The sequence below is a fragment of the Ureibacillus terrenus genome (assembly GCF_006569205.1).
In the GTDB taxonomy this organism is placed as follows: Bacteria; Bacillota; Bacilli; order Bacillales_A; family Planococcaceae; genus Ureibacillus; species Ureibacillus terrenus.
In genome coordinates this window covers 57,672-115,342 of record NZ_VIGD01000009.1, presented here as the reverse complement: position 1 = coordinate 115,342, position 57,671 = coordinate 57,672, and the positions used below count along the sequence as shown (strand labels likewise).

The following is a 57,671-nucleotide window of genomic DNA, read 5'->3' as shown; positions in this document are numbered from 1 at the left end:
GTTTGTCAAAGAAACGAGGGAACGATTGTTTGCCGAAAATATTCATCAAAAGGAGCAGAAAACGTATCAATACATTTTGCAGATCAACAGGGAATTGGAGAAAGTGCACTATGAACATTCCGAGCTTCTGAATCAGACTCTCCATTTGAAAAACACGACTTTGATTACAGCCCAGGAGTCGCTTTATTATACGGGCATGCATTCCTTTAACTTCGACCAAGATATCGTGTCTCTCATTGTGTCCACCCCTTTGCCGTTGGATGCGATGAAAGGCGTTCTCCATCCTTTCCTGAAAGTGGAAGAAAATGAATTTTGGTCGCCGCTTGCTGTTTTGGAAGAACAGAATATCGTGGAAGACCGAAAAGAGAAGGTGGAATATCACTTTTATGAAGTGGATGACGAAAACAGCTTCAATTCATATAAACAATGGATTTCAGAAAAATATAAAGAGCTGATGGAACATTTTCTGAAGGCTTATGAAGAAAATAGCGGCAATACGTTATCCGAGTTCATATCCTATCTCGAAAGAAATCAATTGGAGAATCTATTCCAAATGCGGTATTTCTACGATTTTTGGATTGTTCTCCACCAACGTTCGCCTATTCAAGCGGGAACGGATGATGAAGAAAGCAGAACGGTTTTTGATGAGGCCTTTCGATTATTGGGAAAACGCAAATTAATCGTTACGGAAGATAAAGCGATCATTCAAAAAGTAGATCGCTATTCCATCAGTGAAATGAACATAAAGTTGGAGGATGAAGATGAACTATTCTGAACAAACGGTGTTGCAAGCCTTTCGACTATATACGAAGCTGGCAAGGGACGGGGTTTTGGGCAAAGAGGCCGTTCAAATCTATAATGCCGATGAAGATGTGCGCGCCCTTCTTGAATTGTTCAGCCAGGAAGTGCATTGCGCCATAATCAAAACGAGTGAAGAACTGTTTCTCGTTCCTGAACCGAAGCTGTCTCCATTCCATGTAAGCAATGAGTGGATTAAACGGAAATATTTGCGTTCCGGTGCGACGAATGCGGATATGTATCTTCTTTATTTTTGCATACTTGTTCTTTTCGGCAGTTTTTATGATTCCTATCAAAGTCCGCATCCCACAAGGCAATTTATCGGCATGGATGATTGGATCCGGCTGATTCAAGAGCGGATTGATCATTTGAAATCCCATGATGAGAAACAATTAAAAGCATCGGAAAAAGAGTTTTCTTACAATTGGAGCGCTATCATCGAAAAATGGGATGATATGGATGATATTAAGGAAACCGCTAAGCGGCAATCAGGAAATACGATTAGCCGAATGAGCTTCCTGCATATGGTTGCAAAGTTTTTGAACGACCAACAGTTGATCCGGGAAATCGGGAATAATGAAATCACCTTGACGGAAAAAGCGATGACCATCATCCAGCGATTTTTCATGGCAGTGGAATATAACAAAGGGATTTTTGAGTTTCTTTACGGTTTTGATAAGGAGGGACAACATGCCGGCCATCAATAAAATCAGATTGACCAATATTGTCTATGAAGAAGGCAACAAGCGTTATAATGATGAACTCTTTTTATTCAACGGATATAATGGGGCGATTCTTCTTGAAAACGGCGGAGGGAAGACCGTTTTTATCCAAACGGTATTGCAAGGGATGATTCCCCATACCGATTTGGCGGATCGAAAAATTAAAAACACTTTGGTGTTGGAAAATGCCCCGGCCCATATTGCGATCGAATGGATACTCAACGAACGTCCACGGCGATATGTTGTGACGGCGGTGACCCTTTTTATGACGGATAAAGGATTGGATTCTTACCGCTATGTTTATGAATATGATGAAGGGGATCAGAACGGAATCGAAGGCATTCCTTTTGTTCGGGAAGGACAAGGCGGCACCAGACCTGCCGACAAGGGAGAAATGCTTGATTATTACAATGGCATGAAGGAACGATATCCTTTATCGGCAAGAACGTTTTCGACAATCAAAGAATATCGGAAGTTTATTGAAGAACAATACCATATTATTGCCGATGAATGGGAAAGTATTGTGACAATCAACAGCTCGGAAGGGGGCGTCGAGGCCTTTTTCGAAGCCTGCAAAAACACCACCCAGTTATTTGACCGCTTATTGATACCGACCGTTGAACAATCGATTGCGGGTCATCATCCAACCCTTTTTGCCGATATCTTTGAAAAACAGCTGGATAATTTGAAACTTTATAAAAAACTGAAAGAAACCATTGAAGAGAACAAGCGGATCCAACATCAACTGGAAAAATACGTGCAAACGTTTGAAAAACTGCATTCCTCCCAGCTTGCCTATGACAAGTCGAAGCAGAAGGCAAAGGGAATCTGGGAAGAGATTCAAATTCAAAAAATCGATGTTGCAAAGGAAATGGAAAAGAATAAAGAGCAATTCAATCTTTGGATTCAAAAGAAAAAAGAACATGAAGTGAAAGTGGCGTCTTATCAGATTGCCGTTGAGGAAGAAAAATACGAACAACTGCAGAAAGATTATGATCTGGCAAATGTTGAATATGGCACAAAAAAGGAAGAACTGGAGCAACATAGCCTTGCCTATTATTCATTGAAATTTGCGAAATGCAAGCAACTTTTGAATCATTATCAAAAGGAAATTGCGTTTGTTGAAAGCGAAATGAAGAAGCTGGAAGAAATAGAAGAGCTCTCGGATTTGCAAAACCAATTGGAAGAAACGAAGCAGGCGCTGCTCGGACATTTTATTGAACAGATGGATGACATGAAAAAGAATATGGAACAAATCCAATTCGAACTCAATCCGATTGTAAGGCAAATCGATACTTTGCAGGAAGAAAAGCGGTCCATCGAAAAACATGATTTGGATAAGCAAAGGGAAATCGCCGGTGTTCAGAAAACCATCCAAATGAGGGAAGCGGATATCGAAAGGTTGAAACAATTGTTGCTTTCCAATCCACAGCACGAACAAGTGGAAGAGAAAATGGTCGAATGGCAAAACCGCCATCAATTTTTGGATGAAGAACTGATACGGCTGCACGGAGAGAAGAAGGAAAAAGAGAAGCAATCGATTGAGCTGGATGAAACCATCGAAAAATTAAAAAATGAGAAGAACGGTTTGCATGTTGCCAAAGAACAATTGAAACACGAGAAAAGCCAAATTGAAAATGAACAAAGAAAATTGATTCGAATTTTGGGAAGATTAAGACCGCAATGGGCCATTCTGGAATCGGTCTATGAAAATGAACACTCCATTTATAACCGGCTTTATGAAACCATCGAAAAATTGAAAAAGGAAAAAGAGGTTTTATTATACAAAGAGCGGGTGGCATGGCGTTTAGTCGATGATTATGGGGAACAGAAAACATTTTTCAGCGATCCGTTGATTGAAGCGCGGATAAAATCATGGAAAAATCAATTGGACTATTGTGTAACGGGTATTGAATATTTGCAGATGCTGAATGAAGCGGATTATGAAGAAAAAGTCTTCTATCCGTTATGGGCTGTCACTTTGATTACAACCAATAAATCGAAGGAAGAATTGCAAAAGAAAGTGGAAGACCTTGCAGATGAACTTCGATACCCGATTCAAATACTGACGACCGAAGAAGCGGCGAAGATAAAGAAAGATGCCGTCCAACCGGAGCCATCCTGGATTATTCCTGCTCATTGGGAAAAAGGGATGATGGAAGAGACCTTTGGGCAATGGAAAGAAAAAGTCCGTGTGGATGCGGAAAAAGCGACGAAGGAAAGAGAACTGAAAGAAACGGAACAAAAAGAATGGGAATATGCCCTACAAGCCTTCCAACAATTTTTGAAAGACTATCCATATGAACGGCTGACCGATTTTCAAAAAAGATGGTCGGAAACGATGTTAAAAATCGAACAAATCGAAAGAGAAATTGAAAATGCGGAGCAGCAGCGAAAGAATCTGAAGCATCAAATCACAACCATCGGGGAACAAATGGAACTTTGCCAAGAAGAAATGCAAGGGCTTGAACGGAAAATCCAGGAAGGGAATCAATATTTCCATTATTGCCGTGAAGTAAAAGAGGCCAAGGAAGTTGAAAAAGAGTTGAAAGACGTATTGGCCAATATAAAAGCCAAAAAAGCATATTTAGCCGCACAATTATTGGATTATAACGAACAAAAGGCTGCACTGGAGGAACGCAAACAAAATTTAAAATGGAAATTAGATTCTCTTAAAAATGATGAAGAGTATAAAGAAGTGCAATCATTGACCCCAATTTTTACCGGGGAAAGCCGGAAAAATCTCCGCGACAAAATCCAGACGCTGAATTTGAAAATCCATCAAGCGTCAAAAAGTATAGGAGAATTGAATGAAAAGCTGGCCAATGCCAAACACAATTTGACTAAACTGCAGGAAGAGATGGATCAGATCCGCAATGAATGTGAAAATGTGCATGAACATTGGGAATTTCCATCAGATGGAGAACATTTATTGCAAAAAAAGATTATCAAAATAAAAGAGTTGAAACAGGCATTAAACAAGTTGGAAAAACAGGTTACAGAAAAGCTTTCTGCAAAGGAAGAGCAAAAAGGAAAAAGAAATCATCTGAAACAGCTTTTCCGTGAAAATTTTCCGAACCATGATATTTACACATTCTCCGTTCCATTAAACCAAGCGGAAGAAGAGCTTGCTGAAGAAAAGAAGGCGCTTCAAAAAGAGAAGAATTATTTGGATGAACAGATGGAACAAGTGTCACGGGAGCAAAACAAGATTGATGAAGCGGAACGCGAGCTGATCAAATTCATTGAAAAACATCATTTTAACGCACCGCAAGTCGTGACAATCCCTTTAAGTGAAAATGAAAAAATGGATTTTATCTATAATCGGAAGAAAATGGTGAAAGCCATTATCCAAGAATTGGAGCAACATAGTGGACAAGTGGAGAAGGAAAAGGAAGAGGTGGATGCCCAAAAACAAGCTTATAAGCAGTTTTGTTCAACGATTTCTGATAATAAATTGCAAAAAATGGCGATTGAAGGTGTGGATTATAAGACGGGTTATGAAGAGTTATTGGATTTTAAAAAGAATATGATGATCCGAATCGAGCGGTCGACGAATTATGCCAATGAACATATACGGCAAAAAGATGAGGAATTGCAGGCATATATCAACCAAATCCATAACCATTTAAAAACAGTGGTAGAAGAGTTGAAACAAATTCCAAAACATACAAAAGTAAAAGAAGAGGATCAATGGAAAACGATTTATACTTTTACGATCCCTCAATGGGACGAAGAAGAAGGTAAGCAGCGGATCCGCGATTACATTGAGTGGATCATGCTTCAACTGGAGTCGGATCGTTATGTAAAAGAAAATGGCCTTCAGGATGAAACGAAAGTTCGGAATGACATTGAAATGTGGATGCAAACCAAACAGCTTCTGCAAGTGGTGATGAAAAATGAAGGCATGAAAGTAAGTTGCCGCAAAGTGACAAACGAAAATAAAGTGTCGACAAGGTCCTATTCTTGGGAGCAGAGCAATGTATGGTCAGGCGGAGAAAAATGGAGCAAAAATATGACGTTGTTTTTGGGCTTGTTAAAATACGTCGCTGAAAAGAAACAGCATCAAAAAACAAACATGAAGCACAGCCGGGTGGTGATTTTGGATAATCCATTCGGCAAAGCATCGAGCGATCATGTGCTCAGTCCGGTTTTCTTTGTTGCGGAACAATTGGGATTTCAAATCATCGCATTGACCGCCCATGCGGAAGGGAAGTTTTTGCGGGATTATTTCCCTGTAATTTATAGCTGCAAACTCCGTGAAGCCAAACAAGCCAATAAACAAATCGTCACAACGGAAAAATGGCTCCACCACGCATACTTCCGCGACCATGAACCGGAAGCGTTGGAAAGACTGACAGAAAAGGAACAAATGTCTTTGTTCTAGAAAACGTGGGTTTATTCAAAAGAGCGAATGAGAATGATGATTGGCTTTCTCATTCGCTCTTTTCTAATGCTTTGGCAATTATTTTGCCAAGTTTGACTATTATCCTTGGCATTTTGGCTATTATCGAATCAACTTTGACTATTATCGCCTCTCAGTATTCCCTATTTTTCCACAATGGCTATTATCTTCTTAAGATTGACTATTATCTTTGAAGAAATGACTAATATCTTCCTCTATTTGACTATTATCGCCTCTCAATATTCCCTTTTTTCCTCCTCTGGCTATTATGTTTACAAATTTGAAGCAGAATGACTATTATTGTGCCATCTTTGGCTAATATCCTGCTTGATTTATGCATGAATCAGCCACATCTTTTCTCTTCTCAAAGCTGTTGGATTCATGGTTGATAAAAAATAAAAATTTGCAATAACACACAATTTTACTATACTATGTATAGAAATTTCTAAACAGAAAAGGAAATGATTCATGAACGAACTAACGCCATTTCTCTATTTCGAATTTGCAAAATCGAATGGAATGATTGAGCCTATTGCTTTTCTTCATCCGGAAAAAATCATTTCGACCCGCCAAATCCATGAAGTATTGGATTGCATTCAGGAAGTGCAAGAATGGGTAAAGAAAGGGTATTATGCGGCGGGGTTTTTATCTTATGAGAGCGCCCCGGCTTTCGACGCTTCTCTAAAAACAAAGCCGGACCATCAGATGCCTTTATTGTGGTTCGGCCTTTATAAAGAACCTACATATCAAGTGATGGCAAGCCAAGGTTCCTATTCATTGACGGAGTGGGAGCCTGATACGAATGAATCGGAATATCGGGAAGCCATTCAATCCATTAAAAGCGCCATTGCAAAGGGGATCACTTACCAGACGAATTATACGATCCGATTACATGCCCGCTTTCAAGGGGACGCTTTTGCCTTATTTGATAAAATGAAAAAAGCCCAAAAGGCAAATTTCTGCGCTTATATACATACAGGGGAAAACAGCATCCTGTCCGCCTCTCCCGAATTGTTTTTCCATATGAAAGGAAATCACATCACAACCCGGCCGATGAAAGGTACGGTGAAAAGGGGAAAAACCTTTGAAGAGGATCTGGAACGGGCAAATTGGCTGTATCATTCCGAAAAAAACCGTGCGGAAAATGTAATGATTGTGGATTTGCTGCGGAATGATGTAGGAGCCTTTGCGGAAACGGGAACGGTGAAAGTGGACAAATTATTTGAAATCGAACAATATCCGACGGTGCATCAAATGACTTCGACTGTGACGGCGAAGTTGAAAAAAGATGCGGAACTGGTGGATGTATTTAAAGCCATCTTTCCTTGCGGCTCCATTACAGGGGCTCCAAAAGCCAGCACAATGGATATCATCTCACAGCTGGAAAAATCACCCCGGGAAGTGTATTGCGGGGCTATTGGATACATCACGCCCGATCAAGAAGCCATTTTTAACGTGCCCATTCGGACAGTAGTGATCGTCCATCAGACAGGGAAGGCCACTTATGGTGTCGGAGGGGGCATTACCTGGGATTCCACCGCGGAAGAGGAATTTCACGAAGTTCTGGCCAAATGCGATTTCCTGAACCGGGATGAAAAAGAATTCCAATTGCTGGAGAGCTTGTTATTGGATGATGGAGCGTATTTTCTGCTGGAGGAGCATCTGAACCGTTTGAAAAAATCGGCAGCTTATTTTGGGTATGCCGTCAACTCGGGTGAAGTGGAAACGAAGCTGAAGGGATTTGCGGCAATGAATCCTTCCGGCCAATGGAAAGTGCGCCTTCTTTTGGATCCGGATGGAACCTTCTCAATCGAAGGGCAGCCGATTGGGAAAATGCAGTCTCCGAAAAAAGCGATTCTTGCCAAAAGCCCGATCCATTCGGAACATTTATTTTTATACCATAAAACGACGAACCGGCATATTTATGAGCAGTTCAAGCCGGTATCAGAAGAAATTTTTGATGTTTTACTTTGGAACGAAAAAAGGGAATTGACAGAGTTCATCAACGGGAATGTCGTGGTGGAAATCGATGGGAAACTGTGGACGCCGCCCGTCCAAAGCGGGCTCCTTGCAGGCACATTCCGCGGGCATTTGCTGAAAACGGGGCGGATTCAGGAAAAGGTATTGACGCTGGATGATTTAAAAACGTGTTCAAAAATTTGGTTCATCAACAGCGTAAGAAAATGGATTGAGATTGAACTGGTCCAGGGGGAGTGACTAATTCGGGCTTTTACATTTAAAGCTTTTCATTTATCCTATCGATATTATGGCTCCACCCGTCTGGGACATGGACCGGAGGGTGGAATCGGGAATTTGTTTGGGATAGGGGGCTAGAAAGTTTCGGCTTTCTGGCTCCCTTTAATTCTATATGGACATTTTCAATTATTATCCTTGCTCGTATGGAGACATTAAAATGTAGTCATTCTTGATGCCTTTTATATGCGGTGAAAGCGAACAAGGCCGCCGTAAAAGAAACGCCTCTATATCCTATATCCCCACCTTTTTTCAGCCTTCACTTTTAATGGAAGGATTCATTTTCGAATTCTATGTCTTCGGTAGAGTTAAATCTTCCGTTGGCCGATTTCCTTCTCTCCAAAAAGACAGAGTTTTTCAATTGCACATTCGTTCCCTTCTTTTGCTATGTCTGCTCTCCCTGATGACACGTTTTTCCGTTGGCGTTGGCGATTATATTATTGCTATTGGCGATAAAGAGCATGTGAATGGCGATAATCTTCCCGGTTTTGGCGATTATCCCAACCTTGAGGGGGCCCATTTTTCCATTAGCGGTTATTTTTTCTATTGGCGACGAAGCCCATCCATATGGCGATGATTCCAATCCCCAATCATCAAACCTTGCATTTGCGGAAGAAATGTTTCCATTCTTTTGTTAATATAGTGTTTAGTAAATGATAAATTGCAGGTGGAAACGATGAAAATCAGGCCAAAACGTTTGCAAAAAGGGGATGCGGTCGGCATCATCGCCCTCGGCAATCCCGTTCCATTGGAGAAATTGCGTCCGCAATTGACGCTTTTTGAAGAAATGGGATTACAATATAAGTTGGGACAAACCATCGGCCGAAATGGCGGATATTTGGCCGGTTCGGATGAAGAACGGCTGGGGGATTTGCATCAAATGATGGAAAATCCGGAAGTGAAGGCGATTTTCTGTGCAAGCGTCGGTTATGGCGCGGCGCGAATCGCCGACCGAATCGACTATCCGCTGCTTTCGGAACATCCCAAAATTTTCTGGGGATGTTCGGATGCCACTTATTTGCATATCGCCTTCCACCGGTATGCCGATGTGGCGACTTTTCATGGACCCGCCCTTTCGGAGGAACTGGACGGACGGTCGAAAAAAATGTTTTACCAGCTGTTTGCGCCATACGAAATCTACTATGATGAAACCCTGTCGCCCCTTGAAAGCATCTCTCCGGGTGCCGCCAGAGGGGAAATCATTGGGGGAAATTTGCGGCGCATCACGGATACGCTGGGGACTAAATTTGAAATTGATGTACATGGAAAAATTTTGTTGTTGGAAGAAGTGGATTTGGCCATTGAGGAAATGGACAATATGCTGAGCCGGTTAAGATTGGCAGGAAAATTAAAGGAAGCATCAGGTTTCGCCATCGGAAGGATGGGAAATGGCGAAGAAGAAGTGAACGCTCTTTTGCGCGAATATTTATTGCCATATAAAAAACCTGCGCTTGCAGGTTTCAACATCGGACATTCATTGCCAAACCTCGGCATCCCCCTTGGGGTGGAAGCAATCTTGGACGCCGATGAAAAAGTGCTGCGGTTGCTGCCGGGTGTGGAATAACATATAGAGGTGATCAAATGGACTGGAACTGGGTGAAAATTCTATCGTTGATATGCATTGCCCTCGGATTTTTCATTGGAATTTATGGTTTAAAGAAAAGATCCCTATTGACGGTTCTTTCCGGGGTTACCTTTTTGCTGATTCCCATTTTCCTGTCACTCGGATGGTATTTTTTCATCCTGTTCTTTCCTCCTCTGGTGTTCATCTTTTCCAACAACGATTCGAAGAAAAGATGAGCGTCCCTAATCAGCCGAATAGATGATAAGCTCATAGATTGCCGTAGCAGCCAGGGAAAGGATTATATTTTCTGTCATGGGAACATCCGGATTTAGATAAATTTCTTGGACAATAAATAATAGCAGAATAATATTTACGAATACGGCCAACATTTTTCTCTTATTTGTTGAAAAAAAGCGGGATGACTTTCCCCAAAATCCCAATACCTCCAAAGATGAAAAAAGTTCCATGTTTTGGCTATATCCTCTTTCTACATGAATTATATTTCTAAATTCAGGAATATGAAATTCGATATAAAACAATGAGGCTGCCCGGAAAACGGATGCTTTCCGGGCAGCCTGTGTTGTAACGGCTGTCCATTGAAATACATCTTAGGTATCGTTATATAACTATATTCGACCTTTGCAATAGTTGGGAATTGGCTAAGGGTGAATGAGTGACTGGATAATGGTAAATGGTTTTTCCAAATATTGAAAGAATATAAATGACAGCCGTTACACCCCGGGGAGGACTCTCACCTCCCCGGGGGAGAGATTCCCGTGTATCAGAAATAGTTCGAATCATCAAATTCAATATGAATTTCGTAGTTTTTGGCGTTGATTAAATTGGACAGACGGTGCGCATCTTTTTCAAGCTGTTTTGCCCGTTCCCGGTATTCGCATGGATCATACATGGCCACTTCGTACAGAATCGCGCCTTCGCCATTCGTTGTATAGATTTTTTCTTTTTCCGCATTCCCCAAATCCTTGCACAAATTGGCTTCCGCCCGCAGCTGTTTCGCCAGTTCAATCGCCTCAACCAGCGGCATCGATTCTCCTTTGAACTCGATGGTATGATCGATGTTCGCGCGGTAAATCAGTTTATCTAAAGTACGGATATCTTTTCTTACTTGCGCGAGCTCAGCTTCAATTTCGGCAAGCGGACGGCCGGACTGTTTTGGCGTTTCTCCTTTTTCCACCACTACATGGGCATTGCCGTGGATTTCATATATCAGTTCCTGCACCTTTTTCGTCAAAATGCTTTTTAATTTAATGCCCTCTGCCAACGGGATTGTTTTCATTGCTTCACCCTCAATCGTAATACTTGGATTTTCAGCGGTTAACAGTTCTGTCCTGAATTCTCCACCGGCCACTTGGGTAAACATTTTGCCGCAGGATGTAAGAAGTTCCCTGCATTGCGATTCTTCCAGGGAAGGCCTTAAATAAAAGATTTGCAATGCTTCCGTCGTCCCTTCCGTCACGCTTGTCCGGACGGAATCGACGAACGGGCTGCCGAATGGGCCCATGTCATCTTTCGTATACAAGATATTTTTTAACTTATTATACCGTCCGTTCAACCCTTCATACCCGATTTCTTCAGTGCCCAGGTTTATTTCGATGTTTCCCGAAATGCATTGCGCATCGTAAATGCCGATCGGGATTTCATATTGCAGTGAAAAAAAGTTATTTAAATCGACCGCTAAATGGACGGGGGACAGGAAATTTTGTTTGGCGACCCTTCTCATCAGGCTTTCTGCGGAAAGGCGGTAACGGTTCGGATCCGCTCCAAGCGCCTTCCAGACGGTTCTCCACTCCTTGATTCCCGGCCTCTCTGTTACGGGAACATCCTGCAATTCAAAATATAAATTTTCCTGAAAAAATTGGAATCTTCCCCTTATCATTTGGGGCGATGGAGATACAACAATTTTGGTATAATGAATAATGCCGATTTTTAGATCCGGAACTCGTGAAAATACATTTTTATTGATTGAAAGGTTCAACCGCATTCACCTGCCAATGATTTGTATACCTATTGTACCATAAATAGAAGAGAAAGTAGATTTATGTTATTTTTTGATGAATTTTTGAGATGAAGGGAGGTGCCGGCCGGCCGCTCGAAAACATTTGGGCGGCATCCACTATGAAAATTGAACAGCTAAAAAATGAATTGAAAGAATATGCAAAATCGATCGGGGTGGACAAAATCGGATTTACATCCGCATCCCCCTTCGATGAGATGAAAAACCGGCTGAAAAGGCAGCAGGAGCTGAATTTCCAATCCGGTTTTGAGGAGAAAGACATCGAAAAACGGACGAATCCGAAAGGGCTGCTGCCGGAAGGGGAAAGCATCATTGCCATCGCCCTGGCTTATCCGTCCAAAATGAAAGATCCCCCGTCCGGCAAAAAGGGGGAGCGGAGAGGGATATTTGCCAGGGCCTCGTGGGGATTGGACTATCATGCCGCAGTGAGAGAGCGGTTGGATCTTATAGAGAAATGGCTCAGGGAACGTGTTCCGGATGTCGTGGTCAAATCGATGGTGGATACGGGGGAACTGGTGGATCGGGCGGTTGCGGAACGGGCCGGCATCGGCTGGAGCGGCAAAAATTGTTCGATAATTACTCCGGAATTCGGTTCTTACGTTTATCTGGGGGAAATGATCACGAATATTCCTTTTCCTCCCGATCAGCCGATTGAAAATGCATGCGGGGACTGCCGTCTGTGCCTCGATGCTTGTCCGACCGGCGCATTGGTGGATGCGGGGCAGCTCAATGCAAAGCGCTGTATTGCTTATTTGACGCAGACGAAAGAGTTTTTGCCGGATGAATTCCGGACGAAAATCGGAAACCGGCTTTATGGATGCGATACATGCCAAATCGTTTGTCCAAAAAACAAAGGGAAAACCAATTGGATCCATGGTGAGTTTATGCCGGATCCGGAACTTGCAAAGCCTTTGCTTGAGCCGCTTTTGAAACTTTCGAATAAAGAGTTTAAAAGGAAATTTGGCTCCATGGCGGGCACCTGGCGCGGTAAAAAGCCGATTCAGCGAAATGCCATCCTGGCCCTCGCGCATTTCAAAGAACAATCGGCCGTTCCGATATTGATAGAATTATTGAAAGAAGATGAGCGTCCTGTCATCCGTGGCACTTGTGCCTGGGCTCTTGGCAAAATCGGGGGAGGAAAGGCGAAAGAAGCATTGCATGAAGCCCTTCATCATGAAAAAGATGAAGAGGTGATCCGGGAAATTCAAAAGGGGCTTGCGCTGCTGGAGGAGAGCTAGCCCCTTGCATGTGTGAAGAAGTAATAAAGAAGGAAGTGTCTTGAGTTGCCATTACATATCGTACTGTATCAACCGGAAATTCCGCCGAATACGGGAAATATTGCGCGCACTTGCGCCGCGACAAATACGACGCTGCACCTAATTCGTCCCTTGGGCTTTTCTACCGATGATAAAATGTTGAAACGCGCTGGCCTGGATTATTGGGAGCATGTCAACATCGTATACCATGATTCGCTGGATGATTTTGTGGAATACGCCAAGGACGGGGAGCTCTATCTGATCGAAACATACAATGACCAGTATTACACAGACTTTGATTTCAGCGACCGGAATAAAGATATTTATTTTGTTTTTGGGAAAGAAACGAAAGGTTTGCCGAAAGATTTCGCATTGAAGCATCGGGACCGGGTGTTGAGAATTCCCCAAACGGATAAGGTGAGATCCCTTAATTTGTCCAACGCGGCGGCCATCGTGATTTATGAAGCGCTGCGCCAACAAAATTTCCCTGGATTGAAATAAAGATTAAGATTTTAAAGCGGATCGGGGAGACTTCTGCCCAATCCGCTTTTTCTTCTTTCAATGGGGAAAAGGGGAGGAGTCCAATACTCCCGCATTTTCCGCTTCTTATTGTTCATCCAAAGTAAAGACAATCCGGATGCCTGAAGGGTCGACCGTGGAGAAGGCTTGACGTCCTCCGAACTTCGGCGCTCCTTCGAATATCTCGGTCACGTGCCCCATTTCTTTCAAATTGTTTTTGATTTTTTCCGCCTGTTCACTGTCGTTGAGCACCAATGTAAACGATTTGAGGCCGACGCTGTTTTCAGGGGCGGGGGAGCCGCCCAGGCTTTCCCAAGTATTTAGTCCGATATGGTGATGATATTTCCCGGTGGAAATGAACAATGCGCGGCTTCCGTATGTGGCAACGGCTTCAAATCCCAGAGCTTTTGTATAAAACGCCTCGGATTTTCGGAGGTCTGAGACGGACAAATGAATATGGCCCATCACCGTTCCTTCCGGCAATCCGTTCCATGTTCCATCCGCAATCTCAAGGAGGGAACGGAAATTGACCGGCTCCGTTGTCATGTACACCGTGTTTCCATTCCAGATCCATAGCTCTTCGGGGCGGTCCGCATACACTTCGATTCCGTTTCCATCCGGATCGTATAAATAGATGGCTTCGCTCACATGGTGGTCTCCCGCTCCGATTGGAACATCGAGCTGTGAAATATGTTGGACGAAATTGCCTAAATCCTTTCGCGAAGGGAGCAAAATCGCAAAATGGTAGAGTCCTGTACGCCCCCTTTGCAAAGGCTGGGCATTCTCCACCTGTTCAATGGATAAAATACTTGTTTTGCCGTCTGCCGTAAAAGCGGCGGTATTGCCGGTTTGTTCCAATATGTCAAAGCCGATGATATTTTTGTAGAACCGGATCGAACGGGCCAGGTCGGATACTTTTATTTGAACATGGGAAACAAACATGTTCGGCTTTTGATGAAAATGGGTTGCCATGAAAATCACCTTATAGTTAATTATTTTCACAAACTTACTTTATGTAACTAAGTTTATTTATTTAAGTTGGGATTGTCAAGAAATAAAAAAGGCAATCCTTTTGTCAGGATTGCCTTTTTTATATTGTTTCAAATGTCCAGAGATTATTATTCAGTATAATCCCCTTCGCGGCCTGCAGTTAGAATGGCAGTGATGAATGACAAGCAAACGATTAGAATTAAGACAGTACCCATGGAAGTATACCTCCTAAGTAAAAAATATCTCTCATTTAGTATAGCTTAATTAAATTTACATTACTATATCATTTTTTTTACGGTTTTGTTCACAATAACTAGTATCAATCATAGGGAGGTATTTGGGTGGAATATAGAAATGAAAGGCCGGAAAACGGGCATATGACCAATAATATGGAAGATTGCATCTGGTTGGGAAAACAGATGGAACGTTTGAGGGACGGGGAACAGCTGGAGGAAGATAGCCGGATTCCCGACCCGATTCAATCGGATGAAATGGATGTCCAGGAAAAAGGGAAAAAGGAGAATTCCCATAATAGGTTGAAAAACAAACACAATCTTTTGCAATAGGTTTTGTTCCCTCAAAGAAAAGATGAGCCGGGCGGAGAGATTAGCTTCCGCGGCGGCTCATCTTCATATTTATGCTTGCTGCACTTTATAATCTTTCAACTCTTCGCGAAGTTTCGCTTTCAGGAATTTCCCGACGGACGTTTTCGGAATTTCTTTTAAGAAAACGACATCATCAGGAATCCACCATTTTGCGAATTGGCCTCTTAAATAATCCAGCAATTCTTCTTTTGTCGCATGTTTGCCTTCTTTTAATACGACGCAGGCGAGCGGACGTTCCTGCCATTTTTCATGAGGGATGGCGATGACCGCCGCTTCCAGCACCGCATCGTGGGTCATGAGGGCATTTTCCAAATCCACGGAAGAAATCCATTCGCCCCCGCTTTTAATCAAATCTTTTGTGCGATCGGTGATTTTAATATATCCTTCAGGTGTCACGACGGCAATGTCGCCGGTATAGAGCCATCCGTCGCGGAACGCGTCCTTTGTGCGTTCGTCTTTGTAATATTCATGGGCAATCCAAGGCCCCCGCACCCGGAGTTCACCCATCGTTTTTCCGTCCCAAGGAACTTCTCCTTGTTCATTTACAACTTCTGTATCCAACAGCGGCACAGTGAGCCCCTGGGTTGCGCGGATATTCAATTTTTCCTCCCTTGTCCAATCATCCATTGCCGATGTGTAGTTGGACAAGGATACGACCGGTGATGTTTCCGTCATGCCATAACCGACGATGAACGGAACATTGTACTTGTCTTCGAAGGTCTGGATTAGCCCTTTAGGGGACGCGGAGCCTCCGGAAACGATCGCCCTAAGCGATGATACATTCCGCGGATTTTTCTCCAGTTCCTGAAGAACGCCAAGCCAAATGGTCGGAACACCGGCTGTTAATGTGACTTTTTCCTGTTCAATCAAATCGAGCAAGAGTCCCGGTGTAAAATGCGGTCCAGGCAAGACTTGCGTTGAACCGTAATTCACCGCGGCAAACGGCATTCCCCACGCATTGACATGGAACATCGGAACGACCGGCATAATCACGTCCCTTTCACTGATGCCCATGCTGTCCGCCAATCCGAGGGAAATGCTGTGAAGAACCAGCCCTCGATGAGTGTAAACAACCCCTTTTGGCATCCCGGTCGTCGCGCTTGTATAGCAGATGCCTGCAGGCGAATTTTCGTCCAAATTTTCTGGAAATTCGAATTCGTCCGCTTCCTCCAATAATTGTTCATAGGAATGGATGTTAGGGAAAGACGATTCGGGAACGGTTTTGTCGTCCTGCATCACGATGATATGCTTGACGGTTTTTAACTGAGGGATGACTTGTTCGATTAATGGAAATAGATTTCCGTCGACCAAAAGGATTTCATCTTCCGCGTGATTAATGACATAACTGATATGTTCAGGCGAAAGGCGGATGTTAATCATGTGCAAAATGGCGCCTGCGCAAGGCACCGCAAAATATGCTTCCAAATGGCGGTGATGGTTCCAGGCGAAAGAGCCTACTTTTGTTCCGGGTTTCATGCCGAGTTTTGTGAGAGCGCTTGCAAGTTTTCTTGTGCGTTTTGCATATTCTTTGTAAGGAATGCGGTGGATCGTGTCCGGAGCCGTACGGGAAATGATCAATTTTTCCGGAAATAACCGCTCGGCCCTTTTTAAAAAGCTTGTCAATAATAAAGGCGTGTCCATCATATCAACATACTCCCCTTTGCTTGAAATCATTCTCAATAAATATATTTGAAATAAATAGAAAATATTAATAAAATTTATTCTTTTTGTAGAATATTTTAACTTAAACCAGAAAAAGTTGCTAGATTATTTTGGGATAATGAGAGTTTTTAATCCTTATAAAATTGGTTGAAAAAATATGATTTTTTAGTAGGAATTTTGGTTTATAATAGAGTTAACGAATGGATAGGGAGTGATTTCATGGCAATACCGACAAAAACATTGGCAAATGGTGTGGAGATGCCTTATTTGGGTCTTGGCGTTTATAAAATGGAGGACAGGGAAGAAGCGTTAAACGCCATCTCGACAGCGCTGAAGTTGGGGTATCGGGCAATCGATACAGCCGCCCTCTACAACAATGAACGGGAAGTGGGGGAAGCCATCCGCGCAAGCGGCATCCCGAGAGAAGAGATTTTTGTCACAACAAAAGTATGGAATTCCGACCAGGGCTATGATGAAACCCTTCGCGCCTTCGAAACTTCTTTGCAAAAATTGGGTCTCGATTATGTGGATCTGTATTTGACCCACTGGCCGGTGGAAGACAAATTTGTCGATACGTACCGCGCCATTGAACGGCTTTATGAAGAAAAATTGATCCGCGTGCCGGGTGTATCGAACCATCACCAGCAACATTTGGAAAAAATTTTTGCAAAAGCCAATGTGAAGCCGATGGTGAACCAAGTGGAGTGCCATCCGTATTTGCAGCAGGATGAACTGAGGGCTTTTTGCGCGGAGCACAATATTGCCGTGACGGCATGGGCTCCAATCGGGAAAGGCCGCATTTTGGACGATGGGACGCTCGTGAAACTTGCGGAGAAACATGGAAAAACTCCAGCCCAAATCGTATTGCGCTGGCATTATCAAAATGACACCATCACCATACCAAAATCGGTAAGACCAAGCCGCATTGCGGAAAATATGCAAATTTTCGATTTTGAATTGTCCGATGAAGACATGTCCGCAATCAAAGCTTTGAATAAAAACGAACGGTTTGGCCAAAATCCGGACAACTTCCATTTCGATTTTTAATGTTGTGATATGCCGGCAGTGCAAACCCGCATGCGGTTTGCGCTGCTTTTTTATGGGCGAAGACGTTTTCCTGAACTGCGGTCCACATCGTTTGGCAAAATAAAATGCCGCCCTATAAAAGGGAGGCGTTTTCAAAGATGGGATATTATGATTGATCTTTTACAACAATCCGCTTATTTAAAAACGGATGCTCAAATTCCAACCGAATGGCATGCAGTTTATAATCGCCCGTTTCGGTTTTACCCGCGCGATACAAAGCATCCCCCACAATCGGATGGCCGATATGCGCCATGTGGACGCGGATTTGGTGGGTGCGCCCCGTTTCCAAATGCAAATGGACGACCGTTGTATGTTTTTTTCTTTCGACCACTTTAAAGTGGGTGATGGCAGGCTGCCCCGCTTTCGAAACGATCCGGCGGGTCGGATGGTGGCGGTCCCTTCCGATCGGCGCATTGATCGTTCCTTGATTCTCTTTGATAATCCCTTCCACTTCCGCCTCATAAGTGCGGATGATGGATTTTTCCTCTATCATCCGGTCAAACACCGATTTCGCGATAGGATGTTTGGCGACAATCAACAATCCTTCCGTGCCCTGGTCGAGCCGATGGACATGTTCCGCGTAGGCCAGGCCCTTCTCCCTGATATAAGCCATCACATGGTTCATGCAAGTATTCCGGTCCTTTTCGTCGTTTGGATGGGTGCTCATGCCTTTCGGTTTTGAAACGATTAAAATATGGTCATCTTCGTACCGGATTTTGATTTCGCAGCGTTTTGCCGGCGAGTAGCTGGACTTGGGAACATCCATTGAAAAATGGAGGACAGTCCCTTTGGACAAAGGTTCATTCCATTTCAGGGGGGCTCTGTCCTGATTTTTCACCGCCTTGGCCATCCGCAGCTCATGAACAAGTTTTCTTCCTAAACGCCATTTTTCCCTGAGCAGGGATTCAACCGTCATTCCGTCCTGTTGAATTTCAAATTGAAACCGCATCATCTTTTCCTCCAAAGAAAAATCGTGTCCTGAAAAGAACACGATCTTCCGTATCATTATTTTTCAACGTCTGCCAAGAACTCACGGATTTTTTCATCCGGTATGGCGCCTACTTCCCGTTTTACTTCTTTTCCGTCTTTGAAATAAATCAATGTAGGCGTATATTCCACATCATACTCGTCCCAGCCTTTTTCATACTCCAAAATGTTCAACTGGTCGATATGGATGCCCATTTCATCCGCGATCGGCATGAGGCGTGGTGTCATATTTTTGCAATGCGGGCATTCCGGGCTGAACAAATAGGCAACAACCGGTTCCCCTGATTTGATTTTTTTCCGGAGATCGTCCGGCAAAATGATATTTTGATAATTTTTATCATCCAACAGGTCAATGGTGGATTGTTTTAAATTCGTTGTACCGTAAGGATTGTTTTCCAATTTGCTTTTGTTTGATAAATTTGTCAATATGATGACCGCGGCAAACAGAATCACCACAATGGCCGCAATAATTCCAAGCTTCTTCAATTATTGATCCTCCTTCATCAGTTTCAGCATATAAAAACTTGTAATGGCAATCAGCAGGAATGCAGTGAGCGCCAAAAATGGAATGGTAATGAAGCCGAGCCAATTAATATATTCCCCCGTGCATGGAACCCGTCCGCAGGCAGGAGCGTGTTGGGACAAAAAGTCCAATTTTTGAAGCCCGTAATGATAGAGGGAAATCATTCCGCCGATGCATGAAAATACCGCTGTCGTCACGGCGATGCGGGCATTTTTTTGAATGTATGCCACAAGGGTGATCAACACGATCGGATACATCAGAATCCGCTGGTACCAGCAAAGCTCGCAAGGTTCATATCCACGGACTTCCGAGAAATATAAAGATCCAAGTGTTGCCGTCAATGATACAAGCCATATAAATAGCAAACTATTCTCCAATTTCTTGTTCATTGCAACTTCTCCTGTATTATTTTTTCCATGTAGTTTTGATTATAAAATGTTTTGACTTCGAAGTAAATGAATTCGTTTCATAGAATTGAATAGTTCGAGAAAAAGGGATTTCATCCAAAAGTCTGAGAGGTCCATAAATGCGCGGAAAAAATGGGAGTGTTATCATTACATTACAAAGTATTTGCCGAGGTGTAAAAAGCCGTGAATGATCATTCCAATATTACCTTATTAAAAGAGATTGCAGAATTGCTCAATGAAGAAACGGAATTAATCCCGATGTTGAAAGGCGCGCTCAGAAAGTTGTTGAAAGGGACAAATTTTTCCACGGGGTGGATTTTCTTCATTGATGACAATGGAAAAATCGACCTCGTCGTTCACGAAAATTTGCCGGACGGATTGTGCCACAACAACTGCGAATATTTGAAAAAAGGCGGCTGCTGGTGCGTTTCGCGGTTTCGCCGCAATCAATTAAAGAAAGCATCGAACATCATTGAATGCCAGCGGATTGAAAATGCCATTTCCGCGCGGGTGGGGGATACGGCGGGCATTACCCATCACGCCACGGTGCCGTTGCAGTCGGGGAATGAACGGTTCGGCATTTTAAATGTGGCCACCCCTTATACCGTTGAATTTACCGAAGAAGAATTGGAACTTCTTGAATCTGTGGCTTTTCAAATCGGGTCCGCCATTAAACGCATTTACTTGACGCAGCAGGAAAAAGAAATGGCGTTGGTCCGGGAGCGGAACCGTCTAGCCCGTGATTTGCATGACTCGGTAAATCAATTATTGTTTTCTGTCACATTGACGGCCCGCGCAGGTGTGGAGATGACGGACCAAGAGGAAATCAAGGAAACCTTCAGGGAAATCCAAAATTTGACCCAGTCCGCTTTGACCGAAATGCGCGCGCTTATTTGGCAATTGAGGCCGCAAGGGTTGGAAAGCGGATTGATTGATGCCATCAAAGCCTACGCGGAAATGTTGAAGCTGAAACTGACCATTAATGTTTCGGGCGTCATCCAATTTCCTTCAAGGGTGGAAGAAGCCCTGTTCCGTATCACCCAGGAAGCTTTGAATAATATCCGAAAACATGCGGGAGTACAGGAAGCGACCATCTATCTGACGGTGACCCAGACCGATATTCTGCTTGTCATTAAAGATGAAGGAAGAGGATTTAAAATCGACCAAAATACAAAAATACCTTCCATAGGCCTGCAATCCATACGGGACCGGGCGGCGGCCCTCGGAGGAACGGCCGAATGGGTGTCGGAAATCGGAAAAGGAACCGAATTGTTTGTTCGGTTGCCTTATTAAGGGGGGAAATCCAATGATTCGTGTATTAATTGCGGATGATCACCATGTAGTTCGCAGAGGTTTGCAGTTCTTTTTAAAAACACAAAAGGATATTGAAGTGGTGGGAGAGGCGAAAAATGGAGCGGAAGCGCTCCGGCTGGTCGAACAGTTGCAGCCGGATATCGTGCTCATGGATTTGGTGATGCCGGAAATGGATGGCATCGAAGCGACGAAGAAAATTAAAGCCCGCTGGCCCGAAGTGCAAGTTCTCATGCTGACAAGTTTTTCCGATAAAGATCATGTTCTTCCGGCCATTGAAGCTGGTGCCGCAGGTTATCAATTGAAAGACATCGAACCGGATGATTTGGTCATTTCCATCCGGCAAGTAATGCGCGGAGAGAGCATCATGCATCCGGCCGCGACGACAAAATTGGAAGAAACGTTGAGGGAAGAGGAAAATCTGCCTCATGTGAAAAACCCTTTGACGCCGAGGGAAATGGACGTTCTGGCGGAATTGACGAAAGGGAAAAGCAATCGGGAAATTGCCGCATCGCTGTTCGTCACCGAAAAAACAGTAAAAACCCATATTTCCAATATTTTTGCAAAACTGGAAGTCCAGGACCGGACACAGGCGGCCCTGTATGCCGTCAAACATGGATTGACGGAAGGAAGCGGAAAATAGTATTCGCATGCTGGACTTCCGGGGAACTGGCTTGTCCAAAAAAAGAGCGGATTAGAATTTTACTAATCCGCTCTTTTATTATTTTTCAATTCTTCCGGTTTTTCCGTTTCATGGGGCTCTATATGTACAAGCACCGTACAATTGATATCAAATCGTTGAATCGTCTGTTCAATTTTTTCTGTAATGCGATGGCTTTCCCGGACGTTCAAATCAGGATTGACCGTCACCGTTACTTCAATGAATGTGGCATTTCCATGGGTCCGCCCTTTGATATCCACCAAATCGATCACTCCGTCCACATTTTTGATCAACGTGGCCAATGTTTCGATTTCTTCCGTATCAAAGGCATCTGTCAATGTTTGCGCCGACTCCCAAAAGATATCGAAAGCGGTTTTGATAATCAGCATCCCGATGACTAGGGCGGTGATGGTATCAATGATCGGAAAACCGAAAATCGCCGCAAAAATTCCGACGGCGGTGCCGACGCTGACCAGTGCATCGGAACGGTTGTCGTAGGCGGCCGCTTTCAATGCCGAACTTTTGATCTTTTTCGATAGGGCTAAATTGTACCGGTACACAACATACATGATAGCCGCACCGCCTAGCGCCACATAGGCCGTCAAAGTGGAGGGTGTTTCACGAACAGGGTTTATGATGTTCATAACAGAATTGATGATGACCTCTATTCCAACAACCACCATAATAAAGGATGCAACCAGGGATGCAACCGTTTCGGCACGCAAATGGCCGTACCGATGGTTTTCATCCGGGGGACGCTGTGAAATTTTCAGTCCGATCAATACGGCGATAGATGCAATAATATCTGTTGTATTGTTCAATCCGTCCGCCTTTAAGGCTTCGGAACCTCCGATATATCCGACAATGAGTTTCATTGCGCTGAGAAAAAGGTATGTCCCGATGGAGACCCAGGCGCCTTTTTCCCCTGCCCGCAAATTTGTATAAAGCTCCACTTTTTTTCCTCCCCGCAAAAGTCCCGAACATGACAAAACGACTTTCTTTTAAAAGAAAGTCGTTTACATAAATCATTATTCGGCGATTTGATATACATCCATTTCTTGTTCTTTCGGCAATTTGATGACCTCAATGTATAAAATATGGTGGCCATCCAATTCTTTGATTTTGAATTCGTAGCCATCATATACAAAGCTGTCACCTTCAGTCGCATCGTAGCGCTGAGTCCAGAACCATCCGCCGATCGTATCGATATCTTCATCGTCAATATGAGTACCTAACATTTCATTGACATCGTCAATTAGCATTTTTGCATCTATAATGTAATGGCCATCACTGATCACTTGTACTTCAGGAATTTCATCTTCGTCGAATTCGTCCTGGATATCGCCGACGATTTCTTCGATGATGTCTTCGATGGTTACCAATCCGGAAGTACCTCCGTATTCATCCATTAGGATTGCCATGTGTATACGGTCATGCTGCATTTTTAATAACAGGTCGCTGATAGGAACCGTTTCAATTACCCGAATGATTGGCTGCATATAATCAGAAACCGGTCTATCTGCGTTTTTGGGATCTTTAATATAAGCCGTTAACAGGTGCTTCAAGTTGACCAAGCCAAGCACGTGGTCTTTGTCGCCATCGATGACCGGATAACGGGTATATTGCTCCACTTCCATTACTTCAAACACTTCTTTTAATGTAACGTTCTTTTCGATTGCTGTAATTTCTGTTCGCGGCACCATAATTTCTTTGGCTGTGCGGTCCGAGAATTCAAATATACTGTTCATATATTCAAATTCCGAATATTTGATTTCACCGCTTTTGAAACTGTCCGCCATAATCATACGGAGTTCTTCTTCCGTATGGGCCGAATCTGTTTCATTGAAAGATTTCACGCCAAAGATTCTTGCCAAACCGCGTGCAGACATATTGAGCAGGTGGATGAATGGATACATCACTTTATAAAATGTGTACAGCGCACCTGAAAAGTTAAGTGTCACCCATTCGGCCTTTGTAATCGCTAACGTTTTTGGCGCCAGTTCGCCGGCAACCACATGGAGATACGTTACGATACTGAAGGCGATTATGAATGATACAAAATCGGCTATAGGCCCTGACACGCCAATCCATTGGAATAATGGATTCAATAACATTTGTACGGTAGGTTCCCCTAACCAACCTAAACCTAATGAAGTAATGGTAATCCCTAATTGGCATGCAGATAAATATTCGTCAAGGTTTTCTATCAGTTTTTTCGCTTTTATTGCTTTCTTGTTTCCTTCTTCCACCAACTGGTCGATACGGGTTGATCGAACTTTTACAATCGCAAATTCAGTGGAAACGAAAAATCCTGAAAGCAAAATTAATAAGACAAAAATTGCTAACTTAATGGTCAGCCCTGCTATGTCTCCGTCCAAATACTTTCCTCGTCCCACGCCCGAATGAGGGGTGAAATGAGGAGTACACCTCCTACAAATAAATTTATTTCAATAAATTTATAATAGCGCATTTTCGCAAAAAATACAAATTATCATCTCTGAAATTTTCAGAAGATTCCGAGTCATTTCATTTATATTATATGCCATTTTCCGAAGAAATTTAAAACCTGTGGCAGAGAAAAAATTTCCTTATAACGGAAACCGCCTGATATGCATTATAACTTTGGTGATTGATGAAACAATACTTCAATGAAAACGTATTAATCAATGCGGCTTTCATTTTTGCAGCCAAAAAGCTTTTGATATAATGGAAAATCATAGTTTCAGGAAAAGAGGATCTACATGAAAGCAATCTTACTTATATTATCCATGGCAGTCATCGGAGCAATTATCGGAGGAGCTACCAACTATTTGGCCATCAAAATGATTTTTCGGCCCTATAAACCGATGTATATAGGAAAATGGCGGATCCCCTTCACCCCCGGTTTAATTCCGAAGCGTAGGGGCGAGCTGGCAAGGCAGATCGGGATTACGGTCAACGATTATTTGTTGACGCCGGATGTCATCAAAAATAAGTTGTTTTCCCAGGAAATCCGTTTTGCCATTTTGCAGTTTGCCCAATCGAAAGCGGAAGAAATGATTTTTTTAAACAATAAAACCATCAAAGATTGGCTGGAACTAGCGGGTATAAAAGATGCGCCGGAAAAAATCGAAGGAAAAGTGGATGAACTGATTGAAAAGCAATTTGGTGAACTGAAACGCACCCTGTCGACAAAATCGATTGAGGAATTGCTGCCGGAAGACATCATGGAAAAGGCCGACGAGAAGATTCCTGATTTGGTTGCGACGCTGCTCAAAAAAGGGGAAGATTACATTTTATCGCCCGGCGGAGAAGTTTCCATCAGAAATCTGTTGAATGATTTCCTTGCTTCAAAAGGAACCATCGGCGGAATCTTCCAAATGTTTTTCAGCGATTCTTCATCGATAGTGGCGAGAATCCAGCATGAACTTGTACGCATTCTCCGTTCACCGGAAACAAAACATTCGATCATGAATATCATGAATGACGAGTGGGAAAAAATTAAAAAACGCCCTATCATTCATTACCTAAATGGTATACAATTAGAACCAATACTGATTCAAATCCAATCCTATGCCAAAAAGGAATTGGCCATTGAAGAGCGGTTAAACAAAACCATTCACTATTATTTTCCAAATGGAAACGACTGGGTAAAATATGAGCTGATGCCAAAAGCAGTGAACAAAGCATTGGAAATCGCGGAATCCCATCTTGAAGATGTACTGAAACGGCTGGATATTAAAGAAGTTGTCCGGGAGCAGGTGGATTCATTCCCGATCGAAAAGCTGGAAGAGATTGTGGTGGGGATTGCAAGCCGCGAACTGGCGATGATTACCTTTTTAGGAGGCTTTTTGGGCGGATTGATTGGTATCGTACAAGGTTTGATTGTACAATTTATAAAATAAGAAGAATAGGAATGATAAGATGAGCAATTTTATGAATGCGATCCAAAGTTTAGAAACTTCCATCAGCCAAACGGAAGAGTTTCAAAAGTTAAAAGGCGCTGTGGAAATCGTGCGCAACGACGAGCAGGCAAGAACGATTTTTACGCAGTTCCGCGATGCCCAGTTATTATTGCAACAGAAGCAAATGCAGGGCGAAGAGCTGCAGGAGGATGAATTCATCCATTTGCAAAAAACGGCGCAATTGGCGCAACAAAATCCTAAAATCATGGCAATGTTGGAAGCCGAAATGGCTTTAAGCCGCCTGATTGATGAAGTGAACCGTTCATTGATCAAACCGATTCAATCACTGTATGACGGGCTGTAAGGAATATGTCGGTGGGGAAATGTCCGGAAAGTTTTTGACTTTCCGGACATTTTTTATTTGTTTGAAGAGTGGTGAACCGTTCGTTTTAATAAAAAAGAAACGGTATTTTTGCAGAAAGCGGGTAGGCTCGGGCGGATGGGGTATCCTCTCGGGCGTAAAGAGTATAAACTTGGGGAATGGCGTTTCCTCTTGTACAGATGTTACATATAAACTATTTTCATGGGAAAAAACTGCGTTAATTAATAGTCATTTAAGACTATGACTGATAAAATAAAGTTCAGCTGAAAGTCAATATAAAGGAAGAGGTTTGAATGAAGAAAATTTTGGTGCATGAACGTTTCAAAGAAGATTGGATCCGCGTATTAACCCATATAGCGAATTTGTTCTTCGAAGATAGTAAACTGTACGAAGCGATTGAGAATCCGGATCTGTCGATTCGCTTTCAATATAAAAAGGAAAACAATCGGTATTCCGCGGCAAGCGAACTGGAAGCGGATGGGAAAACATGCAGCAGCACGTATACAAAAGAATATGACACGGAAGGTACGGAAAGGGAACAAAACATCCGCATGAAACGGGCCATGTCCCATGTATTGCTGGACGTGCTTGAACAATATACAGGCATTAAGCAACAATGGGGGATTTTGACAGGCATCCGTCCGACCAAGCTTTATCATAAATTGCGAAAGCAAGGTCTTTCCCGCGATGACATCCGGGAAGTGTTAAAAAGGGATTTCCGCGTATCCGATGAAAAAATCTCTTTGTTGGAATCCATCGTGGAGCGGCAATTGGCAACAATTCCGGATCTGGATGAAATCGGGAAAGAAGTTTCCGTATATATCGGCGTCCCTTTCTGTCCGACAAAATGCGCCTATTGCACTTTCCCGGCCTACGCCATCGCCCCGAACCGGAAAACCGGCAGAGTGGATTCTTTCCTTGATGCGTTGAAAATTGAAATGAGGGAAATCGGAAAATGGCTGAAGGAGCATGACGTGAAAGTCACTTCCATCTATTGGGGAGGAGGAACGCCGACATCGATTGAAGCGGATGAGATGGATGAACTTTACGAAACGATGTACGAATCGTTCCCTGATCCTGAAAACATCCGGGAAATTACGGTGGAAGCGGGCCGTCCGGATACGATTACCCCTGAAAAAATCGCCGTGTTGAAAAAATGGGGAATCGACCGCATTTCCGTCAATCCGCAAAGTTATACCGATGAAACGTTGAGAGCCATCGGACGCCATCATACGGTGCAGGAAACAATCGATAAATTTTGGCTTGCGCGGAATTTGGGCATGAAGAATATCAATATGGATTTGATTATCGGCTTGCCAAACGAGGGAATCGAAGAGTTTCAACATTCTTTGGATGAAACGGGGAAACTGATGCCCGAATCCCTCACCGTGCATACGTTGTCATTTAAACGGGCATCGGAAATGACAAAGAATAAAGAAAAGTACAAAGTGGCCGACCGCCCGACGGTGGCAAAAATGATGGAAATGGCCCAAAATTGGACGCGAGAAAATGGGTACCATCCATATTATTTGTACCGTCAAAAAAATATTTTAGGGAATTTGGAAAATGTGGGGTACTCCAAATTGGGCAAGGAAAGCATCTACAATATCGTCATCATGGAGGAAGTGCAGACGATTATAGGCATCGGATGCGGAGCGGCTTCCAAATTCGTCGATCCGGAAACCGGGGCCATCTCGCAATATTATAATCCAAAGGAACCTTTCCAATATATTACTTCATTTGAAAGGGCGATCGGGAAAAAAATAGAGATGTTGGATGAGTTGTATGGGGTACAAATGAAAAAGTAAGGTTTGGCGATTATACGGTTGAAAATGGCGATAATCTATCGAAGACAGGCGATAAACTCATTTTGGATTTTATAAATTTCCGCCAGCTTCCGAAATGCCAAAAAACGCCCGCCCATCATCCGCGGGCGCTATCCACCATATGGATTAATTGTTGATAAACAATTCAAATACGTTGCCATAGTCTTCGTAGGCGTATTTTTTGTTCATATTTGTCAACCAGTCATTCGTAAATTCGGCAATCGTTTTGAATGATTCTGCCGGAGAACCTTGCGCCCTTACGCCGGAAAGGCTTTTTTGCGCATATTCCAGGCTGTCTTGGGCAAATTTGATATATTTTTGGTTGTCTTTCATGATGCGTTCCATTTCAACAAGCGCTTTGTACAAGTCTTTGACCTTGTCCAATTCTCTTTTGTCAATGTCGATGCTGAACGGCGTGTTGCCGATGGTGAATTTGATTTCCACATCCAGGTCGATGGTTCCCGCCGTTTCCAAAGAAACGTTGCTGATCGGATTCCATTTGTATTCATATCTTCTTAAAGTGCGTTTTTTGCTGACGGCCATATCCCCATCCACATGGATCAACGCCAAATTCGTAAAGCAATATTCATCCGCTTTCGTTTTAATTAAAAAATAAATTTTCTCGCCGATTTCATGCAAGACATAATCATCGGAATCCGTTTTATCGTAATCCTGCGGTCCGATCACTTTCCCGATATCCGTAAGTCCCAATGCGTCAGATGCGAATTTTTTTAACATCCGGTTATCCCCTTTCAATTTTGCAGTGATTGTTCCATAAAGTAATACGGATGGAGCGGAAAGAGGTTTCAATTTTTTTTGCTATCTGGATAGAACGAAAATATATGATAGAATAGAAACTGGCAACAAAAAAATAATAGGAGAAGTTGGAGATGGCTATTACTACAGTTGTTTTTGATTTGGATGACACGCTGCTATGGGATAAAAAAAGCATCAAAACCGCATTCGAAAAAACATGCCAATATGCGGCAACAAAGTATGAACTTGATCCTGAACAATTGGAAGAAGCTGTTCGAAAAGAGGCCAGAAAGCTTTATGAATCCTATGAAACATATGATTATACAGTATTGATTGGCATCAATCCGTTCGAAGGATTGTGGGGGACATTTGACGATCCGACCGAATCTTTCCAAAAAATGAAAAACATCGTTCCTCAATATCGGAAAGACGCCTGGACAAAGGGATTAAAAGCTTTGGGCATTGATGACGAGGAATTTGGCGCCGAGCTTGGCGAGCGTTTTGTGGAAGAGCGCAAAAAACATCCTTTTGTTTATGAAGATACGTTTGAAGTGCTTGATGCATTAAAAGGAAAATATCAATTAGTCCTTTTGACTAACGGCGCGCCAAGTCTGCAAAATTTGAAATTGAAGCTGACTCCGGAAATTCCGCCATATTTTGACCATATCATTATTTCCGGAGATTTCGGTAGAGGGAAACCGGATCCGTCCCTTTTTGAATACATGATGGAGAAGGCCGGTATCACCCCTGATGAAGGGATTATGGTAGGAGACAATTTAAATACGGATATATTAGGTTCTTCGCGGGTAGGCATGAGAAATGTCTGGATCAATCGCGAGAATAAACCTCGAAATCCGGAAATTGTTCCTACTTATGAAGTGAAATCTTTGACGGAGTTCCTTGAACTGCTTGAAAAAATTTCATAACGGGAGAGATGCGAGACGCCTTTGTCTCGCATTTTTTATTCCAAATAATCATATTTGCTCGCTTCTTCGATTTCCTGTTTTGACATGGGGAAAGGAATCTCATCCTTTAACGAGACGTGGAAGGATTGGGGATCGTCATTATTCGCATATTCTTCCGGGTCGTCGTATAGTTCGTTCACGTCTTCAATATCTCCTTCGAAATCCGATGGAGTTTCGGATGTTCCGTATTTTGCGACTGCTTGGAATGTATCTTCGTAATCCTGAATAGCGCCGTCATGTTTTCTTCCGGCGAAGGAGTTATCGACAGGCGGAACGAGCACATCTTCTTCCGTTGGCCGGTCCGTCGGCACTTCTTTGGCTTCGGCATGTTCAATGCAAAAAGATGTATATGGAATGGCCGCTAAACGATCGTATGGAATCGGTTTTTTGCAGATTTCGCATATTCCATATGTGCCGTTTTTGATTTTTTCCAAAGCGGCATTAATTTTGGCCAGTTCATCTTCCTGGTGGACTTTCAGGGAAAGATCTTTTTCCCGTTCAAATAATTCGGTCGCCAGGTCAGCCGGATGGTTGTCGACAGTCGATAATTCATCAACGGAATTCCGGATGCTGCCGCTGTCAAACGCTTGATCATCCTGCGGCTGTTTTTTCATTAACGCATGCTTTTCTTCAATCAGCTGCCTTTTTAATTTCGCAATCTGTTTTTCCGTTAAAATCATGATCACATCCTTTCGTTCGTAGTATGGGCAGAATCATATGGTTTATGTGGCCGCAAAGGTCTGGCAGCCAAAATAAAAAACCGGGCAAAGTTCAACTTTGCCCGGTTTTTGGGGATTATAATGTGATGGCTTTTACTTCGTCGATGTTTTCCAATTGTGCAACATAGACCAAATCTTCCGGAGTCACTACGTTGTCGATGGCAAGAATCATGACGGCTTTACCGCCTACACGTTCGCGGCCCACTTGCATCGTAGCGATGTTGATATCTTTTTCGGCAAGTTTTGTTGCTACGCGGCCGATTGCCCCCGGTTTGTCAATGTTGCGGATGTATAATAAGTGGCCTTCAGGAATGACATCCACCACAAAGTTTTCCACTTTTACGATGCGGGCGCCAAGGCCGTTCAACAAAGTACCAGCTACAGAATGTGTTTCGTTTTCTGTTTTTACTTCCACTGTAATCAAGTTCGTAAACCCTTTGGCTGTTGTTGTTTTGTTTTCGTTGATTTTCACGCCGTTGCGTTCAGTCAAGTAGCGGGCGTTTACGTCATTGACATTTTCGCCGTGAGTTTTCTTCAAGTAACCTTTTAATGTGTTGGCTGTTAGTGGGCGCACATCGTAATTTGCGATTTCTCCGGCATAGAACAGATTGATTTCTTTTAACGGTTCGGATGTCACTTGGGATAAGAATGAACCGAGTTTTTCGGCCAATTCAAAGAACGGTTCAACTTCCGCAAGCAATTCTTTTGGAATGGATGGCATATTGACAGGGTTTGTCACAGTGCCTGTTTTGAAATATTTGATAATGTCTTTTGAAACATCGATTGCGACAGATTCTTGCGCTTCCACTGTAGACGCTCCCAAGTGCGGCGTCGCAATGACTTGCGGCAGATCAAGCAATTTATGGCCGACTGCAGGTTCTTCCACGAACACGTCAAGAGCGGCTCCGGCCACTTTGCCTTCCACGATGGCATCATATAAATCGTCTTCATTGATGATTCCGCCGCGTGCGCAGTTGATGATGCGGACACCCGGTTTCATGAGGTCAAATTTTTCTTTATTGATCATATTTTTCGTTTCAGGCAAGAGCGGAGTATGCACAGTGATGAAATCAGCTTCTTTGCAAATTTCATCAACTGTTGATTTTGTTACGCCGAGTTCTTGCGCGCGTTCTTCAGTCAAGAATGGGTCATAGGCCATCACGTTCATTCTTTGGCCTTTTGCTCTGTATGCCACTTCTGTACCGATGCGGCCTAAACCGATAATGCCCAATGTTTTATTTTTCAATTCAACCCCAACGAAAGATTTCCGGTCCCATTTTCCATTTTTCAAAGACAGATAAGCTTGAGGAATGTGGCGGGCCAAGGATGTCATCATCGCAATCGTATGTTCAGCCGCAGAGTTTGTGTTGCCGTCCGGTGCATTGACCACGATGATTCCCCGTTCTGTTGCTGCTTGTAGGTCGATGTTGTCCACACCTACACCGGCACGTCCGATTAATTTTAATTTTTTGGCGGCTTCAATGACTTCACGGGTAACTTTTGTCGCGCTGCGAACGATTAAAGCATCCACATCTTTGATTTTTTCGATCAATTCTTCTTTTGAGTTGCCTGTGTCGATAATGATTTCAAGGTTCAAGTCTTTTTCTTCGCGCAATGGGTAAATACCATCTTCGCTTAATGGATCCGCAATAAATACTTTAATTACATCTGTAGCTGTAGTTTCTTTTGTTACCATTTGACAAACTCCTTTTTCTTTTTTATTAATTAATTATTTTCAAAAAATAGCAGAAATTACAATATCGAAATATCGAACAAATAGAAACAATTGAGTTAATAGTTTTCGATAAAATAACTCCTTTCATTCCGGAATATATTAAAAAAGCCTTCCACCCCCTACAACGTAAGGGGCGAAAAGCTGATGATCAACTTTACGCGGTGCCACCCTTTTTCGCTGCCAAAAGCCAGGCAGCCTCAAGCGATGCGTAACGTGCATGACCCGGAAATGGCTTACTGACTCCTTCGGCCATTCTATTCAGGAGTGGAACTGCAAACGTCAGAAACACTGATTTGCACCAACCATCAGCTCTCTGGGGAATCTGAACGTAAGAGCATGTCTCCGTCATAATATTTTGACTCTTTATTTATTGTGTCTTCATAATAAACTGAATGTTCACGTTTGTCAACTCATTTTCTTAACAAAATGAAATATTTTGAATGAAAACGCTTAAATATTTGGTAAATTAACGAACATTTTAACAAAATTATAGTATCAATATTCGTTTTTTTGTGATGGCGGTTCCGGACGCTCTTTAATAAGCATGGCTGTCCAAGCCAATATTATTCATGATGATTCCATCTTTTAGAAATGAAATAAAGGAATTTGTTCTTGCGGGTAGAAATTAACTAATGTGCATGAAAATGAAGGGGTGTTGAAAGTGAATTTCGAAACGATTGAATTAAATTATCAAGATCGCAAAGCGGTGCTCACATTGAAGCGCCCGGAAGCGATGAATGCCATGAATGAAACGATGTTAAAGGAATTGGCGGAATGTTTTGAGCAGTTGAAAGGGGAGCAAAATATCCAAGTATTGGTTTTGAAAGGGGAGGGACGGGCGTTTTCGGCAGGCGGCGATATCAAGATGATGCTGCAATCGGATGAAATCGGGGATTTCCATGGCATAATGGAATCGATTTCCAAAATGGTTCTGGATTTTTATCAATTGCCGATGATCACAATTGCCCAAGTTCATGGCGCCGCGGCAGGGCTTGGATTCAGTTTGGCCATTTCCTGCGATTATGTGGTGGCCGAAGAAAACAGCAAGCTGGCCATGAATTTTATAGGCATCGGGCTGGTTCCGGATGGCGGCGGACATTTCTTCATGAAGGAAAGAACGGGAATTCCTAAGGCAAAACAGATTATTTGGGAAGGAAAAATCATGAATGGGCAGGAGGCTCAACAATTGGGGCTGGTGGATATCGTAGCAAAAGATGGGGAAGCGGAACATTACGTTGAAGAAATGGTCAAGAAACTCTTGTCATCACCGATTTTGGCGATGCTTGAAACAAAACAGCTTTATCATTCCGAGCGCCTCAATGAATTGAAGAAAGTGCTGTCAAAAGAATTGGATGCCCAATTAAAGATGAGACAGACGAAAGATCATCTGGAAGGAATTAAAGCCTTTGTGGAAAAGCGCCCGCCAAAATTTTTGGGGCAATAAAAAACGCCATCAATCGAGATGGGGCAACAGAATTGGAGGTTGTCCCAAAGACCGGTCAAAGGGCCGCCCCTTCCTGATTGCCGGGGAACGTTTCCGATTTCCGGCTCCCCGGCAATCAGGCAAGCACTTTTTATACGTGGAATAAAATCACTTTTCCTGATGAGTTGACAAGGCGATAGGTCTTGTCCTGGACCCCCTTTTCCTCTATCCGTTTACGGCCTTCGATTTTTGCCTCTTTTTCATTTTCAAATTCCCATACTTCGTTAAATAAGATTTCTCCGTTTTTTTCAAAGGCAGTAAAATAGAAGTTTGACATCCTCATCCCCGTCCTTTTTTGGAAAATTCAATTTAATTTCATTATACAACATATGGAAAGAAGATTTACAGACAGAGTTTGCAAGGAAGGATTCTTTTATCGAAACGGCCAGAAACAAATGGTACAATAAACAATAGAGAATCGGGGAGAAAAGGGAGTGTCTCATATGCCAGGTATCACGCAGCTCCAGCCGGGAGACGAAGTAAATCAATTTTTGCTAATCAAACAAGCGACAAAAGGTGTGACAACGGTAGGAAAGCCGTTTATGACGCTGATATTGCAAGATAAAAGCGGAGATATAGAAGCAAAGCTTTGGGATACAAATGAAGAGCATGAAAAAATATACCAGCCTCAAGTGATTGTCAAAATTGGCGGTGAAATCCATGAGTATCGCGGGAAAAACCAGCTTCGCATCAAACAAATCCGCCCGGCAAGACCGGAAGACGGCGTCCAAATCAATGATTTAATCCCTTCCGCTTCCACTCCAAAGGAAGAACTGTTTGAAGAATTGACCCAATATTTCTTTGAAATTAAAAATCCTAAAATTTCCAGAATCACCCGATATTTGATGAAAAAATACCAATTGGAGTTATCCGTTTATCCTGCCGCTACCAAAAACCACCACGACTATGTTTCAGGGCTGCTCGACCATATTGTGCATATGTTGAGGCTCGGAAAAGCCCTTTGCGAATTATACCCGACTTTAAATAAAGATTTGATTTATGCGGGAATTATTTTGCATGATTTGGGAAAAGTAAGGGAATTGTCAGGCCCTGTTTCCACTTCTTATACGGTTGAAGGAAATTTGCTTGGGCATATCTCCATCATGGTCGATGAAATCGGCCAGGCGGCGAAGGAATTGGGGGTTGAAGGGGAAGAAGTGACGGTTTTGCAGCATATCATCCTTTCCCATCATGGCAAAGAGGAGTGGGGCAGCCCGAAAAAGCCGATGATTCAAGAGGCGGAAATTCTGCATCACATTGATAATATTGATGCGAAGATGAACATGTTGACGAGGGCTTTAAGCAAAACGAAGCCCGGAGAATTTACGGAGCGCATTTTTGCCATGGATAACCGGTCATTCTATAAACCGAAATTCACCGAATCTTGAAGATTGGGGGCGGAATTGGGGAAGCGAAAAGTTTTCCCGTCCGCTCATTTTTGTTTTTGCTGGATTTGCCGGTTTGCGGAGGGAAGAAAATCGGCAATTTGAAAAACAAATGGCCCGCAATCAAAATTGCGGGCTATTGATTTTATTTATTGTTTTGATCCGATTTTTGCTCTTTTCCTTCTTTATTGGCTTCGCCTAAGTAATCATTGAATGCATCTTTCAAATCTTTGTCTTTTACTTCAAGATTGGAATCTTTTAATATTTCGATTATTTTTTTCTCCAGCAAGACTTGTCTGATTTGATTTTCCTTATCTTCCAATGATCCGAAATCTTTAATTTCCCGTTTGCCTGTTACTTGTATAATGTGATAGCCGAATTGGGTTTTGATCGGTTTGCTGATTTCGTTTGTATTTAACGAATAAGCCGCATCTGTGAATTCATCCACCATATCGCCGACCGTAAACCAGCCGAGTTCCCCACCGTTTTTGCTGGTACCAGGGTCTTTTGAATATTCTTTTGCCAATTTAGCAAAATCTTCGCCTTTTTGAAGCCGGTTGTATAGCTCGTTTGCCGATTTTTCATCATCCACTAAAATATGGCGTGCGTTCAATTCATATTTTGCCTTATTATAATATTCTTCAATTTCTTCTTTGGAAACCAAGTCTTTTGCGGCTTTTTCAAGCAATATTTGGTATTCGATATTGTCTTTGAATTGTTTCTCCGTCAGCCCTTGCATATCCAAATAGGATTGGTAGGAATCCCCAAGCTGTTTTTTTAATGCGTTAAAGCGTTTGTCGACTTCTTCTTTTTCTACATCATACTTGCTTTTCAGAATATCAGTGACAACAAGATTTACAATTGTAGATTTTCCGTATGCGGCTTTCAACTCATTATAAAACTCGTCTTTTGTCACTTCGCCATATTTTGTTGAAACAACCACATCATCTTTTGCTTTTTCCTCAGAAGAGGAGTCGGTGCAAGCGGATAATGCAAAAACGGATGTCGCTAATGCAATGGCAACAAATGCTTTTTTCATAATCTCACTTTCTCTCCCTGTATATAAATTCCAATTTTAACTATAACATAGACGGATCAAAAACGAAATGGTTCCACTAATTATATTTGCCTATGCACCTCATCAGGTCATGCATAGTATAGGCAGTAGAAACGAAAGGAGGTGCCGTTATGGGTCAAAGCTATGGTGGCGGATATGGAGGTAGCTCTTGGTTCGCGTTGTTGGTTGTGTTGTTCATTTTATTAATCATCGTTGGTGCAGCTTATTTACACTACTAATCCCCAAAAGAAGAGCTAAAGGGAATCCTTTAGCTCTTTTTATTTATGTGAATTGGAATATTGAATCCATCTATATTAAAATTTGCTTGCCCAGTACACCTCAATATAAAAGCATATGAGCAGGATGGTAATTAAAATGTTGATGGTGCTGAAAATTTTGGTTTGTTTTTTTTCGGGAATTTCTTTTTGCATGCATAATGCGTAAGTCATTCGGTTGATTTGGAATAGGTATAGTACTGAAAATAACACTACCACTAATAGAAGCAAAATGGTTCCTCCCCTCTATCACTTCCCTTAAGAATATCAGAAAATGCCGTCATTCCACAAGAGAGTTCACGATTCTTTAGATTTTAATTGTTAGAAGTTTTTGAATTTCTCAGGAGGAATCAGAATTTCGTATCCCTTCGGCGTCTCCTCGATTACAGCATTTTTTGGCGCGTTCACCAAGTTTATAAAAAATAATATGTCGACCAAACAAATGGAACAATGATATCCGAGCAGTATACACGCATAATGCGAGTATTGGGGGAGGAGAATCGCTGCGCTGAGCAATAAAATATTCAATACAATAAAAGGGGTTATAAGAATAAACATATACCTCTTTTTCGGAATCATTTTTTTGATCCGGATATGAACAATCGGAATAAATTTCAGCTCCAGCTTCCATTTCAGTTTTACTGATTTTCGATAGGAAAAGAGAGAATAGTAATGGATGATTTTATGCAAAGGGTAGATCAGCAAAAGAATCAATAGAAATAAGAGAAAGTTTCCTTCTTCATATTGTATCGGCCGGTTGATATTCACAAAAACAAATGAAAAAGAGAAGACAAGGACAAAAATAATCACCGAGTATAGGACAAGGCGGGTTATGCGATATTCACTTTTGATATTGAGCGTTTTCCAGCAATGCATAATGGCTACCTCTCCGTATAAATTCAAGAAAATTGTAAAACAAAAAAGCCGGTTGCGCTAATCATTTCCTCAAAAAAAAAAAAGAGTGTACCAAATACACTCCCCTAAAAATCCCCAATTGCTATTTATTCATCAGTATCTCGTTTTTTATGACCACTTGATCTTTATCTTTTTCTTCGATGGATTCTTTAAAGTTTTTGAAGGAACGTTCAAAAATTTCGATAAAATCCTCTCCGTAAATATTTCGAATAATTGCCATTACATCTAAAAATTCTGGAAATCTTCCATACAATTCTTTTAATGCTAGCGAACCTTCCAAAATGGAATGTTCTGTATCCAGGTAGTGGTCATACATGCGGAGCACCAGCTCGGCTCCTTTTGGAGTCAGTTCAACGTACGTATTGCGCTTATCGTCATCGCGCTTCGAAAATTTAAGAAGCCCGCGTTCTTCCAATTTTTTTGAGAAGTTGAAGGCAGTTGATACGTGCATGACCCCGAATCTTGCCACATCGGAAATCGAAGCGCCTTGCAAATGATAAGCGATCCATAAAATATGGTGTTCGTTAATGTTTAAATTAAATGGTTTGATCCATTGCTGCCAATCTTTTTCGACTGCTTTCCATAACGCTTTTGAAAGTTGAGCGATTCGCTGGCTGTAAATCATGGCTTCTTTCAATGTATAAGATTCCACAGTCATTTCGATTCACCTTCTTTTTATAAGATTTGAAAATATTATAGCAATAAAAGAAAAAAGTTTAAAGTTAGAAAAATTAAATAAATGAAAAGTGATTAATAAATGTTATTTTTTAATAAAAAATAATAAAAAAATGAAACGAAAGACTGTGATTTTGGTTCTAAAGACCTACATTTTTTTAGAGTCGCCTTTTTTTAGTTGTGATAAATTATTCTCGATTTCGCTGATGCTTTTCTGTAACATTTCTATTTCTTCTTTTAATTTTTGGGAATCCGGTTTAATTTCTTCCTTGTATTTGGAGATGGAGGCTTTTAATTCCGATAATATTTTTGGAATAGTAATTTTTGCTTCGTTGGATAATATTATCGCGGAATTTTTTAAGTCATTGATCTGGGTTTTTAATTCCCCCATGGTAATTTTCAGATTATTTGCCGTGCTTTTTACATTTTTTCTCAATTGATTGCCGGTTTGCGGTGTGGTGAAAAGTGCTGCGGCAACGCCTGCGATCACTCCGGCAGACAGCCCGAGGAAAAATGGTTTCGCCCGCATGATCATCTCTCCTTTATTATGTACTTTATAGTATGTAAAAAAGTTGTTTAAATTATTATTAAATTCGGTACATATCCTTATTAAACCAGAATTGGGGGAAATAAAAAAGCTATCTAAGCAAAAACTTAGATAGCTTCTTTTTTTATTTTATAATGAATGTGTGACAGAAGTTTCAAATTTGGAACGTTTTAGCAAGTTTGTCAAAATTGGATAAATGATGCAGAATGCAACGATATTGGCAATGGTTGCAGGAATGACGCCAGTCGCGAACATGATGCCAAAGGCTGCCGGCATATCGCCTACAATGAGCAGCAGCATGGACAGGAAGACTGTTCCTGACAACAATGTTCCCAAGCCAATAAGGATGGCGTATACTGCAAAATTTTTTGCGAATTTGTTGATTAAATATACGACGGCCAAAAAGATAAAGCCTGTGACAAGTTTGTCGATGATGTTTGGAATGAGGGATCCCGGAATGCTTGAGAATAATCCGGAAAGAACTCCCGTTACAATTGTAAGTATAAATGTATCCCGGATTGTAGGGAACAGGATGATTCCGACGAACATCATCGTCAACATCATATCCGGTTTAATGCCACCGCCGATTGGGATAGGCGGCATCACAAAATACAATGCTGTTCCAATACCGACCAAAAGGGCCATTAGTACTAAATTTTTCGTTTTCATACTGATCTCTCCTCCGCTAAACTCTGCTCAACTTTCCTGACTCGCTGTATACCGTCTGTCAGTGAAATTTTAATAGTATGATAATTGTAATCTTAATAGAAATAATTTTCAAGGATTTTTAATAGAATATTAGAAAAAGACTGGCCCATTGTTACTATTTTGAGCCAGCCTTTCCACTTATTGATTTACTGATTCAAATTTTCCTTGATTTCTTCCGCAAGGGCTTTTAATTGCTCAGGAGTGAATTCATCTTTTTTCGCTTCCCAACGGACTTTATAGCCATCGTCTTCCCCGTAGCGCGGAATGAAGTGCAAATGGTAATGGAATACGGTTTGTCCTGCCAATGCCCCGTTGTTATTGAGGGTATTCATTCCTTGCGGATTAAATGCTTTCTTGATGGCGTTTGCAATTTTTGGCGCGGCCGCATATAAATTTCTTGCCACGTCTTCAGGCATTTCAAAGATATCTTTTACATGCTGTTTTGGAATCAATAAAGTATGGCCTTTGGATAGCGGAGCAATGTCCATAAAAGCTAATACATGTTCATCTTCATATACTTTCGTGCAAGGAATGGAACCTTCGATAATCTTGCAGAAAATGCAGTCGCTCATTTCATCCAATCCTTTCTTACAAAATTTATCTACATTTTAACATATTTCATATGATGAAGACATTTTCTAATTTTGATACACTGTAGAAAGAATAGGAGTGTTGGCTATGTTGGAACTAAAGGATGTAACTGGAGGATATACAAGAAAACCGGTCATAAAAGATTTGAACTTTTCCATCGGACAAGGGGAATTGGTCGGGCTGATCGGGCTGAATGGGGCAGGAAAAAGCACAACCATTAAACATATAATTGGTACGCTTATACCGCAAAAAGGGGAAATCCGGTTAAATGGCGTAACCTTGCAGGAAGATATTGAAAGATATCGGTCATCCTTTTCCTACATCCCGGAAACGCCTGTATTATATGAAGAATTGACGTTGAAAGAGCACCTGGAATTAACGGCGATGGCATATGGCATTGACGAAAAAACGCTAAAGGAACGGGCGGGAACATTATTGGAAGAATTCCGGATGGAGAAGCGCCTCAATTGGTTTCCATCCCATTTTTCCAAGGGGATGAAGCAAAAAGTCATGATCATGTGCGCCTTTTTGGCAAATCCTCCATTATATATTATCGATGAACCGTTTGTGGGGCTTGACCCGTTGGCCATTCAATCATTGCTAGGCCAGATGTCGGAAAGAAAAAAGCAAGGGGCTTCCATTTTAATGTCCACCCACGTTTTGTCAACGGCTGAAAAACATTGCGACCGGATCATTTTTCTCCATGAGGGACGGGTCCGCGCACAGGGGACGATGGACGATTTGCGGAAAGCGTTCGGCATGCCAAATGCCACATTGGATGATTTGTATATTGCCATGACGAAGGAGCAGCAACATGAATAATATGGCGGATGTTTGGTCAAAGCGGTTTGAACATTATCTTTTGGAAGTTCAAAAATATATGCGTTATGTCTTTACCGGGCATTTGGCGATTGTATTGGTGTTTGCGATCGGGGCGCTTGCATATCAATACAGCGAATGGCTGCAAGTGGTGCACAAGGATTTTCCGGCAGAATGGCTCGTCGGGCTAGTGGCGGGCATCGTTGCCGCTTTTTCCCGTCCGGTGACATTGCTCAGAGAGCCGGATCAGGTGTATTTATTGCCTTTGGAAAAGAAAATGCACATTTATTTTAAAAAGGCGCTGAATTGGACGTTTTGGTCCCAATTGTTTCTGCCCGCGATCCTTTACATTGTTGCGATTCCTTTATTAAACGCGGTCACTGATTTATCAACCCTCAGAATTTGGCTGGGGCTGTTATTTATTGTCGTTTTAAAATATATTCATGTCCAGGCGGAATTCCATTACCGCTTTGCCAATCGCGGGAATTATGTGGTGTACGACCGCATTGCGCGGATGGCGGTATCCATACTGGCGGTCCAGTCCATATTATCCGACCAATTTTGGTGGGCTTTCATCTTTTTATTACTTCTGATGGTGTATGACCAATCGTTGAGCAAGCGGGCAAAAGCCCAGCCGATTCCTTACGAGCATTTGGTCAAGCTGGAACAAAACCGCATGATGGCGTTTTATCGGTTCGCCAACTACTTTACCGATGTGCCCCACATCCGGGGGGCGATCAAGCGGAGAGCCTGGCTGGACGGCATTTATAAATTGGTTCCTAATAAAAAGGAAAATACGCAAAGTTATTTGGTGTTCAGAACTTTTGCGAGAACCAATGACCATTTTTATTTGTGGGTGCGCCTGACATTGATTTCAGCGATTATTGCGCTGACGATTGATATTCCGGTTGTTCTGTGGATTGTGGCGGGAGCGTTGAGCTTTGCGACGACAATCCAGTTGAAATACGCTTTATTATCCTCATCGGATTTTCGGATGGACATGCTATTTCCGATAAAAGAAAATCAACGCAAACAGGCGGTTCAGAAGCTGCTGCGCATCTTTATGGCGATTCAAGCAATCATTGTGGCGCTTTGCGCCATTGGACAACCGCTGTTCTTCGTTCCGGCCGTCATCGTGGCCGGGGTAAGCGAATTGACATTCCGTTTGTCGAAGGATCCGGTTGTTCATTTATAATTTGAACAAGCTTTTTTGAATATAAGCGGCTTGCGCTCTCTTGAATTGAGAGCCCAAGCCGCTTTTGATGTCATTAGAAAAGAAAATCTGTTCGGAAATGCTATGTTTTTTTTTATTAACCGATAGCAAAAAAATTATTATTCTCCTTAATGCCGCTTTGTTTCCCTCTTTGCAAATCCATCATTTGATTAGAATGATCCCGGTAAATATTAAGGAAATGATGAGATGGCAAATCCTTTGAACCTGCCGAATATATCCGTTTTTTCAGCATAAGTATTATTAATACTTTTGCTTATGGAGGGTTCCAAATGAATGACAAAAATGTCATGAGGAAAGTTTGGATCGCCAGTTTGGTAGGCAGTTCGATTGAATGGTTCGATTACTTCCTGTACGGCACGGTGGCAGGGCTTGTATTTTATAAGGTATTCTTCGTAGCGGATGATCCGACGGTCGGATTATTGCTGTCATACGCTTCCCTTGCGCTTGCATTTATCATTCGGCCATTTGGAGGCATCATTTTTGGATATATAGGCGATAAAATCGGGAGAAAACGGACGCTTGTCTTAACATTGTCCATCATGGGAATTGCAACGGTATTGATGGGGCTTTTGCCTACATATCAAGCCATTGGGGTGGCGGCACCGATTATTTTAATTATTTTGCGATTGGTGCAAGGGCTTGGAATCGGAGGCGAGTGGGGAGGGGCTGTCCTGCTTGCCGTAGAATATGCTCCAAAAGAAAAAAGGGGATTTTATGGGGCTTTTCCGCAAATGGGTGTCACAATCGGACTGTTTTTGGGGTCAGGTGCGTTGTCTTTCATCACAGCCGTTGTGTCTCCTGAAAGTTTTATCGCTTGGGGATGGCGCATACCTTTTATTTTAAGTGTGTTGTTGGTCATTTTTGGACTTTGGATCCGCAAAGGATTGGATGAGACCCCGTCTTTTATAAAAATGCGGGAAGCCGGGGAAATTTCCAAACTGCCTTTTGTGGAAATCTTTAGAAATCAATGGAAGGAAGTCATCATTGCGGTTGGAGGAAAAGTTGTCGAAACGGCGCCGTTTTATATTTTTTCCACTTTTATTGTTTCCTATGGGACGAATCATTTAGGCTTCACAAGTTCGCAAGTGCTGATTTCCATAATGATTGCCACCATCGTAACAACCCTATTGATGCCGATTATGGGCAGATTATCCGATAAAATCGGCAGAAAGAATGTTTATATTTCCGGAGTAAACGGGATTATATTATTTGCCTTTCCGTATTTTTGGCTGCTGGAGCAAAGAACGTTCATAACACTTCTCATTGCTACAGTATTGGGATTAGGGGTTATCTGGTCTCCGATTACGGCAGTGCTGGGGACGATGTTTTCCGAAATTTTCGATGCAAGGGTCCGATATACAGGAGTTTCGTTGGGATATCAAATCGGCGCGGCTGTTGCGGGAGGAACGGCTCCATTGATCGCAACATGGTTATTGGTTCAGTTTAATAACTCTTATGTTCCCGTTGCATTATATATCATTTTGACGGCAATCATTTCTTTAATTGCTGTAATCACTGTGAGAGATAAAAGCAACCAGGAGCTGGGGGAGTTTAACAAGCCGAATAATGAGGTTGAAAAGGAATTGAAAAACATCCTTAATAGATGGAGAAAGTTAATCTCAAATTCTCCAAAGAAAAAATCGCCGCAGATGAGAGCAGCGAATGATGATGGTACGTCCAAAAAAAGTATAAGGGGAATGTGAATCAGAAACCGGCGGAAAAACCGCTTTTGGGGGAAGATGAAGAAGCAAAAACTGTTTCAAGTCCGTTTTGCTTCTTTTGTGACTGGAAGTTGCAAAGGCTTCCATAAAAAAGCTTTGGAACATTATATATAATAGGAAAAGATTAATTTTTGCGAAAAGCTGACTCGGAGATTGGGTCAGCTTTGATTGTGTTTCGGTCAGAAACCGACTAAAAATTGCTGGGGATGCTTTCAAATCGATCATAACTGTCAAGCCATTTTATCGTAAGCAAACTTGGCAATTTAGTCGTTTCATAATGGATTTGTATATATTTTTTGCATTTTACGGTCGCCAAACATTCAATGCGGTCTTCGATCAATACTTTGTAAGTGCCGACATCCGGCAAAGTATAATAGGGAAGTACGCCGTCTTTTTGGCAATACTTGATTTTATAAAAATCTCCGAGCAAGTATTGAATCTCCCTTATTTTTCGTTCTTTGAGATGTTGCCGTATCAAAGTGGAACTGATTTTCTCGTTTTTCCATTTCAGCTCATTGACCACTGTCAATCCGATATTTTTCTTTGCCGTAAAATCCTCCAATGTTTTCACATTGCCCATCGCTTTTGCCCCATAGGTATAATCGAAGCCGCACACGATTTCCTTTGCATTCAATGCGACAATATATTTCTCCAAGAATTCATCGGGCATCAATCTTGCCAACTCTTTTGTAAAATCTGCCAGGTAAAAAATATCCACACCAAGCCTTTTTAATTTCTCAATTTTTTGCTCAACCGGCTCCAGATACATGACATCTTCCGAAAAGAGCACGCTTTTCGGGTGCTGCGAAAAAGAAAGGACAGCCGTCAATAATCCTTTTTCGTCCGCCTTCTTTTTGGCGCATTGTATCACCTTTTGGTGCCCTAAATGGATGCCGTCAAAATAACCGAGGGCCATGGCCGCCTTTGGGGCGGTCTCCGCAATTTCCTGCAAATTGCCGTGATGGATATGGACTACTTTCATGGCACCACCTCTCTTTTAGATGCCAAATTTTGAGCCACTTCATAGATTAAATCTTCTTGTCCGCCGACAGCTTTCATTTCCCCGACTTTCATTAAAATGTCCCGCTCATCGATGCCGAATTGTTCCGCGGCATTTTGGGCGTGCAATAAAAAGCTTGAGTATACCCCCGCATAACCGAGGATTAAGCTGCTTCCTGTAATTTCCTGCGGCTGTTGCATGAGCGGGGCGATTACGTCATTTGCCGTATCGATCAAATTATACAAGTCGATTCCTGTTTCGTAACCGAGGCGTTCCAACACAGCCGCCATGACTTCCGTTTGCGTGTTGCCTGCCCCTGCTCCCAAGGCCCGCATGCTTCCATCCACGTAAGTGGCGCCGGCTTTAATCGCCGCAATGGTGTTGGCCAATGCCATTGACAGGTTGTTATGCGCATGGAAGCCGATTTCGCATTGCAAGGCCTGCCTCAGGGCGGAGATTCTTTCCGTGACATCTTTTGGCAACATGGCTCCTGCGGAATCCGTGACATAAACGATTTCTGCGCCGTAGCTTTCAAACAGCTTGGCCTGCTCCACTATTTTTTCGACGGGCGCCATATGGCTCATCATTAAAAACCCGACCGTTTTCAGGCCCAAGGAACGGGCCAATTCGATATGTTGCGCCCCGATGTCCGCTTCCGTTACATGGGTCGCAATACGGGCCATTTTCACCCCCAAGCTGGCCGCGCTTTGCAAATCTTCTTTCGTTCCGATTCCCGGCAAGAGCAGGACCGAAACCTGGGAAGTAGTACATTCGGATACGGCCGCTTCAATGAGTTTCAGTTCATCCGTCTTGGAAAGTCCGTATTGCAGGGAAGAGCCACCCAAACCGTCTCCGTGGGACACCTCAAAATAAGGGACTCCCGAAGCGTTCAGGCCTTTAGCGGCAGCACGGACTTGTTCGACCGTAAATGAGTGGCGGACTGAATGGCTGCCATCCCGCAAAGTTACATCGAGAACATTCAATTTCATAGGACGCCCTCCTTTTGCTGCAAATGAAGAGCCATTTCATTGCCCACTTGCACCGCCGCCGCCGTCATGATGTCCAAGTTTCCGGCATAAGCGGGCAAATAGTCTGCAGCGCCGTTTACTTCAATGAAGACCGATACTTTGTTGCCGTCAAAAATCGGTTCGGATTTTAATTGGTAGCCCGGCACGTATTTTTGGACGGTTGCCACCATTTCATGAATGGATTTCGAAATCGCTTCTTCATGTCCCTGTTCTTCCACCAGAACATGGATTGCATCCCGCATGATGATCGGCGGTTCTGCAGGATTTAAAATAATAATGGCTTTTCCTTTTTTTGCCCCACCGACCATTTCGATCGCTTTTGCAGTCGTTCTGGTAAATTCATCGATGTTTGCCCGCGTGCCGGGTCCCGCGCTTTTGCTGGCGATGGTGGCCACAATTTCGGCATAGTCTACCGGGACAACCCGATGAATGGCATGAATGATCGGAATGGTTGCCTGGCCGCCGCATGTCACCATATTGACATTGGGCTGATCGATATGTTCCCTTAAATTGACGGGCGGCACAGTAAAAGGGCCGATTGCCGCCGGTGTCAGATCGATCACTTTCTTATTTGCGGCAGTGAGCAGTTCGCTATGGCGTTTATGGGCGTAAGCGCTCGTCGCATCATAGACGATATCCACCAGATCCAATTGATCCATCAACCCGTCAATTCCGTTAGAAATGGTTTTATACCCGCGTTTTGCAGCGCGCTTTAACCCGTCGGAGTCCGGGTCGATTCCGATCATGACGCTCATTTCCAAATAGGGGCTGCGTTCGATTTTATACATCAAGTCTGTTCCGATATTTCCGGATCCAATGATTCCAACTTTACATTTTTTCATCGATTCACCACTTTCTGCATGATGTTGACCTTTACGTCTCCAAGGGGGCCGAAATCCGCGACAAATTCATCGCCCTGTTCAAACGTCACCGCTTTCGACAATGAACCGGATAAGACAAACATTCCAGGTTCGATGGAAATTCCGTACCTCCCGACTTCGTTTGCAAGCCAGACAACAGCATTCAATGGATTTCCCAAAACGGCAGAGCTTGAAGCCTGATCAAGGATTTCGCCGTTTTTCCAAACGGTCATTTCGATATTCGAAATATCTTCAATGTCTTCAAGAGAGGTACGTTTTTTTCCGAGAATGGCGCCGGCAGATGAGCCGTTATCCGCGACCGTATCCTCGAATCTTATTTCCCAATTGGCGATGCGGCTGTCGATAATTTCTGCCGACGGAACGACATAATCCGTCGCATCGATGACATCCTGGACAGTCACATCCGGCCCCTGCAATTTTTTCTTAAAAACAAAGGCAATCTCAAATTCGATTTTTGGTTGGATGAAAGGGTGCGCAGGCAAAGGCTGATTTTCATCGTAAATCATGGTATCCAATATAAACCCGTAGTCGGGTGTATAGACATTCAGCATTTCCTGTATCGCTTTGCTTGTTAGGCCGATTTTCAGCCCTTTGATGCGGGCCCCCTCCCGGACTTTCTTTTGAATGAGCGCCAATTGGATGGCGTAAGCGTCTTGTCCGTTCAACTCCTTGTAGGCGCCGGTCAACGGAGGGATCGGCTGTTTTGTCCGTTCCGCCTTGAGCAGCTGTTCCGCAATCAATTGAATATCCATGGGCGACTCTCCTTCTTAAGCTTCCACTGATTTTAATTCCGCCAATTGGCGATACTTTCCGCCAAAGAATAAAAGCGGATCTTTATCTTCAAATCGCAAATCCACAACTTTTCCGACAAACAGTGTGTGGTCGCCTTCAATATGCTCGGACACCACTTCGCATGCGATTTGCGCAATGGCGCCTTTTAATACCGGCTGTTCAGCCAACGCTTCGAATTCCACAACCGCATTCGGCTGTCCGGCAAAGTGGCGGGAATAATGTTCCTGGTCTTCCGCCAAAATGTTGACCGTGTATTTTTTTGATTGTGAGACTTTATTGATGAACTTTGTATTGTGGCCAACCGAGATTAAGACAAGCTTGGGATTTAAAGAAACGGACATAAAGCCGTTTGCCGTCATTCCATGTGTTTCGCCTTCATGATGCGTTAAAAGGACTGTGACGCCTGTGGCGAATTTTCCCATTGCGTTTCTGAATAAACGATCGTCCATTGCAATCCCTCCATTTGTCAATTTTTAATAAATATTAATTTAAGTCCGGAAGAAAAAGCATTATATTTTTTTATTAAAAATTCAGAAAAAATCCATAAAAAAAACCATAAAAAAAATCGGCGGTTTTCGAGATTTCTATTTTTAAAAAATTCAGATTTATCAAAGGTTTTTTGAATATTGACCGAATTTTTTGTGACGAAATTGTGAATGTTCGATGTCCGTGAGTGAGGTACGGTTGAAAAATATTGGTTCTTGTAAAATTTTTTTTTTTTGCATAGAATTCTTTCCAAAGGATTCACGATATTTCAAAAAATTCCCATTTTATTGGAGTTTTGCAGGTTTAAATGGGACTTTTGTTGGGGGTGATGCAAAAACAAAAACTATTAAAACAATAATATTTTTGAAAGCGTTTTAAATTTGGGATGGGGGAAAATCAAAAAAGCAAAGGGGGACCTTCTATCATGCGTTGGATTATTTTAGGTTTTCTATTTCTGATTTCAGTATTGAATTATACTGATAAATCTGTATTGGGACTCGCTGCAGATCCCATCATGAAACAACTTGATCTTTCCTATGACCAGTTTGGTTTTGTGGGAAGTGTTTTCTTTTTTGCATATGCGTTTGGAAGCATTATTATTGGCAGTTTAACTTACCGTTTTCACTCAAAATATCTATTAATTTTTATAGCTATCGGCTGGACTTTATCGATGATACCTGCCTACTTTGTAGAATCGTTGGCCCAATTGGCGATTTTGCGCGCCGTTTTAGGTTTCTTCGAAGGAGGGACCTACGGGGTATGTATCATGCACCTTGCTCGCTGGTTTGCCAGCTTGCAGCGCGGGGCCGCAACTGCGATTATGACATCCGGCACGACGGTTGGCACGTATGTTGCCGCTCCATTAATCGTCTTGGCCATTACCGGTCTAGGATGGCAGCATACTTTTGCTCTTTTAGGTTTGGCGAGTTTGATTTGGGCAACAGCCTTCTTCTTTATCAGAAAAGAACCGAAGGAGCCGATTGTCGAAGAAGTGAAATCCCTGGCTTCCAATCAGGAAGTTCCATTCAGCAAAGTTCTCAAAGTTTTCTTCAATCCATATGTATTGTCAATCCTTTGCGTAGGATTTGTTTCAATGTGGATTACCACTTGGGTGCTTACATGGGCGCCGACATATTTGACAAAAATTGTCGGACTTGAACCATCCACGATGAGTGTCGTGTATGCCGGAATGGGGATTACGGGAGCGTGTTTCGCAATACTTCTTGGAAGATTTACCGATATATTATTTAAAAAGAATAAAAGCCTGATCAAGTCCTATGATCGCGTATTAGTAACGGTATTGATTGTCGGCGCGGTTGCCTACGCCGCCACAACATTCGTTACATCGCCGGTTTTGGCCTGCGTTTTCCTTGGAATTGGACTAGTCATGAATACTACTTTGCTGCCGCTCAATACGGCCATTAAGTCCATGATTATTCCGAAAAACCTGGTCGGAACCGTTTCGGGCTTGTCCTTATCCATTTCAAGTATGGCAGGTGTCATTGGGCCATGGGTGACCGGCGCGCTGGTAACACTTGCGGGAGAAAATATCCGTTCAGGGTTTAATACAGGGGTGCTCGTGATTGTAACGCTTTATGTATTTACCGCTGTGGTCTTATTGGCTACTAGAAAGATGAAAATTACGGCAGATGCGAAAGAAAAGGAAAGAGCACTGCAAGTCGCCAACCAGGAGTTGGAAGTAGTACCGGAACAATAAAAATGGGGATATGGGACAAAAAAAACGGACTATAAACACTATTTGAACGGTGTTTATAGTCTTTTTTGACGTTTTTTGTCCGGCAAACCGGTTTAAACGGAGACTTTGTCGAAATGGAGTGTTCCAGATAGGATTAATGCCTGTATGATCAATAAAATATGCGCGGCCGTCGAAGCGTTTTTAAGAGAAATTTGCAGTTTATCCTCAATCTGTTTGATGCGATATTGGATGCCTCCGATCGATAATGCCAGTTCATCCATTGTTTCTTTCAGGCGCTGGTTGTTCAGCAGAAAAACATACAATGTATATAACAATTCCTTTTTGCGGGGATCGTCAAAGTTGTATAAATCTTTCAGCGTTTTTTTCGCCATTTCCTGGATCTGTTCGATGCTCAAGTTATTGACTATATCCCCGAGAATCCCCAAATCATCGTAGTATGTGATCAGTTTCTTGTTTGGGAACCGCTGCGCGATTCTGGCCTCTTTCAGCGACCGTTCAAATTCTTTAAAATTGTTGAATGTGCTGCTGAGTCCGGTTGTATAAATATAATTTTCATTCTGCCTTCCCAAATTTTCCATCAGCAATTCGATTTTCTTTTTCCATCTTTTTTTCTTGTCGTTGTTTTGCGAGATTAAGAGCGCAATTTCTTCGCCGACAATGGAGAAAATGCATGGCAAATCCCATACTTTTGCCAGTTTGGACAGTTGAGTAATCTGATCATGCAAATCGATGATTTCGTTTTGATGTTTCTTCTGCTGGATCTGGATGATCCCTGTTGCATATGGGGGCTGGAATTTGAAAGGCAAAAATTTGTAATATGATTCAATATCCTTGATATTCTGGTGGTGAATCAGACGTTCCAGCAAAGAACTGCGCATCCGCTGCTGCTCTTCGAATTGGGCTTCTTCATACAAAATGCATAATGCCACGACTGTTGAAATGCGGTCCAAAAATAAATAATCGATTTCTTCCACTTCTCTTTGGTCGAAATAGCAGAAAGAACAAGTGGCATAATGTTTTTTCTTAATAAAAACCGGTGTTGTCAATTTCCTGTAATGTTTGCTTTTGTAGTGGCACGCATTATGTTTATTGTCGATTTGCGAAAGTTCGGCTTTTTCGGTTTGGATCAGTTGCTGCTGGCTTTCTGTAAGCCCGATCTGGCTTAGCCGGTTTCCGTGCACATCTTCGATCAAAATAGGGATGTTTAACAATTCGTATGCGGTTTCAATAATTTCGTCCAAAGAATATTTTTCAGTCACCTTTTTTGTAAGCTGGCTTTGGAAGGTTGATATTTTTTCCAACATTTGCTTGTGGTGGAGCAAAGCATCATAAGTCATCTCAAGCTCGGTCAAAATATTGTCGTTCAGGTATAAATCAATTAATTCTTCTTTCTCCTCCAGCCAATCTTTTTCCAGCCGCACCTTAAATTCGCAAACGGGGTCGCCCTTCGCGACGCATTTGTATTCAATGGCAATGATTGATTCGCCAAATTCATATGACAAAGCTCCGCTTGCAAATCCGCAAAGCATATGGCACACGCATTCGTCCGACAATCCATAATTTTTCAGATGTATTTCCGCTTCGATGGATTCCACCCATTGCCCCCACGTATTGATGCATTCCACCTTCCCGTCCGGATGACGCACGATTTCCCCGTGAAAAATAACATCTTTTACGTGGCCCAGCCGGGAGTGTCTTTTGCCTACCTGGCTGTTTGCGTGATTGCTAGCCAAGTATTTTTTTGCCGCTTCCATCCCAAATTCTTTTCCAAATCTGAATAAGAACCCCTTTGTTTTATTGGAACCGATATTATTAATTAAGTTGTTCTTTAGAGTGTAAAACGCCTTGGCCGACATCAATATATTCTTCGTTTCGTCAGTGACAAATGAAACTCCGCTCATAACGTGAACCTCCCCCCAAAGATATAAATTCTCTTTATCTATAGGATACCCTTCATTTTTCAATAAATTTTAAAGATTCTCGCCGCGTTTTCAATAAAAATTAATATATTAATTGAAGTTCACAAAATATATACTCTTCATCAAACGAAAAACTGCAACAGAAACAGGAGGGGTTAAGGTGTCGATTTTTGAGGGGTTTCACAGCAGCTACGTATTAGCAAACGGGGTAAAAACGCATTATTCTTGGGCTGGAACGGAAGGACCGGCAGTCATTTTGCTCCACGGTGCGGGACCCGGGGCATGCGGGGCGGCAGGATGGCGTTTTATGCTGCCGGCTTTGGCGAAAGCCGGTTTTCGTGCATATGCCGTTGACCAATTGTCAATGGGGTTCACGGATACAAGACCCCATGCATGGCCGGTGAATGGACATCAGAGCTTGGTCGATCATGTGCATGATTTCATAGAAGCTTTATGCCTCGACGAAGTTTCCCTTGTAGGAAATTCGCAAGGCGCTTATGTGGCGGCAAAATATGCAATCGACCATCCTGAAAAAGTGAACAAAGTCGTGCTCATTGGAAGCAATACCATCTACCAGGCAATGCAGGAAGTTCCCGAAAGAAAATTGCGGTCTTTCTTTGAAGTCATAGGCTATGACTATACGGAAGAATCTTTGAGAAAGTTTTTGTACCGCAACTCTTCCCCGGACACTCCAATACCCGAAGAGCTGATCCAATTGCGGCATAAAGCTGCAACTCGTCCCGGGGTGAAAGAAGCCAATGATGCTTTTGATGCTTATATAAAGAGAATGAATGAAGAACCAAAGCTTTGGGATCGGTTCTGCATCAAAGATTCGCTGCCAAAGCTCAAAATTCCGGGGCTGTTCATTTGGGGTAAGCAGGACAACATAGCGCCGGTAGAGACGGCTTATAAATTGGAGAAGCTGCTGCTGAATTTCAGATTCGAATATATAGAGAATTGTGGCCATCAAGCCCAAACAGACCAGCCGGAAGTCGTGAACAGGCTTGTGATTGATTTTTTGACGGCGGATAAAAGCCAAGGGGTCACAATTGAATAAATTTGGATTGAAAGGAATGATCAAATGGTAACAGTGGTAGAAAAGAAAGCGCTTTATGACAGCATGATGCAAAAGGCGAAGCGAATCGGCGAAGCTGCCGAGCAGGAAGCGATGGAAGCGGAGCAAAACAGGACAATCTCTCAGCGGGTTGCGGATATTATCCGCGAAGAGAAAATCCACCGCCTGATTTTGCCGAAAGAATTCGGTTATCCGCAACTTGACTGGCGCACCTATGTGGACATGATCAGCACCGTCGGATACTATAATTTATCCGCTGCATGGCTGACGTATTTCTTCTGTCTGCATAATGCCTGGGTTTGTTACTATCCGAAACATATCCGGGATGAAGTGATCAATCAGGGGGGCTTTGTAGCGGACGTTTTTGCTCCGGTCGGAAAAGTGGAACCGGTCGAAGGCGGCTACCTCATTTCCGGAAAATATCATTTTGTAAGCGGCATCAACTATTGTGACTGGGTCGGCGTCGGGGCGATGATGAAATTTGACGACAATGATAAACCTGAACGCGTCGGAATTTTATTGAAAGTGAAAGATTTGAAGATTGTCAAGGATTGGGATTCCCTTGGCCTCAGAGGTACAGGGAGCAATACCATTATTGTCGATAAAGTATTCGTGGAGCCTGACAAAATTTTGCGCTTCAGCAAAATTATCGAGAAAAGCCAGCCACCTTACGATGATTTCGATGAAGATTATCTGTACTTTAACACACCGTTCTATCCGGGATTTTATGTGGGGTTTGCGGCGATGGCCCTCGGCGGAGCACAAAGGGTTCTCGATGAATTTAAAAAGCATACGGTGGGACGCGTACGGTTTTCGGGAGTGAAGGAAAAAGAGTCCCCAACAAGCCAGCGGGTGCTCTCGGAGTTGACGCTTGAATATATTTCCGCCAAATGCTTGATGGAAGAATATATCAAAATGATGGAAGCCGATAAGGGCGGGCCTTATGAAGGAGCCAAGTACAAAGCGATTCGTGCGAAAATCATTGATAAATGTGTCAATATCGGCACGAAGGCGTTGTTGACCCTGGGCGCCCATGCGGTGGTGAAAGGCCATCCGGTTGAATTGTTCACTCGTGATTTAATGACGATCGGAACACACATTACATCTTTATATGAAGATGGAATTATCGGCTACGGAAGACATCTCTTCGGAATAGAAACAAATATTCAAGGTTAATAGTATTTTAAAACACTATTAATATATTGGTAAACATACAAAAAGTAATAATGGGGTGGGAGAAAATGGAGAAATTTGTTGTTTTACCTGAAATTGCAAAATTGGGACATGTTGCTTTAGTATCCGAGAATCTTGAAAAATCCCTATGGTTCTTCCGGGATGTACTGGGACTGGAAGAAACGGAAGAAGTAGATGGTGTCCACTACTTGCGCGCATGGGGGGATTTTGAACACCATACATTGTCCGTCAGAGCCGGCGAAACATCCTATATTGACCATATTGGATGGAGAACAAAAAGGCGTGAGGATGTAGCGACATTTGCCAAAATATTGGAAGATGCAGGAACTGAAGTCCGCTGGATTAAAGCGGGGGAAGAAAGGGGCCAGGGAGAAGCGATCCGTTTTGAATTGCCAAGCGGACACCGGTTTGAACTCTATTATGATATGGAGAAAACACCGGCAGATCCGGAAAGAAAATCCGTTTTGAAAAACCAGACGTATAAGGCCTGGAGAAAAGGCGTATCTCCGCGCCGAATCGACCATATCAATCTCCAAACATCCGTCAATAACCTTGAAGTCGTGAATTTCTTGAGAGAGAAATTGGGATTCAAATTGCGTGAATATTTCGTCAATAAAAACAATGAACAAGTCGCAAGCTGGCTATCGGTGACCCCATTGGTTCATGATGTGGCCATCATGACGACAGACCGTTCGAAAAAACCGAATGAAATGCATCATTTGGCATATTGGTTGGACAACGCGCAAGACTTGCTTCGCGCGGCAGATATTTTAAACGAGGCGGAAATCGAATTTGTGGGCCCCGGCAAACACGGCATTTCCCAAGCGATGTACGTTTATGTAAAAGATCCGGGAAGCGGCTTGAGAATTGAAATTTTCACGAATGGCTATTTGATCTTCGAACCGGATTGGGAGCCGATCAAATGGACTTATGAAGAATACTTGAAATACGGTTCGACTTATTGGGGAGACCGCCGCCGGGATGATGTGGACCGTGAAGCGCAAATTCGGGAATTGATTCAATCAAGATAATGAAAAAAGGCACCAGTATTCATTCTTTGAATACTGGTGTTTCTTGCTAATATCAGATGTTAGTGGGTGATAATATTGATGGCGATGATAAAAGTATTGATGCTATCCATTATTGGCGGCTACATTTTCAGCAAGTTGCACATCCCGATTCCATGGATGCTGGGCCCTATTGTTGTTCTCATCATCACCCAGTTTATCCATAAAGGCGAGTTGAAGTGGCCAAGACAATTGGGCGACTTGGGTGTCGTCATCGTCGGAACGGGCATTGGTCTGCGCTTCAACATTCATTTGTTTGAAAGCGCGGGTTTCATTTTATTATATATGTTTTTATTGAATGTCATTTTGATAGGCGGTGCGGTTGGAATTGCGTATTTGATCAGCAGATTCAGCAAAATGCCGTTAAGGGCCTCCGTGTTGGGAGCCATTCCGGGAGGGCTGAGCCAGACGGTCCTTTTTGCCGAAAGGGAAAACATAGGGGAAGTTGGTTCGATTTTTTATTTTCAGGTTATCCGATTATTGCTGGTGGTCATGATCGTGCCCTTCATCGTGGCCGGCCAGGCGGCTGGTCAGACAGGGGATGCAAAGTTTTCGGTAAGCCTTGTTTTCATAATTGCCATGACATGGGCATTTTCCGTTTTCATGGACCGCATTCATTTTCCAGTAGCCCAATTTATTGCTCCCATTATATTATTAATTGCGCTGCAGCTCGCTACCCCTTTGACAATGCCGCAAATCCCGGGCCTGGTGATGGTCATCGCGCAGCTGTTCATCGGCGCCCAAATCGGTTTAAAGCTGACCCCGGAGAAGGTTCAATTGCCTGTCCGAGTTTTGATAGGCGGCGTGATGAGCGCATTGGCTTTAATCGCTTTGACCTTGGGTTCAAGTTTTATCATGTCGTTTTTAATGGACACCAAGTTTACAACCAGTTTTTTAAGCACAGCTCCGGGCGGAATCGATCAAATGGTTTTATTGGCTGACGCAGTGAATGCGGATATATCGATTGTTTCGTTATTCCAAACCTCCAGGCTGCTCTTCATTTTTATTATCGTCATGCCATTGTTGAAAGCAATTTTCCGTTGGAGAGAGAAAAAAGAGAGAATCTATGAACAGAAAACCAATGTGGAGAAAGTGAATGTATAAGATAAAACGATTTGAAAATAAGGGGAAAAAGCAAAGGTTGATATTCCAAGAAAAATTGGGATTATGCAATGACGGAAAATTTTGAATGGGGAACCAAACAGATGGAAGATGGCGTTTATAAAAAAGCTTTGGAACATAAATGAATGAAATGAAAAAAGCTGATCCGATCCGCGGGTCAGCTTTTATTCATTGTTTTCATGATCCTTCTTTTTCGGCTTCGTGCCGGTATAAGCCGCCATGTATGTTTTGGCGTTGAAAATATTGTCTTTTTTGACACCAAGAGAGAAGTTTTCGAGTTCTTCGGCAAACGGGTTATACTTTTTCCAAATTTCGAAAGAATGTTTATCAAACCATTGCAACAGAATGATATAAGTTTCCGATTTTTTTGGGCGGAGCAGCCGGTATGCCATTAATCCCGACTGATCTTTCAATCTTTTCAACCGTTCTGTCATATTTTTTTCAAAGACCGGCCTGCCCTCGTCGGAAACCGGAATATGGTAGAAAGTGAAGAAACCGGATTGTTCCAGATTATGAAACCCGTCCACCACCTCATATTTCTGTGGTGTTTGGAAAACGGTTTTCTTTTCGGTTTCATGAAGCAAAAGCGTTTCGTTTGCCCCATAAAGAATATACATCGGTTCTTTCTCATATTTCTGGTGCAGTTTTTCCATGAATTGAGGGGTTCCGGTAGTTATATAGAAGTTCATTATTCTTCCTCCTTCGCTTGAAAAGAATCCGGCTTTGCCCTTATGCCTTAATTTTGTCATAAACGGAAAAGAAAGATTGGCTGCTAAAAGGACAATTTTATGACATTTAGCAGAGAAAGCTATACAATTGAGAAGGAACAGTATATGTTGAAAGGGATCAATGATTTAGTAGATTATTTCTTAAGTTATAGTTATTATAATGAATTGTAGCCATTTTTTTCGATGAAAATCTTGCAAAGTAATGAATTGAAATCGATTTCATTGCTCTTTTCGTCAAATGATTATTTTTTGAGGGGAAGGTAAATACAGATGAGGCAAATAAACGACACTCTAATCAGGGCAGCAAAAGGAGAAAGAACGGAATATACGCCTGTTTGGTATATGCGCCAGGCGGGACGTTCCCAGCCGGAGTACCGGAAATTGAAAGAGAAATACAGCTTGGAAGAAATCACGAAACAGCCGGAGCTTTGCGCATATGTGACAAGACTTCCGGTGGAACAATATAACGTCGATGCGGCGATCCTTTATAAAGATATTGTGACGCCTTTGCCTAGCATCGGAGTTGATGTGAAAATACAACAAAGCGTCGGGCCGGTAATATCCAATCCGATTCGAAGCGTGGAAGACGTGGAAAGATTGGGCGAATTTTATCCGAAAGAGCATACGCCATATGTGCTGGAAACGATCCGGATTTTGACGGAAGAACAATTGGATGTTCCATTAATCGGATTTACCGGGGCTCCTTTTACTTTGGCGAGTTACATGATTGAAGGCGGTCCATCCAAAAATTACAGCAAGACAAAATCATTTATGGTTTCCGATCCAAAAGCCTGGTTTAAATTAATGGATAAATTGGCGGATATGATCATTGCTGATATTACGGCACAGGTGGAAGCGGGCGCCAGCGCCATCCAGGTTTTCGACTCCTGGGTAGGAGCCTTGAATGTTGAAGATTACCGGGTATTCATTAAACCTGTTATGACCCGGATTTTTGCGGAATTGCGAAATGAAAATGTTCCATTGATTTTATTTGGTGTGGGTGCAAGCCATTTAATTAAAGAATGGGATGACTTGCCAATTGATGTGATCGGTTTGGATTGGCGCATGCCGATACGGAAAGCGCGTGAAATGGGAATCGAAAAAGCCCTTCAAGGAAACTTGGACCCTGCTATTCTGCTTGCGGACTGGCCTGTCATTGAACGGAGAACAAAAGATATTATTGAACAGGGAATTGAAGTGC

Annotated in this window: 53 protein-coding genes and 1 pseudogene (2 of these 54 cut by a window edge); 28 read left to right on the top strand and 26 right to left on the bottom strand. The window is 42.7% G+C overall.

Annotated features, from left to right (window positions below; translation table 11 throughout):
* The 6 genes from FKZ59_RS08595 to FKZ59_RS08570 form a co-directional block, all read left to right on the top strand.
* On the top strand, positions 1–775 hold the 3' portion of the coding sequence (locus FKZ59_RS08595; RefSeq protein WP_141602345.1) for a replicative DNA helicase. It extends 734 nt beyond the left edge of the window; 775 of the gene's 1,509 nt are visible here — the last part of the coding sequence; its start codon lies off the left edge, out of view; it ends in the stop codon at positions 773–775.
* Complete coding sequence (locus tag FKZ59_RS08590; protein WP_141602344.1) at positions 762–1,505, top strand: DUF6063 family protein; 744 nt, start codon at positions 762–764, stop codon at positions 1,503–1,505. Before FKZ59_RS08595 ends, FKZ59_RS08590 begins: the two co-directional genes overlap by 14 nt.
* Positions 1,489–5,907, top strand: coding sequence for a coiled-coil domain-containing protein (locus FKZ59_RS08585; protein WP_141602343.1), 4,419 nt, complete (start codon positions 1,489–1,491; stop codon positions 5,905–5,907). Before FKZ59_RS08590 ends, FKZ59_RS08585 begins: the two co-directional genes overlap by 17 nt.
* Before the next feature lie 486 nt (positions 5,908–6,393).
* Positions 6,394–8,142 carry an aminodeoxychorismate synthase component I gene (pabB, locus tag FKZ59_RS08580; RefSeq protein ID WP_141602342.1) on the top strand — a complete coding sequence of 583 codons (1,749 nt, stop codon included), beginning with the start codon at positions 6,394–6,396 and terminating at the stop codon, positions 8,140–8,142.
* 712 nt (positions 8,143–8,854) lie between these two features.
* Positions 8,855–9,742 carry a S66 peptidase family protein gene (locus FKZ59_RS08575; protein ID WP_141602341.1) on the top strand — a complete coding sequence of 296 codons (888 nt, stop codon included), beginning with the start codon at positions 8,855–8,857 and terminating at the stop codon, positions 9,740–9,742.
* Positions 9,743–9,759: 17 nt separating this feature from the next.
* Entirely contained in the window at positions 9,760–9,978 is a 219-nt protein-coding gene (locus tag FKZ59_RS08570) for a hypothetical protein (protein ID WP_141602340.1), read from the top strand.
* 1,073 nt (positions 9,979–11,051) lie between these two features.
* Here FKZ59_RS08570 and FKZ59_RS08560 read toward each other — a convergent pair.
* Positions 11,052–11,738 (bottom strand): annotated as a pseudogene (locus FKZ59_RS08560) (B3/B4 domain-containing protein); the annotation flags it as partial.
* 140 nt (positions 11,739–11,878) lie between these two features.
* Between FKZ59_RS08560 and queG the strand changes: the two are divergent.
* Both queG and trmL read left to right on the top strand, forming a co-directional pair.
* Positions 11,879–13,015, top strand: a complete 1,137-nt coding sequence (gene queG / locus FKZ59_RS08555) for a tRNA epoxyqueuosine(34) reductase QueG (RefSeq protein ID WP_141602339.1) — start codon at positions 11,879–11,881, stop codon at positions 13,013–13,015.
* Positions 13,016–13,060: 45 nt separating this feature from the next.
* Positions 13,061–13,534 carry a tRNA (uridine(34)/cytosine(34)/5-carboxymethylaminomethyluridine(34)-2'-O)-methyltransferase TrmL gene (gene trmL / locus FKZ59_RS08550; RefSeq protein ID WP_141602338.1) on the top strand — a complete coding sequence of 158 codons (474 nt, stop codon included), beginning with the start codon at positions 13,061–13,063 and terminating at the stop codon, positions 13,532–13,534.
* 105 nt (positions 13,535–13,639) lie between these two features.
* Here trmL and FKZ59_RS08545 read toward each other — a convergent pair whose 3' ends face one another.
* On the bottom strand, positions 13,640–14,524 hold the full coding sequence (locus FKZ59_RS08545; RefSeq protein WP_141602337.1) for a VOC family protein: 885 nt from the start codon (positions 14,522–14,524) through the stop codon (positions 13,640–13,642).
* Between the two features lie 359 nt (positions 14,525–14,883).
* Between FKZ59_RS08545 and FKZ59_RS08540 the strand changes: the two genes are divergently transcribed.
* Complete coding sequence (locus FKZ59_RS08540; RefSeq protein ID WP_246045851.1) at positions 14,884–15,108, top strand: hypothetical protein; 225 nt, start codon at positions 14,884–14,886, stop codon at positions 15,106–15,108.
* A gap of 69 nt (positions 15,109–15,177) precedes the next feature.
* On the opposite strand, the gene FKZ59_RS08535 is transcribed toward FKZ59_RS08540, so the two are convergent.
* Complete coding sequence (locus FKZ59_RS08535; RefSeq protein WP_141602336.1) at positions 15,178–16,791, bottom strand: long-chain fatty acid--CoA ligase; 1,614 nt, start codon at positions 16,789–16,791, stop codon at positions 15,178–15,180.
* 237 nt (positions 16,792–17,028) lie between these two features.
* On the opposite strand from FKZ59_RS08535, the gene FKZ59_RS08530 reads away from it, so the two are divergent.
* Positions 17,029–17,856 carry an aldo/keto reductase gene (locus FKZ59_RS08530; RefSeq protein ID WP_141602335.1) on the top strand — a complete coding sequence of 276 codons (828 nt, stop codon included), beginning with the start codon at positions 17,029–17,031 and terminating at the stop codon, positions 17,854–17,856.
* Positions 17,857–18,001: 145 nt separating this feature from the next.
* Here the strand turns inward: FKZ59_RS08530 and FKZ59_RS08525 are convergent, their stop codons facing one another.
* From FKZ59_RS08525 to FKZ59_RS08515, 3 genes are read right to left on the bottom strand one after another with little or no spacing between them, the layout of a single operon-like run.
* A complete protein-coding gene (locus FKZ59_RS08525; protein ID WP_141602355.1) occupies positions 18,002–18,844 on the bottom strand; it encodes an RluA family pseudouridine synthase in 843 nt (280 codons plus the stop codon).
* A 56-nt stretch (positions 18,845–18,900) separates the two neighbouring features.
* A complete protein-coding gene (locus tag FKZ59_RS08520; protein ID WP_141602334.1) occupies positions 18,901–19,368 on the bottom strand; it encodes a thioredoxin family protein in 468 nt (155 codons plus the stop codon).
* Positions 19,369–19,794 (bottom strand): disulfide oxidoreductase, encoded by a 426-nt coding sequence (locus FKZ59_RS08515; RefSeq protein ID WP_141602333.1) that lies wholly within the window; start codon positions 19,792–19,794, stop codon positions 19,369–19,371.
* Positions 19,795–19,995: 201 nt separating this feature from the next.
* On the opposite strand from FKZ59_RS08515, the gene FKZ59_RS08510 reads away from it, so the two are divergent.
* Positions 19,996–21,105 carry a GAF domain-containing sensor histidine kinase gene (locus tag FKZ59_RS08510; RefSeq protein ID WP_141602332.1) on the top strand — a complete coding sequence of 370 codons (1,110 nt, stop codon included), beginning with the start codon at positions 19,996–19,998 and terminating at the stop codon, positions 21,103–21,105.
* Between the two features lie 13 nt (positions 21,106–21,118).
* Positions 21,119–21,766 (top strand): response regulator, encoded by a 648-nt coding sequence (locus FKZ59_RS08505; RefSeq protein WP_141602331.1) that lies wholly within the window; start codon positions 21,119–21,121, stop codon positions 21,764–21,766.
* 62 nt (positions 21,767–21,828) lie between these two features.
* Here FKZ59_RS08505 and FKZ59_RS08500 read toward each other — a convergent pair whose 3' ends face one another.
* Both FKZ59_RS08500 and FKZ59_RS08495 read right to left on the bottom strand, forming a co-directional pair.
* A complete protein-coding gene (locus FKZ59_RS08500; RefSeq protein ID WP_141602330.1) occupies positions 21,829–22,737 on the bottom strand; it encodes a cation diffusion facilitator family transporter in 909 nt (302 codons plus the stop codon).
* Positions 22,738–22,812: 75 nt separating this feature from the next.
* On the bottom strand, positions 22,813–24,162 hold the full coding sequence (locus FKZ59_RS08495) for a hemolysin family protein (RefSeq protein ID WP_141602329.1): 1,350 nt from the start codon (positions 24,160–24,162) through the stop codon (positions 22,813–22,815).
* A 363-nt stretch (positions 24,163–24,525) separates the two neighbouring features.
* On the opposite strand from FKZ59_RS08495, the gene FKZ59_RS08490 reads away from it, so the two are divergent.
* The 3 genes from FKZ59_RS08490 (at position 24,526) to FKZ59_RS08480 (ending at position 27,858) form a co-directional block, all read left to right on the top strand.
* On the top strand, positions 24,526–25,668 hold the full coding sequence (locus FKZ59_RS08490; RefSeq protein WP_141602328.1) for a DUF445 family protein: 1,143 nt from the start codon (positions 24,526–24,528) through the stop codon (positions 25,666–25,668).
* A 19-nt stretch (positions 25,669–25,687) separates the two neighbouring features.
* Entirely contained in the window at positions 25,688–26,032 is a 345-nt protein-coding gene (locus tag FKZ59_RS08485; protein WP_141602327.1) for a YlbF family regulator, read from the top strand.
* A gap of 311 nt (positions 26,033–26,343) precedes the next feature.
* A complete protein-coding gene (locus FKZ59_RS08480; RefSeq protein ID WP_141602326.1) occupies positions 26,344–27,858 on the top strand; it encodes a coproporphyrinogen III oxidase in 1,515 nt (504 codons plus the stop codon).
* Positions 27,859–28,002: 144 nt separating this feature from the next.
* On the opposite strand, the gene FKZ59_RS08475 is transcribed toward FKZ59_RS08480, so the two are convergent.
* Positions 28,003–28,614 (bottom strand): PH domain-containing protein, encoded by a 612-nt coding sequence (locus FKZ59_RS08475; protein ID WP_141602325.1) that lies wholly within the window; start codon positions 28,612–28,614, stop codon positions 28,003–28,005.
* A 152-nt stretch (positions 28,615–28,766) separates the two neighbouring features.
* On the opposite strand from FKZ59_RS08475, the gene FKZ59_RS08470 reads away from it, so the two are divergent.
* Entirely contained in the window at positions 28,767–29,558 is a 792-nt protein-coding gene (locus FKZ59_RS08470) for an HAD family hydrolase (RefSeq protein ID WP_141602324.1), read from the top strand.
* Between the two features lie 35 nt (positions 29,559–29,593).
* Here the strand turns inward: FKZ59_RS08470 and FKZ59_RS08465 are convergent, their stop codons facing one another.
* Together FKZ59_RS08465 and serA are read right to left on the bottom strand one after the other, a co-directional pair.
* Positions 29,594–30,277 (bottom strand): TraR/DksA C4-type zinc finger protein, encoded by a 684-nt coding sequence (locus FKZ59_RS08465; RefSeq protein WP_181733237.1) that lies wholly within the window; start codon positions 30,275–30,277, stop codon positions 29,594–29,596.
* Positions 30,278–30,392: 115 nt separating this feature from the next.
* Positions 30,393–32,012: a phosphoglycerate dehydrogenase gene (serA, locus tag FKZ59_RS08460; protein WP_141602323.1), complete on the bottom strand. Its 1,620-nt coding sequence runs from the start codon at positions 32,010–32,012 to the stop codon at positions 30,393–30,395.
* Positions 32,013–32,712: 700 nt separating this feature from the next.
* Here serA and FKZ59_RS08455 point away from each other — a divergent pair.
* Complete coding sequence (locus FKZ59_RS08455) at positions 32,713–33,495, top strand: enoyl-CoA hydratase (protein WP_141602322.1); 783 nt, start codon at positions 32,713–32,715, stop codon at positions 33,493–33,495.
* Positions 33,496–33,625: 130 nt separating this feature from the next.
* On the opposite strand, the gene FKZ59_RS08450 is transcribed toward FKZ59_RS08455, so the two are convergent.
* A complete protein-coding gene (locus FKZ59_RS08450) occupies positions 33,626–33,811 on the bottom strand; it encodes a YhzD family protein (RefSeq protein ID WP_141602321.1) in 186 nt (61 codons plus the stop codon).
* A gap of 166 nt (positions 33,812–33,977) precedes the next feature.
* Here FKZ59_RS08450 and yhaM point away from each other — a divergent pair, with 166 nt between their 5' ends.
* Complete coding sequence (gene yhaM / locus FKZ59_RS08445; protein WP_141602320.1) at positions 33,978–34,922, top strand: 3'-5' exoribonuclease YhaM; 945 nt, start codon at positions 33,978–33,980, stop codon at positions 34,920–34,922.
* A 142-nt stretch (positions 34,923–35,064) separates the two neighbouring features.
* Here the strand turns inward: yhaM and FKZ59_RS08440 are convergent, their stop codons facing one another.
* Positions 35,065–35,958 carry a peptidylprolyl isomerase gene (locus FKZ59_RS08440; RefSeq protein ID WP_141602319.1) on the bottom strand — a complete coding sequence of 298 codons (894 nt, stop codon included), beginning with the start codon at positions 35,956–35,958 and terminating at the stop codon, positions 35,065–35,067.
* Positions 35,959–36,107: 149 nt separating this feature from the next.
* Between FKZ59_RS08440 and FKZ59_RS08435 the strand changes: the two genes are divergently transcribed.
* Positions 36,108–36,215 carry a YjcZ family sporulation protein gene (locus FKZ59_RS08435; protein WP_141602318.1) on the top strand — a complete coding sequence of 36 codons (108 nt, stop codon included), beginning with the start codon at positions 36,108–36,110 and terminating at the stop codon, positions 36,213–36,215.
* Positions 36,216–36,290: 75 nt separating this feature from the next.
* Here FKZ59_RS08435 and FKZ59_RS14945 read toward each other — a convergent pair whose 3' ends face one another.
* From FKZ59_RS14945 to FKZ59_RS08405, 6 genes are all read right to left on the bottom strand, one after another.
* The gene (locus FKZ59_RS14945; protein ID WP_141602317.1) at positions 36,291–36,482 is read right to left on the bottom strand and encodes a hypothetical protein; all 192 of its coding nucleotides are present in this window, start codon (positions 36,480–36,482) and stop codon (positions 36,291–36,293) included.
* 90 nt (positions 36,483–36,572) lie between these two features.
* A complete protein-coding gene (locus FKZ59_RS08425; RefSeq protein ID WP_141602316.1) occupies positions 36,573–37,127 on the bottom strand; it encodes a DUF3267 domain-containing protein in 555 nt (184 codons plus the stop codon).
* Positions 37,128–37,248: 121 nt separating this feature from the next.
* Positions 37,249–37,824 (bottom strand): HTH-type transcriptional regulator Hpr, encoded by a 576-nt coding sequence (locus FKZ59_RS08420; protein ID WP_141602315.1) that lies wholly within the window; start codon positions 37,822–37,824, stop codon positions 37,249–37,251.
* Positions 37,825–37,989: 165 nt separating this feature from the next.
* A complete protein-coding gene (locus FKZ59_RS08415) occupies positions 37,990–38,370 on the bottom strand; it encodes a YtxH domain-containing protein (protein ID WP_141602314.1) in 381 nt (126 codons plus the stop codon).
* Positions 38,371–38,517: 147 nt separating this feature from the next.
* The gene (locus tag FKZ59_RS08410) at positions 38,518–39,057 is read right to left on the bottom strand and encodes a tryptophan transporter (protein ID WP_141602313.1); all 540 of its coding nucleotides are present in this window, start codon (positions 39,055–39,057) and stop codon (positions 38,518–38,520) included.
* 185 nt (positions 39,058–39,242) lie between these two features.
* Complete coding sequence (locus tag FKZ59_RS08405) at positions 39,243–39,668, bottom strand: HIT family protein (RefSeq protein WP_141602312.1); 426 nt, start codon at positions 39,666–39,668, stop codon at positions 39,243–39,245.
* A 106-nt stretch (positions 39,669–39,774) separates the two neighbouring features.
* Here FKZ59_RS08405 and FKZ59_RS08400 point away from each other — a divergent pair, with 106 nt between their 5' ends.
* The 3 genes from FKZ59_RS08400 (at position 39,775) to FKZ59_RS08390 (ending at position 43,443) form a co-directional block, all read left to right on the top strand.
* Complete coding sequence (locus FKZ59_RS08400) at positions 39,775–40,509, top strand: ABC transporter ATP-binding protein (RefSeq protein WP_408057474.1); 735 nt, start codon at positions 39,775–39,777, stop codon at positions 40,507–40,509.
* Positions 40,502–41,701 (top strand): ABC transporter permease, encoded by a 1,200-nt coding sequence (locus FKZ59_RS08395; protein ID WP_141602311.1) that lies wholly within the window; start codon positions 40,502–40,504, stop codon positions 41,699–41,701. The genes FKZ59_RS08400 and FKZ59_RS08395 overlap by 8 nt, the downstream gene beginning before the upstream one ends.
* Positions 41,702–42,009: 308 nt before the next feature.
* On the top strand, positions 42,010–43,443 hold the full coding sequence (locus FKZ59_RS08390) for an MFS transporter (RefSeq protein WP_141602310.1): 1,434 nt from the start codon (positions 42,010–42,012) through the stop codon (positions 43,441–43,443).
* A gap of 208 nt (positions 43,444–43,651) precedes the next feature.
* Here the strand turns inward: FKZ59_RS08390 and FKZ59_RS08385 are convergent, their stop codons facing one another.
* The 5 genes from FKZ59_RS08385 to FKZ59_RS08365 are packed head-to-tail and all read right to left on the bottom strand — an operon-like array spanning position 43,652 to position 47,611.
* The gene (locus FKZ59_RS08385; protein WP_141602309.1) at positions 43,652–44,443 is read right to left on the bottom strand and encodes an FAD synthetase family protein; all 792 of its coding nucleotides are present in this window, start codon (positions 44,441–44,443) and stop codon (positions 43,652–43,654) included.
* Entirely contained in the window at positions 44,440–45,450 is a 1,011-nt protein-coding gene (gene dmpG / locus FKZ59_RS08380) for a 4-hydroxy-2-oxovalerate aldolase (RefSeq protein ID WP_141602308.1), read from the bottom strand. Before dmpG ends, FKZ59_RS08385 begins: the two co-directional genes overlap by 4 nt.
* On the bottom strand, positions 45,447–46,331 hold the full coding sequence (locus tag FKZ59_RS08375) for an acetaldehyde dehydrogenase (acetylating) (protein ID WP_141602307.1): 885 nt from the start codon (positions 46,329–46,331) through the stop codon (positions 45,447–45,449). Before FKZ59_RS08375 ends, dmpG begins: the two co-directional genes overlap by 4 nt.
* Entirely contained in the window at positions 46,328–47,122 is a 795-nt protein-coding gene (locus FKZ59_RS08370; protein ID WP_141602306.1) for a 2-keto-4-pentenoate hydratase, read from the bottom strand. The genes FKZ59_RS08375 and FKZ59_RS08370 overlap by 4 nt, the downstream gene beginning before the upstream one ends.
* Positions 47,123–47,137: 15 nt before the next feature.
* Positions 47,138–47,611, bottom strand: a complete 474-nt coding sequence (locus tag FKZ59_RS08365; RefSeq protein ID WP_141602305.1) for a flavin reductase family protein — start codon at positions 47,609–47,611, stop codon at positions 47,138–47,140.
* A 461-nt stretch (positions 47,612–48,072) separates the two neighbouring features.
* Here FKZ59_RS08365 and FKZ59_RS08360 point away from each other — a divergent pair, with 461 nt between their 5' ends.
* Entirely contained in the window at positions 48,073–49,365 is a 1,293-nt protein-coding gene (locus tag FKZ59_RS08360; protein WP_181733236.1) for an MFS transporter, read from the top strand.
* A 92-nt stretch (positions 49,366–49,457) separates the two neighbouring features.
* Here FKZ59_RS08360 and FKZ59_RS08355 read toward each other — a convergent pair whose 3' ends face one another.
* On the bottom strand, positions 49,458–51,266 hold the full coding sequence (locus FKZ59_RS08355; protein ID WP_141602303.1) for a V4R domain-containing protein: 1,809 nt from the start codon (positions 51,264–51,266) through the stop codon (positions 49,458–49,460).
* A 178-nt stretch (positions 51,267–51,444) separates the two neighbouring features.
* On the opposite strand from FKZ59_RS08355, the gene FKZ59_RS08350 reads away from it, so the two are divergent.
* The 4 genes from FKZ59_RS08350 (at position 51,445) to FKZ59_RS08335 (ending at position 55,724) form a co-directional block, all read left to right on the top strand.
* Positions 51,445–52,341, top strand: a complete 897-nt coding sequence (locus tag FKZ59_RS08350; protein WP_181733235.1) for an alpha/beta fold hydrolase — start codon at positions 51,445–51,447, stop codon at positions 52,339–52,341.
* 24 nt (positions 52,342–52,365) lie between these two features.
* Positions 52,366–53,535 carry an acyl-CoA dehydrogenase family protein gene (locus FKZ59_RS08345; RefSeq protein ID WP_141602301.1) on the top strand — a complete coding sequence of 390 codons (1,170 nt, stop codon included), beginning with the start codon at positions 52,366–52,368 and terminating at the stop codon, positions 53,533–53,535.
* A 65-nt stretch (positions 53,536–53,600) separates the two neighbouring features.
* Positions 53,601–54,584, top strand: a complete 984-nt coding sequence (locus FKZ59_RS08340; protein WP_141602300.1) for a VOC family protein — start codon at positions 53,601–53,603, stop codon at positions 54,582–54,584.
* A gap of 78 nt (positions 54,585–54,662) precedes the next feature.
* Complete coding sequence (locus tag FKZ59_RS08335) at positions 54,663–55,724, top strand: AbrB family transcriptional regulator (protein WP_141602299.1); 1,062 nt, start codon at positions 54,663–54,665, stop codon at positions 55,722–55,724.
* Positions 55,725–55,906: 182 nt separating this feature from the next.
* Here FKZ59_RS08335 and FKZ59_RS08330 read toward each other — a convergent pair whose 3' ends face one another.
* Positions 55,907–56,431, bottom strand: coding sequence for an antibiotic biosynthesis monooxygenase family protein (locus FKZ59_RS08330; RefSeq protein ID WP_141602298.1), 525 nt, complete (start codon positions 56,429–56,431; stop codon positions 55,907–55,909).
* A 309-nt stretch (positions 56,432–56,740) separates the two neighbouring features.
* Between FKZ59_RS08330 and hemE the strand changes: the two genes are divergently transcribed.
* Positions 56,741–57,671 carry the 5' portion of a uroporphyrinogen decarboxylase gene (gene hemE, locus FKZ59_RS08325; protein ID WP_141602297.1) on the top strand. Its footprint extends 125 nt past the window's final position, so the window shows 931 of its 1,056 coding nt (coding positions 1–931); it begins with the start codon at positions 56,741–56,743; its stop codon lies off the right edge, out of view.

Excerpts from the sequence above, each read along its gene's own strand:
- FKZ59_RS08590 (WP_141602344.1), top strand. The coding sequence starts at position 762 with ATGAACTATTCTGAACAAACGGTGTTGCAAGCCTTTCGACTATATACG.
- FKZ59_RS08585 (WP_141602343.1), top strand. The coding sequence starts at position 1,489 with ATGCCGGCCATCAATAAAATCAGATTGACCAATATTGTCTATGAAGAA.
- pabB (WP_141602342.1), top strand. The coding sequence starts at position 6,394 with ATGAACGAACTAACGCCATTTCTCTATTTCGAATTTGCAAAATCGAAT.
- FKZ59_RS08575 (WP_141602341.1), top strand. The coding sequence starts at position 8,855 with ATGAAAATCAGGCCAAAACGTTTGCAAAAAGGGGATGCGGTCGGCATC.
- FKZ59_RS08570 (WP_141602340.1), top strand. The coding sequence starts at position 9,760 with ATGGACTGGAACTGGGTGAAAATTCTATCGTTGATATGCATTGCCCTC.
- queG (WP_141602339.1), top strand. The coding sequence starts at position 11,879 with ATGAAAATTGAACAGCTAAAAAATGAATTGAAAGAATATGCAAAATCG.
- FKZ59_RS08545 (WP_141602337.1), bottom strand. The coding sequence starts at position 14,524 with ATGGCAACCCATTTTCATCAAAAGCCGAACATGTTTGTTTCCCATGTT.
- FKZ59_RS08535 (WP_141602336.1), bottom strand. The coding sequence starts at position 16,791 with ATGATGGACACGCCTTTATTATTGACAAGCTTTTTAAAAAGGGCCGAG.
- FKZ59_RS08530 (WP_141602335.1), top strand. The coding sequence starts at position 17,029 with ATGGCAATACCGACAAAAACATTGGCAAATGGTGTGGAGATGCCTTAT.
- FKZ59_RS08525 (WP_141602355.1), bottom strand. The coding sequence starts at position 18,844 with ATGCGGTTTCAATTTGAAATTCAACAGGACGGAATGACGGTTGAATCC.
- FKZ59_RS08515 (WP_141602333.1), bottom strand. The coding sequence starts at position 19,794 with ATGAACAAGAAATTGGAGAATAGTTTGCTATTTATATGGCTTGTATCA.
- FKZ59_RS08505 (WP_141602331.1), top strand. The coding sequence starts at position 21,119 with ATGATTCGTGTATTAATTGCGGATGATCACCATGTAGTTCGCAGAGGT.
- FKZ59_RS08490 (WP_141602328.1), top strand. The coding sequence starts at position 24,526 with ATGAAAGCAATCTTACTTATATTATCCATGGCAGTCATCGGAGCAATT.
- FKZ59_RS08485 (WP_141602327.1), top strand. The coding sequence starts at position 25,688 with ATGAGCAATTTTATGAATGCGATCCAAAGTTTAGAAACTTCCATCAGC.
- FKZ59_RS08480 (WP_141602326.1), top strand. The coding sequence starts at position 26,344 with ATGAAGAAAATTTTGGTGCATGAACGTTTCAAAGAAGATTGGATCCGC.
- FKZ59_RS08475 (WP_141602325.1), bottom strand. The coding sequence starts at position 28,614 with ATGTTAAAAAAATTCGCATCTGACGCATTGGGACTTACGGATATCGGG.
- FKZ59_RS08470 (WP_141602324.1), top strand. The coding sequence starts at position 28,767 with ATGGCTATTACTACAGTTGTTTTTGATTTGGATGACACGCTGCTATGG.
- FKZ59_RS08465 (WP_181733237.1), bottom strand. The coding sequence starts at position 30,277 with ATGATTTTAACGGAAAAACAGATTGCGAAATTAAAAAGGCAGCTGATT.
- serA (WP_141602323.1), bottom strand. The coding sequence starts at position 32,012 with ATGGTAACAAAAGAAACTACAGCTACAGATGTAATTAAAGTATTTATT.
- FKZ59_RS08450 (WP_141602321.1), bottom strand. The coding sequence starts at position 33,811 with ATGTCAAACTTCTATTTTACTGCCTTTGAAAAAAACGGAGAAATCTTA.
- yhaM (WP_141602320.1), top strand. The coding sequence starts at position 33,978 with ATGCCAGGTATCACGCAGCTCCAGCCGGGAGACGAAGTAAATCAATTT.
- FKZ59_RS08440 (WP_141602319.1), bottom strand. The coding sequence starts at position 35,958 with ATGAAAAAAGCATTTGTTGCCATTGCATTAGCGACATCCGTTTTTGCA.
- FKZ59_RS08435 (WP_141602318.1), top strand. The coding sequence starts at position 36,108 with ATGGGTCAAAGCTATGGTGGCGGATATGGAGGTAGCTCTTGGTTCGCG.
- FKZ59_RS08425 (WP_141602316.1), bottom strand. The coding sequence starts at position 37,127 with ATGCATTGCTGGAAAACGCTCAATATCAAAAGTGAATATCGCATAACC.
- FKZ59_RS08420 (WP_141602315.1), bottom strand. The coding sequence starts at position 37,824 with ATGACTGTGGAATCTTATACATTGAAAGAAGCCATGATTTACAGCCAG.
- FKZ59_RS08415 (WP_141602314.1), bottom strand. The coding sequence starts at position 38,370 with ATGCGGGCGAAACCATTTTTCCTCGGGCTGTCTGCCGGAGTGATCGCA.
- FKZ59_RS08410 (WP_141602313.1), bottom strand. The coding sequence starts at position 39,057 with ATGAAAACGAAAAATTTAGTACTAATGGCCCTTTTGGTCGGTATTGGA.
- FKZ59_RS08405 (WP_141602312.1), bottom strand. The coding sequence starts at position 39,668 with ATGAGCGACTGCATTTTCTGCAAGATTATCGAAGGTTCCATTCCTTGC.
- FKZ59_RS08400 (WP_408057474.1), top strand. The coding sequence starts at position 39,775 with ATGTTGGAACTAAAGGATGTAACTGGAGGATATACAAGAAAACCGGTC.
- FKZ59_RS08395 (WP_141602311.1), top strand. The coding sequence starts at position 40,502 with ATGAATAATATGGCGGATGTTTGGTCAAAGCGGTTTGAACATTATCTT.
- FKZ59_RS08390 (WP_141602310.1), top strand. The coding sequence starts at position 42,010 with ATGAATGACAAAAATGTCATGAGGAAAGTTTGGATCGCCAGTTTGGTA.
- FKZ59_RS08385 (WP_141602309.1), bottom strand. The coding sequence starts at position 44,443 with ATGAAAGTAGTCCATATCCATCACGGCAATTTGCAGGAAATTGCGGAG.
- dmpG (WP_141602308.1), bottom strand. The coding sequence starts at position 45,450 with ATGAAATTGAATGTTCTCGATGTAACTTTGCGGGATGGCAGCCATTCA.
- FKZ59_RS08375 (WP_141602307.1), bottom strand. The coding sequence starts at position 46,331 with ATGAAAAAATGTAAAGTTGGAATCATTGGATCCGGAAATATCGGAACA.
- FKZ59_RS08370 (WP_141602306.1), bottom strand. The coding sequence starts at position 47,122 with ATGGATATTCAATTGATTGCGGAACAGCTGCTCAAGGCGGAACGGACA.
- FKZ59_RS08365 (WP_141602305.1), bottom strand. The coding sequence starts at position 47,611 with ATGGACGATCGTTTATTCAGAAACGCAATGGGAAAATTCGCCACAGGC.
- FKZ59_RS08360 (WP_181733236.1), top strand. The coding sequence starts at position 48,073 with ATGCGTTGGATTATTTTAGGTTTTCTATTTCTGATTTCAGTATTGAAT.
- FKZ59_RS08355 (WP_141602303.1), bottom strand. The coding sequence starts at position 51,266 with ATGAGCGGAGTTTCATTTGTCACTGACGAAACGAAGAATATATTGATG.
- FKZ59_RS08345 (WP_141602301.1), top strand. The coding sequence starts at position 52,366 with ATGGTAACAGTGGTAGAAAAGAAAGCGCTTTATGACAGCATGATGCAA.
- FKZ59_RS08340 (WP_141602300.1), top strand. The coding sequence starts at position 53,601 with ATGGAGAAATTTGTTGTTTTACCTGAAATTGCAAAATTGGGACATGTT.
- FKZ59_RS08335 (WP_141602299.1), top strand. The coding sequence starts at position 54,663 with ATGGCGATGATAAAAGTATTGATGCTATCCATTATTGGCGGCTACATT.
- FKZ59_RS08330 (WP_141602298.1), bottom strand. The coding sequence starts at position 56,431 with ATGAACTTCTATATAACTACCGGAACCCCTCAATTCATGGAAAAACTG.